The organism is Rhizobium sp. Root482, from assembly GCF_001426565.1.
GTDB lineage: Bacteria > Pseudomonadota > Alphaproteobacteria > Rhizobiales > Rhizobiaceae > Pararhizobium.
Map to the genome: position 1 here is coordinate 340,929 of NZ_LMFA01000020.1, position 49,564 is coordinate 390,492.

Genomic DNA, 49,564 nt, shown 5'->3' on the forward strand with positions numbered 1-49,564 from the left:
CCACGGATACACCGGTTTGCGTTGCCGGCGAGGTGGGGCCGGTGCCCGGCGGGTTCTTATCCCCGCGCCCTTCGCCCATGCCTAGAATGACCTCGTTCCACCACGGATACACCGGTTTGCGTTGCCGGCGAGGTGGGGCCGGTGCCCGGCGGGTTTTGCGAAACGCGCGCAAGATTTCCGGGGCTGCGTGAAAGGCGGTTCTCCTCCGGCTCGCAAATGGGCCGGGCGTGCCGGGTAGCCACGCCACGGGCGGTTCACTCCGCCGGGCGGCTTTGCCGTCCAAGGGCCCAGGGCTTACCCCGCCTCATTGAAAGTCCCGCGGATAAGCGGCGGGATGGGGCATTGGAAGTCTCTCGCAAATGGGAGGCGTAGAAGAACCTGAGAAGCGCGGCAAAAGACACCGAAACGGGGCACGGCATGTGTCACCTATANGATGGGGCATTGGAAGTCTCTCGCAAATGGGAGGCGTAGAAGAACCTGAGAAGCGCGGCAAAAGACACCGAAACGGGGCACGGCATGTGTCACCTATACTTACTTACTGAGGCACCTGTCGTGCCCCGGCCGATCCTGCCCGTCCTGAATAAGGCGAAGAGATCGAAACTGCGCGAAGCCACGGGCAGCATTTGTCGCGTGATTGCCGAAACACGTCCCTCCACGGAGCACGAAAATGGAAGAGCAAAAGCCCAAGCCCGTCTTCGACAACAACCCCATGCCCTTTGGGCCTTTCGTCGTGCTGTCGCGCAGGGCCGCCGAAGCAATGGAAATCCCCCATTTCTGCGGGCTTCGCCGTTGTGCCCGCTACGGAATGTGTCGCGGCAAGCTGAAGCGCCGGGCCATTCCGGTTTCCCTCTGCCAGGCGCCGGATTTCGCGGCCTGGCTGCCGCTCTGCATGGCCGGCGCCGATGATGGCTGGCTGGAGCTCTTCATCACCTATTGGCACGTCTGTTGGGACGATCATTTTTCCATGCCCATCGATCCGCCGCGGGCGGCCCCGCAGCGTCGGCCTCTCCACGTCCAATGGCCGCATGCCGATCTCTGCGCGCCCGAGACCCTGTCGCCCTATCTCAATCCCGGCAATGGACCGTCATCGCCCGCTGGATACTCATCCGGTGCTTGACGTGGTCCGATGCTGTGCCATCATTTGCCGGAGATAGCCGAAAATGGTTTTGAACGGCAGATGCGCGATCACGATTCCGGCTGTGGACGCTGTGGACCATGTATGCGAGGCGGCGGCTGCCAGCCGCCGTCCACGCCTGTTGCATCAGTCGGCTTGGGAGTCATCGACCAATGTTTCGCGAATTTGGTCGATCTTGCCGATCTCGTCTCCAACGCCAAGAATGCCCTTGGCCCATTCCAGCGACGCGTCCGAAACGGTTGTCGTGCCAGCTGCGGTCGCCAGGGCTTCCCGCAGCGTTTCGTCGGAATACGCTGTCCCGGGCGGAACCGCATCAACCCCGTTGGCGGCTTCGTATTCCGCGTAGCCGCGCGCATAGGCAAAGACATCGGCGAATCGTGGATCATTCGAGTTGAGGTAGGCGTGGTAGTTTCGTTTCAGAGAGTTCAGGCCAGCCCGCTCTGCCGCGTCGGCCTTGGCAATTTTGGAGTTGGGCTTGGCGTCATTCGACCGGTTCTTGCCGTTCCTGGCGTCATCGCCGCCCTTCGCCGCAGCTTTTCCATGTCCGCGGTCGGATTTGTCCTGTCCCGAGCCGTTGCCACCATGGCCGCCGCTGCTTTCATGACCGCCACCGCCACCTTGGCCGCCATTCTTGGCCAGGGCGCTTCCGGCAGGACTGGCCAGTGTCAGGGCAATCGTGACGAGCGTGGATGTGATCGCTGTTTTCATCAACATGAGTTTTCTCCTGGTTTCTCTTCAGCGCGACCTCGGCGCACTTTCCGATACCGCAAGATTGCGGTAATCATGACATCTTCAAGTAGAATTGGGACCAATGCTTTGCTAACCGGGACCTAAGTCTTAGAGCCCGCCTCGAAGCGTGCGACCGATGGCACGGCGAAGTGCCGGGCATCGTCCGCCTTGGCGATGCAAGCAACGCATTCACAACCTCGCGAAGATCGGTGATGCCATGCCGCAGACGATCATCTCCATTCAGACCCGCGGCCCCGGCCTTTACGAATTCACCGGAGAGGTCGAGGCCTTCGTCGCGGCAAGCGGCGAGGGGGAGGGGCTTCTCACACTCTTCGTTCGCCATACCTCCTGCTCGCTGCTTATCCAGGAAAATGCCGATCCCGATGTCAGGCGCGATCTCGATCGCTTCTTCAAGCGCCTGGTGCCGCCGTCCGACGATCCGTCGATGGCCTGGATCTCGCATCGGGCCGAGGGACCGGACGACATGCCGGCCCATATCAAGGCGGCGCTGACCCAGGTCTCGCTTTCCATTCCGCTTTCCGGCGGCCGGCTGCTGCTCGGCACCTGGCAGGGCCTCTATCTGTTCGAGCACCGCCGCCATCCGCACCGGCGCGAGATCGTGTTGCATCTGGGCAGGTGAGGATTCGCGTGGGCCGCCGGCACTCCCCGGCTCGGTTCTTCATTGGGGAACAAAAACAGGGGTTTGGCGTTAAGCCGGCAGCCGTGCCACGATGCCGGCGCGGATTGCAGGGGAAGACCGATGACCGACGCGCAGACCATTGCCAGCCGCTTCATGGATGCCTTGAACGAGCGCGATTTCGAGACCCTCGCCGGTTTTCTCGATGAAGATGTGGCGCTCGATACGATGACCGGCCAGCGCACTATCGGCGCCCTGCCGCTGCGCATGGCGATCATGAGCTATTTCCGTCATTTCGACGAACAGTTCAGCGACATGGTGCTGATGCACGATGCCTTCGGCCAGCGCGTCGCCGTCGATCTCACCGCGCGCGGCCATTACCGCGAAACAATGGAAGGCTTTCCGCAGGCGAGCGGCCAGGCCTATTCGATCCCCGGCGTCTTCGTCTTCGAATTCGAAAACGGCGCTGTCACCCGGCTCAGCCATTATCGCAATGCCCGTGTCTTCGAACAGGCCCTGTCGCGCTGAGCACCACCCATCCTTGCGGATAAGCTTCGTTGAACGTGAACCCCGGATGAATGCAAGATTCCGGTTCCGTTCAGCCGCCCGGATCTAGTCTCCCTGCAATGCCCCGAAACAAGCGCGGGCGGACAGACAGAGCTTTCAGACCACCAATCGGAGATACATCCATGCGACAGATTTTTGCCAAATTGGCGCTTGCCGGCCTCATCGGACTTTCGGGCCTCGGCGCCGCCACGGTTCCCGCTTCGGCCGATACGCTGTCCTTCCGCATCACCTCCGGCGATGCCGTCAAGGTGCAGTATCGCGAAGGCCGCCGCCATGGCGACGAGCGCGACTGGAACCGCGACCGCCGCCACGGTCATGGCTGGGGCCATCATCGCCGCGGCCGCTGCGATCCCTGGCTTGCCACCGACAAGGCCCGCGCCCGCGGCCTGCACCGCGCCCGCGTCGTCGATGTGACGCCGCGCCGCGTCGTCGTCGAAGGCCGCCGCCACGGCGCCCATCGCTCCTATGTCTTCGCCAATGCCCGCGGTTGCCCCTTCATCGGCCGCTGATCGCAGCGGCTGAACCCGCTCTTTCCGTCCTGTCTCCCCCGGCCGGCGGAAAGCCCGCCCCCACGGTTCGCCGCGGGGGCGGATGTGTTTGTAGAGGCCGACAAACATCTGAGCGAGGACGCAGGACGCAACCGCTGGCGGCTTTGTTCCCGGCGGAACTGAAGAAAACGCGGAAATGTAAAAGACTGGAATCGTTCCCTTTTATCGGAACCTTTGGGCAATCCGGGTGTTTAGACGCCATAAGAAGGACCAGTCAGATGCAATATTCGATTTCACATGATGATCAATCCGCCGCCCGCCAGTTGCGCCCTGTCGTCATAACCGTCGTCGTCGCCAAACTTGCGGTTTTCGCTCTGTTGATGACCACGATCAACCTGCAGGCGCCCATGCCGGTCGCCATCGAACTCGCCGAGATGCGTTGAAGCCCGGCCTGCCTGAGGCGAGCCATTCCCCCATGGTCAGTGCGATTACCGACTGACCCGGTTTCCATTGTCGTCCCGCCGTCCTATATGCCGTGCAACGATCTTAGAAGCGAGGCGCAGACGGCATGCTACAGGCGGGCATTATCCCGGTTACCCATTTCCAGCAGAATTGCACGATTTTGTTCGACACCGACACCAAGGAAGGCGTGATCGTCGATCCCGGCGGCGATGTCGATGTCATCGTCCAGACGATTGAAGAGAATGGCATCACCCTGAAAGCCATCTGGCTGACCCACGGTCATATCGACCATGCCGGCGGCGCCAAAGAGCTGAAGGAAAAGCTCGGCATCGAGATTATCGGCCCGCACAAGGACGACCTGCCATTGCTCGAAAATCTCGAGACCCAGGCGGAGCGTTTCGGGCTCGCGATGAAGGTTCAGAACGTGCTGCCGGACCGCTGGCTGGAGGAGGGCGATACCGTCTCCTTCGGCGATCATCATTTCGAGGTGCTGCATTGCCCCGGCCACGCGCCCGGCCATGTGGTCTATTTCAATCGCGCCCAGGGTTTCGCCCATGTCGGCGATGTGCTGTTTCGCGGCTCGATCGGCCGCACCGACCTGCCGGGCGGCAACCACCAGCAGCTTCTCGATTCCATCCGCGACAAGATCCTGCCGCTCGGCGATACGGTCGGCTTCATCTGCGGCCATGGTCCGGGTGGCCAGATCGGCGAGGAGCGCCGCACCAATCCCTATCTGCGTGGCCTGTAGGCTACAGCCGAAAGCCACGGCGTCCCGAAATCGCACAATAAAAAAGGCACGCGCCCAAGGTGCGTGCCTCTCGTCGTTCGTTGTGTCCGGCTCAGCCTGCGTTGCAGAAATGCTGCTGGCCGTCATAGCCGGTAAAGGTCCCCGAGCGGGGCTCGAACGAGCGGTAACGCTGCTCGCAATAGCGGTACCAGGCCGGCGACCAGGGCTCGAGCGAGCCGTAGTTCTGGACCACGACCGGACGGCGATAGACCGGGCGCGGCCGGTAATATTCGGGCTCGGGATCGATATAGACCCGCTCCTGGTAGCGCGGCTGGCTGGCAATGGCGCCGCCGATGATTACGCCGGTGGCAAGACCAAGGGCGCCGAGCGCTGCCGCATCGCCGCCGTTATAGTGGCCATGGTGCCGGTAATAGTCTCGATGGCCTCGCCTGTGATCCGCCTGCGCCGGCGTCACCGTCGGGATGACCACTGCAGCGGTCGCAAGGGCAAGAACAGCAGCTTTGATAACCTTGTTCATTGTTTCGATCCTGTGATGGCTTGGGACTTTTTTAGTCCTTCATGATGAAAACAGGATAGTGTGGCGAAACTGAATGCAGCCTGAATAAAAAAACCCGGCAAAAAGCCGGGCTTCAAACGATTGGTCGGTGGCAGGTCGGCGTTAGCCGGATACTTGCAGATTGACGGCCTTGGGGCCTTTGCCGCGGCGATCCGGTTCCGTGTCGAAGCTGACCTTCTGGTTCTCGGACAGGCCATCCAGGCCTGAAGCCTGTACAGCGGAAATATGCACGAAGATATCAGCGCCGCCATTGTCCGGCTTGATGAAGCCGAAGCCCTTGTCGGTGTTGAAGAATTTAACAATGCCAGTCTCGGCCATGCGTCAGGTCCCTTTTTCCTCTGCCCGAAGCGGCGGGCAGCATTACTCTTTGCCCAGAGGCGTGTGGCAGGCAGGTCTCGATTTTCGAGGAAAGGATCCTGTGATTGCGGCCAGGCATCGAACTCCCGTCTTTGCCCCGCCGCCCGAACAGTTTACGTGCCCGGCGCGCATTTTTTAAAGGTCTTCCCATGTTCGCAGATTGCCCGAACATAGTAAGATTGCTGTGTTTGTTTTGAATTGGCAAGCAAAAGTTTTCTGACGCAAGTGTGCCGTTTTGGTTTGCTGGCCGGGCAGGCCGTCATCGAAAAATATGATTTTTCTGTATTTATATTGCAAGCTATTGAAACTATTCGTATTTGCTTTCTTTCTGTTGTTGTTTGCAGGTCATCGGCACAGGGCGTGCCACACCGTTCGCGCGCGCATCAGGCTCCGGCGGCCGTGCGTCTCGACCGGCCCAGTTCGGGGCCGATTTCGACGATCAGCATGGCGGCGAAGATGATCGCGCAGCCGAGATAGCCGATCGGCGCAATGGTTTCGCCAAGAAGAAGCACGCCGAACAGCGCGGCAAACAGGGCCTCGCTCGAGAGGAAAATGGCCGCCTGGGGCGCCGTCGTGTAGCGCTGGCCGACCACCTGGCAGATGAAGCCGATGCCGCTGGAAAAGATGCCGGCATAGAGGATTTCCGGCAGGGCATTCGTCACGGCGGTGAGATCCAGCGGCTCGAAAACGGCGCCCGCCGCGCAGCCAAGCACCGCGCAAACGGAAAACTGGACAAGCGAGATCGCCATGGGGCGGCCGGTACTAGACGCAGCAAGGCCGACGAGGATCAGTTGGACGGCCCAGAACACCGCGCAGGCAATGGTCAGGAAATCGCCATCGGTGAGCCCGGCAAGCTGCCCGCCACTCAGGAGGAAGATGCCGAAGGTTGCCATCAGCGCGCCCGGCCAGATCACCCAATGCGGCTTGCGGCGCAGGAAGAGGACGGTCAGCACAGGCACGAACACGACATAGAGGCCGGTGAGGAAGCCAGAATTGGTGACGCTGGTGCTCAGGAGCCCGACCTGCTGGGTGACCGCGCCGGCAAACAGCGCCAGGCCGATCCAGAGGAAACTGCGCAGGCTCGATTTCGGCAGTGGCGCTTTCGCCTTGCGATGTTCCCATAGCGCCAGGGGCGCCGCCACCAATGCGGCAAGGGCAAAGCGCAGGCCGATGAACCACAGGGGACCGATCGCCTCCATCGCCGTCGATTGGGCCACGAAGCCCGCGCCCCAGATGGCGCCGGAAAGAAGCAGCAGGGAATTGGCCTGGAGACGGGTCACGATGCGGTTCCTGAAAGCCTGGTGGTCGCCGCTTGTAGTGAAGCGACGCCGTGGCAGGGAGAGGGGATGCCTCTAGCTAACAGGTGCACCGTAGCGCCGCAAGCACGCCGATCCGGCAGGACGCGGAGCGTCGCGTCAGTTCTCCGCGTCGCCTGCAACGAGCCGCAGCAGTTTTCCGTCATCGCCATCGGTCAGCATCAGCACCGATCCATCCGGCGCCACCTTGACGTCGCGCAGCCGGCCGAATGTGCCTTCGAACAAGCGTTCCTCCGACAGGATCTTGCCATCCTCGTCGCGCTCCAGCCGGGCCAGAAGCTGGTATTTCAGTGCCGTCACCAGAAGATCGCCCTCCCATTCGGGAAACATCTCGCCGCGATAGACATCGATGGCGCCGGGCGCGATCGAGGGATCCCAATAGAAGAGCGGCTGCTCATAGCCGTCCGCCGCCTGGCCGACGCCGATCTCGACGCCGGAATAATCCCTGCCGAAGGTGATGACCGGCCAACCGTAATTCCTGCCAGGCTGCGGCGCATTGATCTCGTCGCCGCCGCGCGCGCCGTGCTCGACCGTCAGCATCTGGCCGCTGGCGGGGTCTATGGTGATGCCCTGCGGATTGCGATGGCCCTTCGACCAGAGCTCCGCCAGGCCTTGGCCGCCGTCCTTGTATGGATTGTCGGCGGGAATGCCGCCATCGGGTTCGATGTGCAGGATGGCGCCGGCATGGTCCTTCATATCCTGCGCCCGGTCGCGCTCGCCGCGATCGCCGATGCCGAAGAACAGGCTGCCGTCCGGCGCAATCGCGATTCGCGATCCGAAATGCTGACCCTTGCCGGTGAACCTGTTCATCCGGAATAGCTCGCTCACCTCTTCCAGGCGTCCCGCGTCCTTCGACAATCGCGCCCGCACCAGTGCCGTGCCATAGCCTCCATCGCCCTTCACCGCCATGGTGAGGAACAGGGTCCGGCTCATTTCGAAATCCGCGGCGAGCGCAATATCGAGAAGCCCGCCCTGGCCGTGGCGGGCAATGTCGGGAAGGCCTTTTATCGGGTCCGACGCCTTGCCGTCGCGGATGATGCGCAGCGTGCCGCCAAGCTCGCTGACGATATAGGTGCCGTCCGGCAGCACCTCCACCGACCAGGGACTGTCCAAGCCGGAGGCAACCGTCTCGACCCGGATCTGCGCCTCACGGCTTGAAAACACCTGTCCATTATCGGCGTCTTCGGCCTGGACCGCCGGTACGGCAAGAAGTGCGACCGCCAATCCTGCATATATCGGCCCCGCACCTATCGATCGAATTCCAGCCATGGTCTGGTCCCCCTGTGCTTGGCTCTGAAACTGGTGTCTCGGGACCGGCGATCAAGATGGTTCAAGCCATTTTTACCGTATTGTGAGGTGCTGTGGGAGATGGGGTATGTCCGGGTTGCCATGCGTGACGGAGATGCAGAGACGCGACGGTGCCAATGCCGGGCCGGCGTAAAACTTCAGCAGTTTCAATCTCTTGGGCGGCATGGCCGATAAAGTGATTCATATGAACCCTTGATGCCATTGATGAAACATTGTCATGGTCACGCTTTTTGCCGCCTTTCGGCGGTCTTTGCGCTTGAAACCCGGCCTGTCTTTCGACATACACCTAACCGCTATGGAGCCTGGCCTTGCCTCGTCCATGGGCCGCATGCTGTTTCAACCTGATCAGGATAAACATATCATGGCCTTTCTTGCCGACGCCCTTTCCCGTGTAAAGCCATCCGCTACCATCGCCGTTTCCCAGAAAGCCCGGGAACTGAAAGCCAAGGGCCGCGATGTGATCGGGCTTGGCGCCGGCGAGCCGGATTTCGATACGCCGGACAATATCAAGAAGGCCGCCATCGAGGCGATCAATCGCGGCGAGACGAAATATACGCCGGTCTCCGGCATTCCGGAACTGCGCGAGGCGATCGTGCGCAAATACAAGCGCGAGAACGGGCTTGACTACACCGCCGCCCAGACGATCGTCGGCACCGGCGGAAAGCAGATTCTTTTCAATGCCTTCATGGCGACGATGAATCCGGGCGATGAAGTCGTCATTCCCGCGCCTTATTGGGTTTCCTATCCGGAAATGGTCGCCATCTGCGGCGGCACGCCGGTCTTCGTCTCGACTACCCAGGAAAACAATTTCAAGCTGACGCCCGCGGATCTCGACCGGGCGATCACGCCGAAGACAAAATGGTTCATCTTCAATTCGCCGTCCAACCCGTCGGGCGCCGCCTATAGCCACGCGGAACTGAAGGGCCTGACCGACGTGCTCCTGAAGCATCCACATGTCTGGATCCTGACCGACGACATGTATGAGCACCTGACCTATGGCGATTTCAAGTTTGCCACGCCCGCCGAGGTCGAGCCTGCGCTCTACGACCGGACCCTGACGATGAACGGCGTTTCCAAGGCCTATGCCATGACCGGCTGGCGCATCGGCTATGCCGCAGGCCCGCTGCCGCTCATCAAGGCGATGGACATGATCCAGGGCCAGCAGACCTCCGGCGCCTGCTCGATCGCCCAATGGGCGGCCGTCGAGGCGCTGAACGGTACGCAGGACTTCATTCCCGAAAACAAGAAGATCTTCGAAGGCCGCCGCGATCTCGTCGTCTCCATGCTCAACCAGGCCAAGGGCATCGAATGCCCGTCGCCGGAGGGCGCCTTCTATGTCTATCCGTCCTGCAAGGGGCTGATCGGCAAGACGGCACCGAGCGGCAAGGTCATCGAGACGGACGAGGATTTCGTCTCGGAACTGCTGGAGGCCGAAGGCGTCGCCGTCGTCCATGGCTCGGCCTTCGGCCTTGGCCCGAACTTCCGCATCTCCTACGCGACATCCGAGGCACTGCTCGAGGAAGCCTGCAAGCGCATCCAGCGCTTCTGCGCAGCCTGCCGGTAATCACGTGGACAGACGAACTGATGCAACAGGGCCCGCCGGCGACGGCGGGCCTTTTTGCTGTTGAGATATTGATTCAGTTAGCCGGTAAACTGATTCCGGGTTTTCCTCCAAGCCATTGTCGTTCTTCATAAATTTTGATCCGAGCGAATGTTCGTCGCGACGGAACCGCCTTCCGCCGAGACCCCCAAAGAATCTTCAATTGCGAAAGACGATGCAGGCGCCGCCGACCTTGCGGATCGCGGTGCAGACGGTTTCGGCTTCCTTGCGGGTCTGGCGGCCGATGCGGGCGGTATAGCGCAGCCGCGTGCCGAAGGCTCTGTTGCGCTGGCGCTGGATCAGCGGCTTTTCCGCATCGAGCGGCGCCGGCATGCGGTCGATCACGGTCTGAAACAGCCGTCGCGCCACGGATTTCTGGAAATGGGCGGCCAGTTGCGCACCCCAGGGCGCCCAGACGCCTTCCTCGCCGCTGTCCATGTCCTTCAGGTTTCCCGTCATCGCCAGCGCCACGCAGCCATCCTGAAAGCTCTTTTCCCTGTCCAGTCGCAGGTCGGGCGCCTCCGGTGGCTCGTCCTTCCATTCCTCCACCGTATGGGCCGTGATCGCCAGCACATAGGCGCGCGTCTCATAGGGCAGGATTCCGTTGCGCAGAAAAGTTTCCGCGCCGGTCTCGCCGGCATTGTAGGCCGCCGCGGCAAGGCCGAGATTGCCGAAGCGTTCGCGCAGGCGTGCGAGATATTCGGCGGATGCCGCCATGGCCTGCAGTGGATCGAAACTGTCGGAAAGCCCACGCATCCGCGCCGTCGACGGCATGAACTGGGCGATGCCCTCGGCGCCTTTCGGGCTGACGGCATCGGCGCGGAACAGGCTTTCCTTCCAGATCAGCCGTGCGAAGAAATCGGCCGGCAGACCGTTCCGCTCGGCGAAATGGCCAACCGCCGTGCAGATGTCTTGTCCATAAGTCTCCGCGCGGATGCAGAGGCTGGTACCGTTTTCGCTGCGGGCATAGAGACAGCCAGGCGCCTGCCGTTCGGGCCGGGCAAGAGCATTGCCAGCAAGCGAGGGGACGAGCAGGATCGCGGCGGCAAGACCGTGTCGAAGAGCCTGGTCCCTATGTCTTTCCCGGTTCATGGCGCGCCCGCAAGATCGCTCCTTGATACCACCGATGCCGGACCGGCGGAAAGGCGGATCATCGCCTGCGGCGCCTGGGCGATCAAGTGAAGCGGGAAGGGGCCGGTCCGACGGGGTGGGGCAGGGAGCGCCCGGCGACGGCAAATCCCGCCCTTTCGGGCGGGATCGGCAAGGTTGGATATCAGGCGGCCTGCTGGTCAAGCAGCGGATAGTCGGTATAGCCCCTGGTGCCGCCGCCATAGAAGGTCGCCTGGTCGGGCGTGTTGAGTGGCGCATTGTCCTTCAATCGCTGCACCAGGTCCGGATTGGCGATGAAGGCCTTGCCGAAGGCGACGAGATCGGTCTTGCCCTCTTCCACGGAGGTCAGCGCAAGGTCGCGGTCATAGCCGTTGTTGGTCATCCAGGCGGCTGCGCCACCGGCCTTTTCATAGGCGCCGTGCAGTGCCTTGTAGTCGAACGGCGCATCGCCCTGCTGGAAGTCGCGCGGGCCGCCGGTCGCGCCTTCTATGATATGGATATAGGCGAGCTTGTACTTTGCCAGGCCTTCGACGGCATGGGTGAACAGGGCCTGGGCGTCGGGGTCGGAACTGTCATTGGCAGGCGTTACCGGCGAGATGCGGATGCCGGTGCGGCCAGCGCCGATTTCACGGGTTACGGCGTCCACCACCTCGAACAGGAAGCGGGCGCGGTTTTCGATCGAGCCGCCATACTCGTCCGTGCGGATATTGGAGCCGGACCGCAGGAACTGGTCGATCAGATAGCCGTTGGCCGCATGGATTTCGACGCCGTCGAAACCGGCATCGAGCGCGGCGCGGGCGGCCTTGCGATAATCCTCGACGATGTCGGCGATCTCGGCGCGCTCCAGCGCCCGCGGCTCGGAGGTTTCGACGAACCGGCCGCTGCCATCCTCGTTGACGAGGAAGGTCTTGGATTTCGCCTGGATGGCGGAGGCGGAGACCGGCTTGCCGCCGTTTGGCTGCAGCGAAGTGTGCGAGATACGTCCGACATGCCAGAGCTGCACGACGATCCTGCCGCCGGCCGCATGCACCGCGTCGGTCACCTGCCGCCAGCCGTCAAGCGCTTCCTGTGTGTAGAGGCCGGGCACATCGGCATAACCCTGTCCCTGATGGGTGATGGCCGTCGCCTCGGTGATCAGAAGGCCGGCGGTGGCGCGCTGCGCATAATAGGCGGCATTCAGCGCATTCGGCACGGCCTTTGGAGAACGGTTGCGCGTTAAGGGGGCCATGACGATGCGGTTGGCAAGCGGGATATCGCCGATGGTGATGGGGTCGAAGAGGGAGGTCATGAACAGTCCTTTCCGTTCTTTGCGGGGTATCCTGGGAGGGATGGGGGAGGCCCGGTCGTCGGAGCGCCCGAGCAATATGTCGTCAGAGCGCCCGGGTGATCTCGGCGAGAAAGCCGCTAATCGCCTCTTCGTCGCGGGTGTAGAAGATCCATTGGCCGACACGCTTTGTCTTCACCAGGCCCGCGCGCTGCAGGACGGCCAGATGCGCCGAGACGGTGGATTGCGACAGCCCGCAGCGCTCGAATTGCTTGGCGCAGATGCCCATGTCCAGCGGATGATGCTGGTCGGAGAAATGCTGCTCCGGCTCCTTCATCCAGCCGAGCATTTCCAACCGCTTGGGGTGGGCCAGTGCCTTGAGGATTTCGTCCTTGTCCATCGTCTCGTCAAATCGCGCATATCGTTAAATCGTGTTCTAACGATATATGTATCGTCAATTTACGATATTCAAGTCACGTCCGCGTGAGGGTGTCGGAAAATCGAAGACAAAAAAAAGGGCCTCAGCATATGCAGGGCCCTTTAGGTGTGAAGGTTAAAACCTCCAGAGGGGAACAGCTGCTGCGGTGGCGCTGGGAGGAAGAAGAGCCACCATTTGCATCAGCTACAATCAATATGGGAATGGTCGCCAAAGTTTCAATGGCATTGCCAGGAAAAAACGCAGTCGGCGGCATGTGCTTGAAATCAGGGCAAAAAAAGAGGGCCACAAGAAAACTTGGGCCCTTTATAGTTATGAAGGTAATTAAACCTCCAGAGGGGAACAGCTGCTGCGGTGGCACTGGGAGGAAAAAAGCCACCAAAATGCATCAGCTGCAGTTGATATGCTGGTTTTTTGGGCTTTTAGCAATCGATGAATACGCATGCCAGCCATGTGCCGGACGCACCGCTTGCGCAATTCGGAGGCGAATATCGACGGTTTTTCCGTGGCTTAGCCGGAGGTTCGGTAGAAAAATCCTGCAAAAACAGGGGTTTGTCTAGGTAAAATGTAGAGAATGTTTTTTAGGCAGACGCAACGGCTAGGGCTCAAAAACTCCAGTTGCGCGACTTGGCAACGATGAAATCGCGGAAGACCTTCAGCTTGGCGGAGTTCTTCAACTCGTCGGGATAGCAGAAATAGGTGTCGAACGAGGGAATGTCGGCGCCGATCGGCAACTGGATGAGGCCCGGGTCGCGACCGACGATATAGTCGGGCATCATGGCGACGCCGATGCCGAGCAGGCAGGCGCGCTTGATCGAGGTCTGGCTGTTGATCTGCAGATGCGAGGGGCGGGGATTGTCGCTGTCACGCCCGGCGATCTCCAGCCAGTTGACGTCGAGCAGGTAATTGGGCGCCGGCTCCCCGAAGGTGATGATGCGGTGGTTGTCGAGGTCCTCGATCGACTGCGGCTCGCCATGCTTGTTGATATAGGAGGGCGCCGCATAGACATGCATGTGTACGGTGAAGAGCTTGCGCTGGATGAGATCGGACTGTTGCGGCTGGCGCAGCCGGATGGCGCAGTCGGCATGGCGCATATTGACGTCCAGTTCCTCGTTGTCGAGGATCAACTGCACCTGCATTTCCGGGTAGAGCGTCAGGAATTCCTGCACCTTGTCGGTGAGCCAGCCCTGGCCGAGGCCGACGGTGGTGGTGATGCGCAGCTTGCCGGAAGGCTTGTCGGTGTTCTCCGTCAGCTGGACGCGCACGCCCTCGAGCTTCATCAGCACTTCATGGGCGGTCTTGTAGAGGATTTCGCCCTGTTCGGTGAGGATGAGACCGCGGGCATGGCGATGGAACAGCTTGATGCCGACATCCTGCTCGAGCGAACTCACCTGGCGGCTGATAGCCGATTGGGAAAGATGCAGCTTGTCGGCCGCATGGGTAAAGGATCCCGCTTCCGCCGCCGCATGGAAAATGCGCAATTTGTCCCAGTCCAGCGGCATGAAATCCCCCATGGTCACCCGTGGCGGAAAACGGCCTCGTTGTTTCCCGCCAGCAGGCTGATTGTCTGTTCCCACTCCGCAGCGGTCATCGACCGCTGCATTCGTTCGCGGCTTCTATTCGGCCGCAATTGCGACAGGCATATGGCCCGCCAGATATTTTTCGGCTTCCAGTGCCGCCATGCAGCCCATGCCGGCCGCGGTTACGGCCTGGCGATAGATATCGTCGGTCACATCGCCGGCAGCATAGACGCCGGGGATATCAGTGGCAGTTGAATCGGGCGCTGTCCAGAGGTAGCCGTTCGGCTTCAGGCGCAACTTGTCCTTGAACAGCTCCACCGCCGGCGCATGGCCGATCGCCACGAAGACGCCGTCGATCGGCATGTCGCTCACGGCGCCGGTCTTCGTATTGCGCAGTTTGACCCCACTGACCGAGGCCGGCATCGGCGGCTTGGCCGGGGTGCCGGTATATTCCAGAACCTCGTGGTCCCAGACGATCCGGACATTCTCCTTGGCGAACAACCGTTCCTGCAGGATCTTTTCGGCGCGGAAATGATTGCGGCGATGCACGACGGTCACCGTCTTTGCGAGGTTGGAAAGATAGAGTGCCTCCTCGACCGCCGAATTGCCGCCGCCGACGACGATCACATCCTTGCCGCGATAGAAGAAGCCGTCGCAGGTGGCGCAGGCCGAAACGCCGAAGCCCATGAAGCCCGCCTCGCTCTCGATGCCCAGCCACTTGGCCTTGGCGCCGGTGGCGATGATCAGCGCATCGGCCGTCCAGTCGGTGCCGCTGTCGGTCTTCAGCCGGAATGGCCGCACCGAGAGGTCGACCTCCGTCACCAGGTCGTTGACGATCTCGGTGCCGACATGGATGGCCTGGTTGAGCATCTGCTCCATCATCCACGGACCCTGGACCGGATCGGCATAGCCCGGATAATTCTCCACATCCGTGGTGATCATCAACTGCCCGCCCTGTTCCATCCCGGCGATCAGCACCGGGCTGAGCATGGCCCGCGCCGTATAGATCGCCGCCGTATAACCGGCCGGGCCGGAGCCGATGATGAGAACTTTGGTGTGTCGGGCAGTCATGGGGCTTGGTCCTCAGTTATGGCACTATCTTGTCAGCGCCATGCATTGTCAGTTCTGCATCCACCAGTTTTGGGATTTAACGAGCTGTCTTTCAAGGCTTCTGAAGCGATACGCACAAGTGCTTTTTCCATTTATCATGTTTTTGCGAGAGCATTCGCACATTTGCCCTCGTTTTTGACGAGCGATGTTGCTATCGACCAGCCAAACAACGTCATTGATGCTGGAGAGCCGTTAATGGGCAAACGCAAGATCGCATTCCCTTGCAGAACGTCAAATGTCGCTGCCTATGATCGTAATTTTCTACAAAAGCTGCTGACATCCGTAGAGAGCCGTCGTGTAGCTGCAAGAGTGAAGAAGAGGGCCGCGACGGCTCACGCCTTTCTTTCTCTCGCTCATCCTGCCGAATTTCGCCCCCTTGGAGAGGACGAAATTCCCCTTGTCCTGTTGACGCATAATGACCTAAAATTTTTGCGGTCCTTCTTAGCCCATTACCGCCGATTGGGTGTCACCCGGTTCATCTGCGTTGATGATCTTTCGACAGACGGCACACGGGAATTCCTGACGGGAGAACCGGATGTCGACATATGGACCTCTGAGGTGCGTTACCGGGAGGCCCGGCGGGGCCGTCTTTGGCGCGAGGCCCTATTTGCAATGTATGGGAAAAACCGGTGGTATCTAAACGTCGATTCGGATGAATACCTTGTCTACCAAGACTGTTTCGAGTCGGGATTGCCGCAATTAATTCGGAGGCTGGAAGAGCAGGGCGTCTATCGGCTGTCCGCGCCAATGATCGATATGTATCCTCCAGGTCCCCCGAGTCAGTATCCATTCGCTGGCGTAGACGAAACGATGCCCTGGTCGGTCGCATCCTGTTTTGATGGGAACGACTATACACTTGATATCACGAAGCGGTTTCTTCAACTCCGCGGCGGACCACGCAAACGTAAATTTGGTTCTGACGTAGACTTGATTAAATATCCGCTGCTCTACTGGGACGACAAATGCGGTCTCGGCACCACGATTCACAAGCCACTTCCTTATCACCGCAATTTTTTTCCTATCAGCGCGGCCTTGCTCCACTTTAAATTCTTTTCGGATTACAAGGAGAAGACGACGCAAGCGGTTGAAGAGAAGCAACATATCGGTGAAGCCAGAGAATATCAGAAGATACTTCAGGCGCTAACTGAAGATGGCGATGTGAATTTTGTCTATGACGGCACGCTGCAATACTCGGATCCGGAAGATCTCATTCGCCAGGGGTTCATCCATCCGGTATGGGCTGACTCTTGAAAATTGCACAACACGAAGCAGGCTGCCAGAGGTGGTTAGGATACATGAATGCTGATGCGCGCGGAACTTGATGCCATCGATATGAAAATTCTGCGCGAACTTCAGAACGACGGCAGGATGACGAATGTCGAACTTTCAGAACGCGTCGGCATATCAGCGCCACCGTGCCTGCGGCGGGTCCGCAAGCTCGAGGAAGCTGGCATCATTCGCGGTTATCGCGCCCTCCTCAATGCGCCGGCGCTGGGATACGACCTGGTCGCCTTCTGTATGGTCGGCCTGAAACACCAGTCTGACGCCAATCTCAAAGCCTTCGCCAAGCAAACAGCAAATTGGCCGCTCGTTCGCGAAGCTTGGATGGTGTCCGGGGAATCAGACTTTCTCTTGCAATGCATCGCTGAAAACCTTGCAGGTTTTCAGGATTTCGTTATTGAAGAGCTCACGGCCACAGAGAATGTGGATACCGTACGAACGATGTTGACCATCCGGCAGGTCAAGAATGTCTCCCTTGTAGAGATCTAAGCGCCCAGTCTTCGCGCGCAGGTATCTCCGGTGATAACAATAGGATCAGGTATTTTGAAAAGACTATTGCGATCGCTGCGTAAGCGCTTCAGGTACATGTCCAACGCGCGCACCGTCCGGCTTGACGGAGTTACGATTGACACGACCGCTGAGCACATTCCCGCGAACGTCCGTGAGCTGATCTTTCGTGAGACCTATGAGGATACCGAACGGGACCTGATCGGCAAAATTCTAAAGCCCGGTATGCGCACGCTCGAGATTGGCACTGGCATCGGTTTCGTGGGCCTTGTTGCGGCTCGGATTTGCGGTCAGAGCAATGTCTTCTGTTACGAGGCTAATCCCGATCTCGAACCGATCATCAGGCGGAATTTCGCGTTGAATGATATGACGCCTGATCTTACGATGCGAGCCGTCACCGTCGACGGTGCGCCGATCACCTTCTTCAAGAGCGACAATATCATCTCTTCCAGCGTCTATGACCGCAAGCGCCACGACAAGCAAATCGTAGTCGAAAGCGAAGCCTTGGCGGACATTCTGGAAAAGCGTGCCCCTTCAGTGCTGATCATGGACGTGGAGGGGGCTGAGATCGAGCTACTCGGCAATGTGGATCTAAAAAATATTGAGCATATCATCGTCGAACTGCACCCCCATATCGTTGGTGAGGATGCTATCGCTGCGTTGATTTCTAACCTGAAGGACCGGGGTTACGTGATGCGCAGCAGCAATCGCAAGGCCACCCATTTCGCCCGCACATCCTGAAGGGCGCACTTCATGCTATCGAAGCTCCCGCTTTCCTCGTTCATCATCTGCTGAACGAGGAATCCTATTTCGGAAATTCGTATCCAAGGCCTGGAACAGTCAGCGAGATTGTTATCCTCAATTCCGGCGCGACCGATGGCACGGCGGCAACCCGCTGAGGTGATCTGACCGCGAACCTCAGACGACAGGAGGCGTCGGAGTTCGGGCCGGGCGAAATCGTTTTTTGTGAATGAAGGCAATCAGTTTGTCCTGCATCAGGCGCCACTGTTTAGCCAGTCCGTAGAACCATTTTCTCTTGTTGGTCTTTCTCCCCCGTCCGGCACTTGCGAGGATCTGGCTTTCTGCGTCCGTCGTCGTCACCGGGGCGGGCGTAAAGGAGTAGCCGTGGCCTGTGCGTGTCAGCCAGTGCCGAAAGTAATTGTCCACCGGCGCAAACATCTTGTGATGCTGCTCGACGAAAAGCCGCGCGCCTTCGCGCGACCAGACAATGGCGCTCGTCGTCATTGGAAAATAATGGGCAGCGACAAGCTCGCATCGATATCCGCCGATGTCGTAGCCGGAAAGAGGCGTCGCGATCTTGAGCTTGTTGTTGCCGATATTGATGAGCAGCCATTCGGGGTCGATCGCGTCGAGGTCGGCAAGAGCGGTTTCGAGCAGTTCCACAGGGTTGCACAGCGGCAATGCGTCGTCTTCCAGAACCAGCGCATAGCGAGCGTCGGATCGCAGGAAACGGGCCGCCACTTTCAGGTGACTGTAATAGCAACCGATTTCTCCGCCGACGAGGCTGCGGCCCATGTAGCGCTCGGTACGTTCTGCGTCATAATCCGCGACTGTCGAGAGATCCAGGCCCCGGCCATCGACGGCGGCGATGCGCTCGAAAACGATGCCGTAACCGGCAAGCCGGTTGCTGATGGCGTGCAGGCGGTCGTCGCTGCCGTCCAGATTGATGACGTAGGTGTCAAGCGATTGCATTTTTCCCTTTCCAGTGGGAGAGGCACGATGGCCGTTCGCGCAGTCCTCTGTCCGTTTGGATCTCACGGTCAGTGTGGACGTAGTCGATGCCAACTGTTCTTGCAATATCGCGGTCGGACCGATCTTCACAAGGCGGATTCGGCGCGACGCGGATTATCAGGGATATCGTCACTGCACATGCCGGGCCGGACTTTGACCCGCGCCTGCCGGCAAGTTTCCCGGGGCAACAGAGGCGTTGCACTTGTGTTGATGCCTCAAGCGTAACATAAAGACGAAATTGCCTGGTGACGCGGATTTTGTGCCGTAGCGGGTGTAAGACAGAGTGCGGGATTAAGACCTATGCGGGTTCATCAGTATATTTTCGGCAAGGATGGCGGGGCGGAGAAGTTCTTCGTCCATCTGGTCGGCGCACTTGCGCGGCGCGGCGTCGAGCAGACGGCCGTCATGCGCTGGAACCGCAGGTGGCGCGAGGATGTGGAGCCGCATGCGCGGGTGATCCAGAGCAATTTTCGTAATCTCTCTGCCGATCGCATCCTGCTGCCCATGAAGGTTATGTCGATGGCACGGAAGGAGAAGGTCGATGCGATCATTTCCTGGTCGACCCGCGGCGCCCGGCTGATGCCCGCCTACAATGGCGCGATCAAGCTTTCCCGTCTTGGCGACTATCCGACGCATCTCGGCTATTTCAAGAACTCCGACATTCTGGTGTGCAATACGCCGGGAATCGCCGATCACGTGCGCAAGCTCGGCTGGAAACGCGGCGTCGAGGTGATCTCGAATTTCACCGACACGACGATAGTCACACCTGTTTCCAGAGCTTCGGTCAATACGCCGGAGGGTGTTCCCGTCGTGATGACCATGGGGCGTTTCGTCCGCCGCAAGCGCTTCCATCTTCTCATCGAGGCGATGGTGGCCGTGCCGGACGCATTCCTGTGGATCGCCGGCGATGGAGAGGAGCGGGCGGTTCTGGAAGCCCTCGTTCGCGCCCACAACATGACGGATCGTGTGCGTTTCCTCGGATGGCAGAAGGACACGCGGGCCTATGTCGCGGCCGCCGATATCTTCGTCATGCCGTCCAGTCACGAGCCGCTGGGCAATGTCATCCTTGAAGCCTGGGCGCAGAAAAAGCCGGTCATTTCTTCCCGTTCGGAAGGTCCGTGCTGGTTTGTCCGCGACGGTGAAAACGGCTTGCTTGTCGATATCGATGACGTCGCCGGCTATACGCGTGCCATCAACCAGTTGATCGCCCAGCCGCAATTGGCTGCAAGTATTGCCGAAGCCGGCCGCAATACGCTGGTCGGTCAGTTCTCCGAGGAAGCCGTAGCCAACGCCTATATTGAGTTGTTCAAGCGTAAGCCTTAGCGCGCGGTCGAGAGAAGCTTTTCGTAGATTTCGCCGATCTTTGCTGCTTCGCCCTCGATGCTGAAGCTGGCTACGGCGCGCGCAAGGCCGCGCCCGCCGGCAAGCCTTGCGCGTTCCGGATCGTCCATCAACGATGCCGCGGCTTCTGTCATGGCGGTCAGTTCGCTGGCCGGTATCAGGATGCCGGTTTCACCCTCGCCTGTGATGAGCAGTTCGGAAAACGCCCCGACATCGGTCGCCACCACCGGTACGGATGTCGCCATGGCTTCCAGCGGCGTCAGGCCGAAACCCTCCCAGCGCTGTGGCGCCACGAACAGGTCGAGCGCCCGGTACCAGTCGGGGATATTGGTATGTTCGCCGACGAAGAGGATGCGCTCGGCAAGCCCCGCCTTGGCCACCTTCGCCTTCAACTCCGCCTCGAAGCCCAAATGCGCGCCGGTGGCGCGCCCGGCGATCACGGCGATCCAGTCCGGCCGTTGCGGCAGGAGCGCGATCATGCTGTCGACGAAGAGATCGGTGCCCTTCTGATGGCGCACCCGGCCGAAGCAGCCGGCGATCTTCCTGTCGCCGGGCAGGCCAAGCGCCGTCTTCGCCGCCCGCTTGTCGTCCGCGGGGAAAAACCGCTTCGTATCGATGCCGTGCATGATCACCGTGTTCGGCACGTCGAGATAGGCGGCGGTCCTGTTACTAGTGGCGATCACCGCGTCCATGCGGCGGATCAGCCATTTGCTCCAGCCTGAATGTTTGCGCTGCGAGGCGGAGGTGAAGACAATCTTCAGCCGCATGCGCAGGAGATCGCGCAGGAAAAGGGCCGGCAGCATCTCGATATTGCGGCGCGCATGCCAGACCCGCCGTGATCTGTTCTTCGGCCGTCCCCAGAGACGAAGCAGCGCGCCATAGCCGATATGCGGCAGGCTTTCCGGCAGGCCGGGGCCGAGCGCTGCGACCTTCTGGCCGAGCGCGCGCTGCACCGGAACGAGCTGGATGATGGTGGAGGTCACGCCAGAAAGCCGGCGCTTGAAGTTCGGTGCGATGATCTCGACGTCGCTGATGTCTTCCACGCTCTGGCGTTCCTCTCGTCTTTCAACGGAAAAAGCCCGGAGGCGCAGGCTGCGCCATCCGGGCTTTTCGATGCGTCGCCGCTGATCAACCCCAGTTGATGGCGAGGATTTCGTAGGCCTTCGAGCCGCCGGGGGCGACGACTTCGATCGAATCGCCGACTTCCTTGCCGATCAGCGCGCGGGCGATTGGCGAGGAGATGGAGATGCGGCCCTGCCTGACATCGGCTTCCTGGTCGCCGACGATCTGGTAGGTCTTGTTTTCCTCGGTATCCTCGTCGACCAGCTTGACGGTGGCGCCGAACTTGATCTTCGAACCGGACATCTTGGAAAGGTCGATCACCTCGGCCCGGGCGACATAATCTTCCAGCTCGCCGATGCGGCCTTCATTATGGCTCTGGGCTTCCTTGGCGGCGTGGTATTCGGCATTTTCCGAAAGGTCGCCATGGGCGCGCGCTTCGGAAATGGCTTCGATGATCCGGGGGCGCTCTTCCTGCTGGCGCCAGCGCAGTTCTTCCTGCAGCTTGACGAATCCGCCCTGGGTCATCGGCACTTTTTCGACCATTTCACTGTCCTTCATAGTCCATGCCTGACCTGCCTAAAGCAGGCTGCGCACAAAAGAAAACGGTCACCGGAGGATTAACCCCGGAACCGTCGGAAACATTTGAACACGGCTTATAGCAGAAAGCGCGAACGAAAAGCCAGATTAATCGCACCCAACGACGCTGCGGCAAGCGGCCACGGCGCGTGCGCTGAACCGCAGGCGGACGATGCGGCGGCGGCGATCCGGGAACAAAGCACGGGGACTGTCCGTTGCTGTTGACGACACAGGAACCAGGTCATGCAGCAGTCTTCAACGCATCAACTCGAAGCGCGGCTCAATGCCCATCGCAAGCTTTTCATCGCGCTTGCGGCCTTTCTCGCCGAAAACAGCGAGGGCCGCGCCTTTCTCGACCGCCTGTCGCGCGAGACCGAGACGGTCGTCGATCACGAGGAAGATCCCGGCATCGTTCCCGACGACGGTTTTGCGCTCCAGGCGGGCGCCGACGAGGAGATGCGCTCGATCGTAAAGGCGGCCCTGTCGCGCAGCCAGGCCATCGCGGCGCGGGCGAACACGAACACATGAAGGAAAAAACCATGCAGGAAAATAGCCGCGCCACGGACAGACTAAAGCTCTTTCGGCTGGTTCCGGTCGCCCGCGCCAATGATCCCAACTGGGACAGTGCCGATAACCAGGGCGAGATCGTCGTTCGTGCCTTCTCCCCAGCCGATGCGCGCGTCGCGGCCGCAGAAGCCGAGCTTGATTTCACCGAGATCGATGCGCTCCCGGCCGAAGGCAATTCGACGCGCGATGCCAGCGCCTTCCGCAACGAGCGCCTCTATGCCGTCGTCGAAATGCTTGACCAGTCGGGCCTTGCCACTGCCGGCCCGCGCGGTGTCGTCGAAGGCGTCGTCTCGGTCGGCACGATCAAGCCGACGCAGGTTTCCTGAACCGACCAATTTGACGAACAGGGAGAATATCATGGCTGCCGAGCCAAAGAGCACCGCACGCACCGCGGAAAAACAGCGCGATATCCAGGATGAGGTCGCAAAGGCCGACGCCAAGCAGAAATCCTCCAAATCCGAAAAGCCGAAGGCCATGCAGGCCGGCGCGCGGGCTTATCCGGTCCCGCCTTTTCCCAAGCAGCACCAGCCCAAGCCCGGCGCCGAATACAAGCTCGATCCGGCCCCGCTCTACGATGCGCCCTTCTACAAGGGCTCCGGCAAGCTCGAGGGCAAGGTAGCGCTGATCACCGGCGGCGATAGCGGCATCGGTCGCGCGGTCGCCGTGCTCTTTGCCCGCGAGGGTGCCGATGTGGCGATCCTGCATCTGGCCGAAGGGCGGGATGCGGAGGATACGGTCAAGGCGATCGAGGCGGAAGGCCGCAAGGCCATGGCCATTCCCGGCGATGTCAAGGACAGGGCTTTTTGCCGCAAGGCCGTGACCGCCGTGGTCGAGGCCTTCGGCGCGCTCGACGTGCTGGTCAACAATGCCGCCTTCCAGGTCCATACCGCCGATGTGCTGGACCTCAGCGAAGAACATTTCGACGAGACGCTGAAAACCAATCTCTACGGTTATTTCTTCATGGCCCAGGCCGCCATCGAGCACATGAAGGAAGGCAGCGCCATCATCAATACCGGTTCGATTACCGGCATCGACGGCAGCAAGGAACTGATCGACTATTCGATGACCAAGGGCGGCATCCATGCCTTCACCCGGGCCCTGTCCGGTCAGCTCATCGAAAAGGGCATTCGCGTCAACGCGGTCGCGCCCGGCCCGGTCTGGACCCCGCTCAATCCGTCCGACAAGGAGGCCGAGGATGTCGCGCAGTTCGGCGCCAAGGCCAAGATGAAGCGGCCCGCCCAGCCGGAGGAACTGGCCCCGGCCTATGTCTTCCTCGCCTCGCCGCAATGCTCCAGCTACATCACCGGCGAAATCCTGCCGATCATCGGCGGGTATTGATCGGGGGGCTTCTTCGTCCGGCAGGCGGGAAAACTCCGCGTTGTCGAGAATAGGGCTTTACCTCAACCGCGCTTGAGGTTGTAACAGTCATGCTTCCCTATCGGAGAGGCAAGGCATGACGAGCGACAATATTCCCTGTGACGGCGGGCAGATGAGCGAGACGGCGGTGGAACGATCGGCGGGATGGGGAGAGTTGCTGCAGCCGCGCCATCTCGTCTCTACCATCACGCTCTGCCTTGGCGTCGCGCTGTTCGCTTTCAACGAGTTCTTCATTTCCACGGCGCTGCCGAGTGCGGTGGTCGATCTCGGCGGTGCTGAGCTCCTCTCCTGGGCTTTCACGCTCTATCTCGTCTTTGCCATCATGGGCGGTTTGCTCGCAGCCAATCTGAAACAGCGGTTCGGGGCGCGAAACACCCTGCTTGCGGCGGCGGCCGTCTTTATTGCCGGCACCGTGCTTGCGACTTTCGCCGGCGGCATGAGCGAGGTGCTGGCCGGGCGGCTCTTGCAGGGTGCCGGCGAGGGAATCGTCGCCGCCCTTTGCTACGCGTTGATCCCGGAACTCTTTCCCTCGCGCCTGGTCCCGAAGGTCTTTGGCGCCGAAGCCATCGTCTGGGCACTCGCCGCCTTTTCCGGGCCGCTGGTGGCCGGCAGCCTGACGGAACAGTTTTCCTGGCGCGCCGCCTTCTTCGTCTCCCTTCCGGCCGCCATCGTCTTCATCGTGCTGGTTCTTTTCATCGTGCCGCGCGGGGTAACCGGGGCAGGGCCGGCGCCGGCCATTCCCTTCGCGCGGCTGGCCGCTGCAGGTGCGGGCATCCTGATGATCTCGCTGTCCGGCGTGGCATCCGGTGCCGCACTGATGGCGCTGCTTCTGGCCGCAGCCGCGATCGTGCTGGTCACGGTCGTCCTTCTCGACCGACGCTCCGAAAATCCGGTATTGCCGCGCGCCGCCTTCACCCTGCGCAAGGCGCTCGGCACCGGCCTGTGGGTGATCCTGCTGATGCCCTTTGCTCAAGCCGCTGGCTCGGTCTTCCTCGTCTATGGCCTGCAGCATCTCTGGTCGCTCGGGCCGACGGCGGCCGGCGCGCTCAGCGCCGTCATGGCGATCTCCTGGAGCCTCACCGCGATCGGCGTGGCCAGCATCGGCTCAATGGCCCTGCGCAACCGGATCATGCTGGTCGGTCCCGTCCTGCTTCTGGCCGGCCTTGCGGCGATCGTGGCGGCCATCGGGTCGGGCGCGCTCTGGCTCGTCCTGCCTGGCCAGGCGATGATCGGTGCCGGTTTCGGCGTCTCCTGGGGAACGCTCAGCCAGTTGATGATGGATGTCTCGTCGGACGCCGAGCGCGACCGGACATCGGCCATGCTGCCGACCCTGCAATCGGCGGGCTATGCCATCGGCGCCGCCGTTTTCGGCCTGGTTGCGAATGTCATGGGGTTTGGCGAGCATGCCTCGACGGACATTCTGCGGCAGGCGATGCTGCTGGTCTTCGGCACTGGTTGCGCCATCGCCGCCGTCTCGGTGCTCTTCGGCACAAGAACGGCGCGGCTAGCCCGCATCGAGGGAAAATTCTAGCGCAAGGGAAGGGCGGGGATCGTCCGCCCTTCCGTTTAGAGCGATGGGAAGACGGCGGACCCCCTTTCAGTCATCCTGCGACACGCACGGAGACAGCTAGAGGGTACGCCCAAAACCAATCAAGCAAAATAGCTCTGCAATGTCCGCACTTCCAGGTTTCCGGCCTTCAGCGCCTTGATCGCCCGGGCGGCGGCTTCGGCGCCGGCCATGGTGGTATAATAGGGCACTTTCTGCATCAGCGTCGCCCGGCGCAGCGATTTCGAGTCCGAGATCGCCTTTGAACTGTCGGTCGTGTTGATGACGAGGTGAACCTGCCGGTTGCGGATGGCGTCCTCGATATGCGGGCGACCCTCCTGCACCTTGTTGACCTTGGTGGCGGTAATGCCCTTTTGGGCGAGGAAGCGCTGGGTGCCGCCGGTCGCCATCACCTTGAAGCCGATATCCGTGAGGATGCGGATGGCGGGGAGCACGCGCTCCTTGTCCTCGTCGCGCACCGAAACGAACACCGTGCCCTCGCGCGGCAGGTCGACGCCGGCGCCGAGCTGGGCCTTGGCGAAGGCCAGCGCGAAATCCGTGTCGAGGCCGATGACTTCGCCGGTCGAGCGCATTTCCGGGCCAAGCAGGATGTCGACGCCGGGGAAGCGGGCAAACGGGAAGACGGCTTCCTTGACGGCGATGTGCTTCAGGTTGCGCGGATCGGGCTTTTCGCCATAGGCGGCGATGGCGGCGTCGAGCTTTTCGCCGGCCATGATGCGGGCGGCGATCTTGGCGATCGGCGCGCCGATGGTCTTGGCCACGAAAGGCACGGTGCGCGAGGCGCGCGGATTGACCTCGAGAACGTAGATCGTGCCGTCCTTGATGGCATATTGCACGTTCATCAGGCCGCCGACATTGAGCGCCTTCGCCATCGCCTTGGTCTGCCGCTCCAGTTCGTCGACCATCTCGTCCGACAGCGTATAGACCGGCAGCGAGCAGGCGCTGTCGCCCGAATGGATGCCGGCTTCCTCGATATGCTCCATGATGCCGGAGACGAACACCGTCTCGCCGTCGCAGAGCGCATCGACGTCCACTTCCACCGCATTGGTCAGGTAGCTGTCGAACAGCAGCGGGTTCTTGCCGAGCAGCGTATTGATCTGGCCGGTCTTGTCGTTCGGATAGCGCTGCTTGATGTCTTCGGGAACCAGTTCCGGCACGGTGTCGAGCAGGTAGGTCTGCAGCATCGATTCCGAATGGATGATCTGCATGGCGCGGCCGCCGAGAACATAGGACGGGCGCACCACCAGCGGGAAACCGATTTCGGAGGCGACGAGGCGGGCCTGTTCGACCGAATAGGCGATGCCGTTGTTCGGCTGGTTGAGGTCGAGCTTCATCAGGAGCTTCTGGAACCGGTCGCGATCTTCGGCCAGATCGATCATGTCCGGTGCCGTGCCGAGGATCGGGATGCCGTTCTTTTCCAGCGCCTCGGCAAGCTTCAGCGGCGTCTGGCCACCGAACTGGACGATGACGCCATGCAACTCGCCCTTTTCCTGTTCGGCGCGCAGGATCTCGATCACGTCCTCGGCCGTCAGCGGCTCGAAATAGAGCCGGTCGGAGGTGTCGTAGTCCGTCGAGACGGTTTCCGGATTGCAGTTGATCATGATTGCTTCATAGCCGGCATCCTTCAGCGCGAAGGCGGCATGGCAGCAGCAATAGTCGAACTCGATGCCCTGGCCGATGCGGTTCGGGCCGCCGCCGAGAATGACGACCTTCTTCTTGTCGGAAATCTGGGCTTCGGAGCGCGTCTGTCCCGCGAACGGCGTCTCATAGGTCGAATACATGTAGGCCGTGGGCGAGGCGAATTCGGCCGCACAGGTGTCGATACGCTTGTAGACCGGGCGCACATTCAGCCGGTTGCGCAGTTCGGCCACTTCCTTGGGCCGGCTTTTGGAAAGCGTCGCCAGCCGCGCGTCGGAAAAGCCCATGGCTTTCAGCATGCGCAGGTTTTCGGCGTCTTCCGGCAGGCCATGCTCGCGCACCCGGGCTTCCATGTCGACGATTGCCTTGAACTGGGCGATGAACCAGGGGTCGATCTTCGAGCCGTCATGCACGTCGGCCTCCGACATGCCCATGCGCAGGGCCTGTGCGACCATGCGCAGCCGGTCCGGCGTCGGCGTGCCGATGGCGGCGCGGATGGCGTTCTTGTTGTCGCCTGAATCGTCGAGACCCGGAATTTCGATTTCGTCGAGGCCGGTGAGGCCTGTTTCGAGGCCGCGCAGTGCCTTCTGCAGCGATTCGGCAAAGGTCCGGCCGATCGCCATGACCTCGCCGACCGATTTCATCGCCGTCGTCAGCGTCGTGCCGGCGCCCGGGAATTTCTCGAAGGCGAAACGGGGGATCTTGGTGACGACATAGTCGATCGAGGGCTCGAACGAGGCCGGCGTCGCACCGCCGGTAATGTCGTTGTCGAGTTCGTCGAGCGTGTAGCCGACCGCAAGCTTGGCGGCGATCTTGGCGATCGGGAAGCCGGTCGCCTTCGATGCCAGCGCCGACGAGCGCGACACGCGCGGGTTCATCTCGATGACGACGAGGCGGCCGTTCTCGGGGTTGACGGCGAACTGCACGTTCGAGCCGCCGGTCTCCACCCCGATCTCGCGCAGCACCGCGATCGAGGCGTTGCGCATGATCTGGTATTCCTTGTCGGTCAAGGTGAGCGCCGGGGCAACCGTGATCGAATCGCCGGTATGCACGCCCATCGGGTCGATATTCTCGATCGAGCAGATGATGATGCAATTGTCCGCCGTGTCGCGGACCACTTCCATCTCGTATTCCTTCCAGCCGAGCACCGATTCCTCGATCAGCACTTCGGTGGTCGGCGAGGCATCGAGGCCGGAATTGACGATCTCGAAGAATTCCGAGCGGTTATAGGCGATGCCGCCGCCGGTGCCGCCCATGGTGAAGGAGGGGCGGATGATCGCGGGAAGACCAATCGTGTCGAGCGCCTGCGCGCCGATGGCCATGGCATGGCTCATATAGCGCTGCTTGCGGTCGGTCTCGCCGAGGTTCCAGTGGTTTTCCAACTCGTCCAGCGCCGTGTCGAGTTCGGGGCCGGAAAGCTGCGCCTTCAGCTTGTCGCGTTCGGCGACATGCGCCTTGCGGTCGATGTCCTTGATCTCGGTGGCATTGGCGAGCAGCGATTTCGGGGTTTCGAGCCCGATGCGGGCCATTGCCTCGCGAAACAGCGCCCGGTCCTCCGCCATGTCGATGGCATCCGGCTTGGCGCCGATCATCTCGACATTGTAGCGGTCGAGCACGCCCATGCGCTTCAGGGAAAGCGCCGTGTTCAGTGCCGTCTGACCGCCCATGGTCGGCAAAAGCGCGTCGGGGCGTTCCTTGGCGATGATCTTGGCGACGACTTCCGGGGTGATCGGCTCGACATAGGTCGCGTCCGCCATGTCCGGATCGGTCATGATCGTCGCCGGATTGGAATTGACCAGGATGACCCGGTAACCCTCTTCCTTCAGCGCCTTGCAGGCCTGGGTGCCGGAATAATCGAACTCGCAGGCCTGGCCGATGACGATCGGACCCGCGCCGATGATGAGGATCGATTTGATGTCTTGGCGCTTTGGCATGGGTTCTATCCGCTTTTCGGCTTGCGCGAAAAACCGGCCAGGGTGGGAGATCACCGGCCGGGGGGCGCATGCTTGGTCTTTTGAGGCTAGAAGCGGCTTATAGGGAAATCTGCGCCCAAGCGGAACCCCGAAAATGTGGCAATCGACAGGAAAAACGCCACCGCGGACGGCGGCTGTCGAAGACGGGCTCTTTCACGCGTTGAACCGTCATTCATGCTGCTGCGAAATCAGTCCTCCGCCGCAGCGCGATTTCGTGCGGTAGACCTAAGTTTGTTATTGCCATCTTGTACAAAATTTCGACCGGTGCCTTATATGCTAGCGGCAGAAGTCAGGCGCCGCAAAAGCAGGCATGGACGGGAGAAGAGCATGGAATGGAAAGGCCGACGCCAATCGGGCAATGTCGAGGATGCGCGCGGATCCGGACCGGTTCGCGGCGGGATGGGCGGCAATCCGTTCGGGCGCGGCGGTGGTTTCCGTATCCCCACGGGCGGCGGCGGGCGCGGCGGCGGCATGAGTATCGGCACCATCGTCCTTCTCGTCGTGGTCTATTTCGGCTTGAAAATGGTCGGCATCGACCTGTTGCAGGTGATGGAAGGCGGCTCGGTCAGTCCTCCGGGCTATGAGCAGAGTGATGGCTCGCCGGCGCCGCAAGGCACGGCGGCGGAGGAGGAGACCAAGGCCTTCGTCTCCACGGTGCTCGCCGAGACGGAAGATACCTGGAACGGTATTTTCCAGGCGAGCGGCGAGACCTATGAGGAGCCGAAGCTGGTGCTGTTCCGCGACGGCATCAATTCCGCCTGCGGCACGGCGTCCTCGGCCACCGGTCCCTTCTATTGCCCGGGCGACCACAAGATCTATCTCGACATGAGCTTCTTCGACGAGATGTCGCGGAAATTCGAGGCTTCCGGCGATTTCGCGGCTGCCTATGTCGTTGCACACGAGGTTGGTCACCATGTCCAGAACCTGCTGGGCATCCTGCCCAAGGTCAACGAGCAGCGCCAGCGGATGAGCGAGGCGCAATCCAACCGGATGTCGGTGCGCACCGAACTCCAGGCCGATTGCTTTGCCGGCATATGGGGCAAGTACACGGCGCAGAAGGGCCTGCTGGAGCAGGGTGACCTGGAAGAGGCGCTGAATGCCGCCACCCAGATCGGCGACGATACGCTGCAGAAGCGCAGCCAGGGCTATGTCGTTCCCGAAAGCTTCAACCACGGTACCTCGGCGCAGCGCTCCGAATGGTTCAAGCGCGGCTTCGACAGCGGCAAGCTTGCGTCCTGCGACACCTTTACGGGTGACATCTGAGCCTGCGGCTGGGCGCGTGTGATCGACGGGGTCACACCGCCCGGACGAAACTTTTGCGGCCTCGCGCCGTTATCCAAGCGGGACGAATGCGTCCCTGATCGAGGAGACGACAATGAAAACTCCTATCGTCCTGGCCCTTGCCGCGTCTCTTTCCGCCGGCATCATGGCAGCGCCCGCGCAGGCCCAGCGCGCGAACCATCAGAGCGCGCTGCCGGGGGTCACCGTGATCTTTGTCAAGGATTATTACGACCCGTCCGACTACAACCAGATACCGCAGAGATACCGGCATGCTTCGCCGCAGACGATCGCGCGGGCACAGGCGGAGATTAACGCCGATAGTCGCCTCAGAGCCGCTCTTCAAGGAAAACGGGTGCAACTCCGCAATGTCGTCGGCGTCGCTACCGCCCTGAATGGCGGCAAGATCGTCTATGTCAGATAGCGGGGCGATGTAGCGGGGCAAGCCGGTGATCGTCTCGCCAACCTTTGGCATCCGATGCGATCATCGGATCACATCGATCGCTCGGCGAATTCCGCGAGTTGGTCGATCGCGGTTCCCCAACCTTCATGGAAGCCCAGTTCTTCATGTTTTCTGGAGTCCGCAGCGTTTCTGTGCAGAACGCGGGCGGAATAGCGCGTGCCGCTTTCCTGTGCCTCGAACGTTATGATCGCGGTCAATGCCAGCCAGGGTTCGGCGGGCTGCCAACCCTCGGTCAGGACCGTCGTCCAGACCAGGCGTGCCTCGGGGACAACCTCTAGGAAGCATGCCTGGACATGCGGTTGGAATTCGCCCTCGTCTTCGCGCATGCGCGTCTCGAAGCCGCCGCCCGGGCGGAGGTCCAGCTTGACCACCTGGCATTCGATCGGAGCGGGGATCCACCATTTCGCCAGATGCTCGGGCGTGCTCCACGCTTTCCAGACAATGGCCGGCGGTGCCTTGATGATACGCGTAACGGTGAGTTGGCCTTGTTCACTCGGCATTTTCAATGCTCCTCGACATCTGGGTTTCGACATAGTCGGCAAGCCGGTCCGTTCCCGCCTGCCAAAGCCGGCGTTGCTCGCAGAGCCAGGTTTCAGCGGCTGTCAGCCTCTCGGAATTTACTCTGCAGGTGCGGACGCGGCCGATCTTTTCGGAACTGATCAGGCCATCTTTCTCAAGCACCCTGAGGTGTTTCATGAAGGCCGGCAGCCCCATGGCGAAGGGCTCCGCCAGTTCCTTGACAGGGGCAGGCCCCTTCGTAAGACGGCTGATGACCGCCCGCCGGGTGGGATCGGCAAGCGAATGAAAGGCGGCGTCAAGAGATGACTGATAGTTTTCCATACGGAGAACTATAGGGAACAGTTTGCTATTTGGCAAACTAAATCGGCGGTGCGATAATCTGGAAGGATGGCCGCTGCCGCTGATCTGACGGCGCATCGCACGACGTACCAGGGGAGCCTTAACTCCAGGCCATGCCGCCTGCGATGGCAAGGACCGAGCACGGTCATGCGGCCCCGATTTGGAAGCCGGGCCGCATGACATGGCGGATCGTTACTTTTCGCTGTCCATATGGGCCAGCATTGCTTCGGTATAGCGCCCGCCGGCGGCGGCATCCTTCGGCACGGCCGTTTCGATCGCGGCGAGATCGGCAGGCGACAGTTGGACTGTCTGCGAGCCCAGCGTCTCTGCCAACCGCTCGACGGTGCGCGCGCCGATCACCGGCACGATATCGGCGCCTTGCGCCGCGACCCAGGCAATGGCGATCTGCGCCACCGTCGCGCCCTTTCTGTCGGCAATCGCCCGCAGTGCCTCGACCAGCGCCAGGTTGCGATCGATATTCCCCTCCTGGAAACGCGGGCTGAAGCTGCGGAAGTCGCCGGGCGTCTGTCCCTGGCCCTTCTGCCAATGGCCGCTGATCAGTCCGCGGGAGAGAACGCCATAGGCGGTAATGGCGATGCCGAGATCGCGGCAGGCGGGCAGGATCTTGTCCTCGATGCCGCGCGAGATCAGCGAATATTCGATCTGCAGATCGACGATCGGATGGACGGCGGCGGCCCGGCGGATCGTCTCCGCGCCCACTTCCGAAAGGCCGATATGGCTTACATAACCGGCCTTCACCATGTCGGCGATGGCGCCGATCGTCTCCTCGATCGGCACATTCGGATCGAGCCGTGCCGGGCGATAGATGTCGATATGATCGACACCCAGCCGCTGCAGCGTATAGGCGACGAAGTTCTTCAGCGCGATCGGGCGATTGTCCATGCCGTTGAAGCCGGCATCGACATCGCGCAGCGCCCCGGTCTTGACGCTGAGGACGACCTCGTCGCGCCGGCGCCCCTTCAGCGCTTCGCCGATCAGCATTTCATTATGGCCCATGCCGTAGAAATCGCCGGTATCGAGCAGGTTGATGCCCTGGTCGAGTGCGGCGTGAATGGTGGCGATGCTCGTTTTCCGGTCGGCGGGACCGTAAAGCGCCGACATGCCCATGCAGCCAAGGCCGAGCGTCGAGACAAAGGGCCCTGTCTTGCCGAGTTGTACCTGTTTCATCTTGCTTCTCCTGTGCCGGCTGCCATCGCGGCGTCGGTTCGAATGGTTTTACCAAAGCTCCGTTTGTGCGATAATCCGTTGCAAGCTGTACGAGCTGTTTGGAAAAATGCACAATGCCGGACCTGCCTCTCACCGATCTCGATGCCTTTGCCGCCGTTGCGCGCGAACGCAGCTTTCGTGCCGCCGCTCGCCTGCGTGGCGTCTCGGCCTCCTCGCTCAGCCAGGCCGTGCGGCGGCTGGAACAGCGCTGCGGCGTGCGGCTGTTCAACCGGACCACCCGCAGCGTTACCCTGACAGAGGCGGGCGAGCGGCTGATGGACCGCCTGTCGCCGGCGCTGGGCGAACTCGTGCTTGCGCTCGACCAGCTCAACAGCTTTCGCGATCGCGTGGCGGGCACGCTGCGCCTCAATGTGCCCACGGTGGTGGCACGCATGATCCTGCCGGATATCGCCGCCGAATTTCTGAATGCCTATCCGGACATCACCTTGGAAATCAGCGGCGAGGACAGGTTCATCGACGTTCTCGCCGCGGGTTTCGATGCCGGCGTGCGCTATGACGAGCGGCTGGAGAAGGACATGATCGCCGTGCCGATCGGCCCGCGCGTCCAGCGGTTCGTCACGGCCGCGGCACCGTCCTATCTTGCCGGGCGTGGTTGTCCGCACCATCCGCGCGAAATGCTCGATCACGTGGCGATCCGCCACCGGTTCCTGAGCGGCATCGTGCCGCCCTGGGAATTCGAAAAGGACGGGGAGAGCCTGTTCATCTCGCCGCCGGCCTGCATGATCTCCAATGTCATCGACCTGGAAATCGATGCGGCCGTGGCGGGCCTCGGCATCATCCGCACCTTCGAGGAATTCCTGGCGCCCTTCATCGACCGGGGAGAGCTCGTGCCGATTCTCGGTGACTGGGCCTCGGTCTTCCCCGGGCCATCCCTCTATTACGCCAGCCGCCGCCACATGCCGGCGCCACTCAGGGCTTTCATCGATTTCGTGAAACTGCGCGCAAGACAGGGGTAGTGCATCCATCCTGCAACCATCAATGTTCCCGCCTTATCCATCACGAAGATTGAAATGTTCACGGATTGTTTCGCTCGTGGTTTTTCGATAGACAGGAATTTCAGGTTTCCGTTCGCGTTCTGTGCTCCGCCTCCGGCGGATGCCGGGGAAGGTTTGTTCGATGATTGATCCCAGATCCGCGCGACGTGGCCTGTTTCTCGTCTTCATCATCCTGTTTCTGGATATCATGGGCATTGCCATCATCGTGCCGGTGCTGCCCGCCTATCTGAAGGAACTGACCGGGGACACGATCAGCGAGGCGGCGGTGGATGGCGGTTGGCTGCTGTTCGTCTACGCCGCCATGCAGTTTCTGTTTGCGCCGCTGATCGGCAATCTGTCGGATCGCTTCGGCCGGCGGCCGGTCCTGCTGGCCTCGGTCTTGACCTTCGCGCTCGACAATCTCATCTGCGCGCTGGCCACCACCTATGGAATGCTGTTCGTCGGCCGGGTTCTGGCCGGCATCAGCGGCGCCAGCTTCTCTACCGCCGCCGCCTATATCGCCGATGTCAGCGACGATACCAATCGGGCGAAGAATTTCGGTCTGATCGGCATTGCCTTCGGCACCGGTTTTGCGCTCGGGCCGGTGCTCGGCGGCCTGTTGGGCGAATTCGGCCCGCGCATCCCCTTTTATGGTGCCGCCGCGCTGTCCCTCGTCAATTTCGTCGTCGCCTGGTTCTTTTTGCCCGAAACGCTCGAAAGCCACAATCGCCGGCGCTTCGAATGGCGCCGCGCCAATCCGCTCAGCGCCCTGAAGCAGATGCGCAATTATCCCGGCATCGGCTGGATCTTGCTGGTGTTCTTCCTGCTGTGGCAGGCGCATGCGGTCTATCCGGCCGTCTGGTCCTTCGTCGCCTCCTTCCGCTATGGCTGGAGCGAGGGCCAGATCGGCCTGTCGCTCGGCGTCTTCGGCATTTGCGGCGCGCTGGTCATGGGCTTCGTCCTGCCGCGCGTCATTTCGCGGATCGGCGAATGGCGGACCGGCGCGCTCGGTCTCGTCTTCACCGGGCTCGGCCTGTTCGGCTATGCCTTCGCCTTTCAGGGCTGGATGATCTATGCGGTCATCCTTGCCACCTGCCTGGAGGCGCTGGCCGATCCGCCGCTGCGCAGCCTGGCCTCGGCCAGAGTGCCGCCTTCGGCGCAGGGCGAGCTGCAGGGCGCGCTGTCGAGCATTTCCAGCTTCACGACCATTGTCGGGCCGCTGATGTTCGCCCAGGTCTTCAGCCTGTTTACCGCACCCACGGCACCCGTCGCCTTTGCCGGCGCGCCCTATCTGCTGGCAGCCTTCTTCGTCGTGCTGGCAGTCGCCCTCTATCTCCTCAAGGTTCGCCCACTGGAAGCGGCCGCGCAGGGCGGGCCGGCAGCGGCGGGGGCGATGTGAGGGCTTTCTTTGCCGAACAGATCAAGTTTTGTGATCTTTGGATGAAAAAATAATCAGTTTCGGCTTTGCGTCTGGCGCTTTAAAAGCGGCTGTTCTATTTCCGTCTCTCCCGTCATGCGGCCCATTCCGGTTGCGACGTAGCCAAAGGCTTAAATTCCGTCATGCCGATTTCGACCGAACAGAATTCGGGCGGCCATACCGATAATTCCTGGTCCGCCCATTACCGCGCAAGCATCGCGCTGGGCGTTCCCTTCGTCGGCGCCCAGCTGGCGCAGTTCGCCATCCATGCCACCGACGTGCTGATGGTCGGCCGGCTCGGCACCACCGAGCTCGGAGCCATGGTGCTGGCCGCGCAGATGTTCTTCACCGTGTTCATCTTCGGCTCGGGCTTTGCCAATGCGGTCGTGCCGATGGTGGCGCAGGCTGAGGGCAGGGGCGATCGCGTCGCCGTGCGCCGTGCCGTGCGCATGGGCATGTGGGCCGTGCTCGGCTACGGGGTTCTGACCGCGCCGCTGCTCTGGCATGCCGAAACGGTTCTGCTTGCCATGCGCCAGCAGCCGGAGGTGGCGGGGCTCGCCGGAAGCTATCTGCGCGTCGCCCTCTGGGGCATGTTTCCGGCGCTGTTGTTCATGGTCCTGCGCGGCTTTCTGAGTTCGCTGGAGCGCGCCGGCATCATTCTTTATGTAACGATCATCGTACTTCTGGCCAATGCCGCCCTCTGCTACGTCTTCGTTTACGGAAATTTCGGCGCCCCGGCGCTCGGCATCGTCGGCGCGGCGATTTCGGCGCTGATCGTCAATACGCTGAGCTTCGTGCTGCTCTTTGCCTATATCCAGGCGCAGCCGCAGACCCGTTCCTACGAGATCTTCGTGCGCTTCTGGCGGTCGGATTGGCCGGTGCTCAAGGAAGTCGTCGTGCTCGGCCTGCCGATCGCCATCACCATCCTCGCCGAAGTCAGCCTGTTCACCGTCGCCTCGCTGCTGATGGGCATGATCGGCACTGTCGAGCTTGCCGCCCACGGCATTGCGCTGCAATTTGCCTCGGTCGCCTTCATGGTGCCGCTCGGTCTCGCCCAGGTCGCAACAGTGCGCATCGGGCTTGCCCATGGCCGGCGCGATGGCGAAGGCATCAAGCGGGCGGCGATCGCCGTGCTGGTCATCGGCTGCGGCTTCGCGCTCGTCGGCAGCCTCGTCTTTGCCCTGTTTTCACACGAGCTTGCCGCCATGTATCTCGATACGAGACGTCCGGATGCGGCGGCGGTTCTCGCCTATGCCGGCCCGCTGATCGTCATTGCCGGCGCCTTCCAGCTCGTCGACGGCGTCCAGGCACTGGCGGCCGGCATGCTGCGCGGATTGAAGGACACGACCGTGCCGATGATCCTGGCGCTCGTTTCCTATTGGGCGATCGGCTTCGTCGCCGCCTATCTGCTCGCCTTCCATGCCGGCTATGGCGGCGTCGGCGTCTGGTACGGCTTCGTGCTCGGCCTTGGCGCCGCCAGCATCTCGCTCACCTGGCGCTTCTTCCGCTTCCTGTCGAAGGAAAGAAAGCTGCTCGCCCTTCCGGCATAAAGAAGGATATCGCGAAAAGCCGCACGGCGGGAGTGCGCAGACGACATGCTGGATAGGACTGAAGCGCGAAAAAGCGATTCGAAAGATCGCGACGCGCTTTGGCTTCGAAACGGCGACCGAGGCGCCCTTGCGGTCGCTGTGTGGGGGCGGGTCAGCTCGGGAAATGCTCGACATGGGTTTCGGCGGTACGGCCGAAATAGACCACGCGGCGGCCGAGGAAGGAGACCAGATAGAAGGCGCAGCCGGCGGCCTTCACTTTCTCGCAGAAGGCGATGTAGCTGTAGTCGACGGGGTTGGCCTGCGCCCAGCGCACCAGGCGCTCGACCTCGGCGGGATCGAAGGCAGGAGCCACGTCTCCGGAGGACGAACGCATCTCAAGCATCACGCTGTCGCCGTCGGGCAGGTAGAAGGCCTGGCTGTTACGGCGATAATCGACCGCATAGCCCTCGAAGCCGGCGGCGATCAGCTTGCCCACGATCTCGGGAAAGCTAAGTGTGCCTTCATGCGCAGCCTTCAGGCAAGTCTCGGCAATGTAAATCCGTTCCGCGTCCATGTCGGTTCCTTTCATTCTGATGTTTCTGTTGTCTAAGCGGATCAATCCACCGGCGTCGCGGTCAGTCCCCGCCGATTGACGAGGGCCTGTAGCACCCGGTCGAGCGCCTCATATTCTTCCCCCGAAAGCACGCCGAAATATTCGGCGTCGTTTGCGTCGGCGAGCCGAGCAAGAATTGGCACCTTTGCCCGTCCCTCCGGTGTCAACAAAAGTGTTTGGCCGCGCATGTCGGCCCCGATCTCCTGTCGCAGGATCAACCCCTTGGTCACTAGCCGGTCGGCAAGCTTGCTGATCGCGCCACGGGTCATGTTCATCCTGTCGGCGAGTGCCGTGGGAGCTATTCCCTCTTCATCGAAGAGGGCGCGCAGGAAAGACCATTCGGCGACCGTCACCCCCTCGGTCGTTACCTTGCGGGCGAATTCCTGGGACACGGCGTTCGACACCATGCGCAGCCAGTAGCCAGTATGATCGGACAGGTTGGAAACAGACTTCACAAACAACTCCATTCAAGTTGACTAGGAAACTATCTGGATTGTGTTTCCTAGTCAACAAGGAATTGCCTGTGCCGCGAATGTCGGATGGGCTGGATCCGGCCTTCTCGCGAAAACCGGATGCAAGGTCAGCGTTTACGAGCGATTGTTACGTCAAAGAGTTAAAGGCCCGGAGCGATCCGGGCCTTTCCACATTCCAGGAGAGCGGTAGTTACCGTTCGGTGAGTGCCGCTTCGCCCTTTTTCTCGCGCACGAGGTTGATGAAGCGGCGGAAGAGATAGTGGCTGTCCTGGGGCCCGGGCGAGGCTTCAGGATGGTGCTGGACCGAAAAGACCGGCTTGCCTTTAAGCCGCAGCCCGCAATTGCTGCCGTCGAACAGCGAGACATGGGTTTCTTCGACGCCCTCCGGCAGCGATTTGCTGTCGACCGCAAAGCCATGATTCATCGAGACGATCTCGACCTTGCCGGTCGTATGGTCCTTGACCGGATGGTTGGCGCCGTGATGGCCCTGGTGCATCTTTTCGGTCTTGGCGCCAAGCGCCAGGCCCAGCATCTGGTGGCCAAGGCAGATGCCGAAGACCGGGATGTCCGTCTTGATCAGTTCCTGGATCACCGGAACCGCATATTCGCCTGTTGCCGCCGGGTCGCCTGGGCCGTTCGACAGGAAGATGCCGTCCGGCTTCAGCGCCAGCACGTCCTCGGCGCTGGTGGTGGCGGGAACAACCGTCACCTTGCAGCCAAGCCCGGTCAGGAGCCGCAGGATATTGCGCTTGACGCCGTAATCGAGCGCCACGACATGGTGCGTCGCATCGGCTTCGGCAAGCTCGCCGAATTCCTCGTTCCAGGCCCAGGGTTTCTGGGCAAAGCGCGAGGACTGGCCGGACGAGGCGACCTTGGCGAGGTCGAGGCCTTCCAGCCCGCCCCAGGCTTTCGCCTCCGCCTTCAACGCCTCGATGTCGAAGACGCCGTTCGGGTCATGGGCGATCACCGCGTTCGGCGCGCCGTTTTCGCGGATCCAGGCCGTCAGCGCCCGCGTGTCGATGCCGCAAAGGCCGATGATGCCGCGCGCCTTCAGCCAGGCGTCGAGATGCTTGGCGGAGCGGTAGCTCGAGGGGGCAGTAATGTCGGCCTTGAAGACGACGCCGACCGCGCCGTGGCGGGCCGCCGGCGTCAGGTCCTCGATATCCTCGTCATTGGCGCCGATATTGCCGATATGCGGGAAGGTGAAGGTGACGATCTGGCCGAGATAGGACGGATCGGTCATGATTTCCTGGTAACCGGTCAGCGCGGTGTTGAAGCAGACTTCCGCCTGCACCTTGCCGGTGGCGCCGATGCCCTTTCCGGTAATCACGGTGCCGTCGGCCAGAACGAGCAGGGCGGTCGGCTTGGTGGTGGTCCAGGGGGCGGTTGCGCTCATCATTTTTCATCCCGTTGCGGCGCGGACGCGGGCAGGCAGGGGCCTTTGTCCTCATCGCCATCTTGTGCTCAGGCAGGCGCGCGCGGAAACCCGCGGGCGGTCTTCTTCTGCCAATGTCGTGCATTTTGCGGAAAATAGACGCGCATCCGCGCGCGGTCAACACCATGTTGTGGATGGAGCGCAAATAAAAACCCCGAAAATTCAACCCCTTGCCCAATCGGTTGATTGTTTGCACGCCTCTGGTCTAAGACAACGCCAAGGACAACATCCGGGAAGGGCGCATTTTCCTTGCGGCGCCCTCATCCTCCATCGGGAGATTCTGCCATGCGTGAAAGACTGAGTGACGCCCTGAAAACGGCGATGAAGGCCAAGGATGCCCGGCGGGTCTCGACCTTGCGGCTCGTCCAGGCGGCGGTGAAAGACCGGGACATCGCCAATCGCGGCACCGGCAAGGAGGCCGCCTCCGACGACGAAGTGCTGCAGATCCTTGCAAAGATGGTCAAGCAGCGCGAGGAATCGGCAAAGATCTATGACGATGCCGCCCGCCCCGAGCTTGCCACCCATGAACGCGAGGAAATCGCCATCATCGCCGAGTTCCAGCCGGAGCAGCTTTCCGAGGAAAAGACGCGCGAGATCATCGCTTCGGTGATCGCCGAAACCGGCGCCACGGGCCTGCGCGACATGGGAAAATCCATGGCGGTGCTGAAGGAGCGCTATGCCGGCCAGATGGATTTCGCCAGGGCGTCCTCCATTCTCAAGGAACTGCTGTCAACTGCCTGACCGGCGCCGGCGCGGTTTCCCGGTGGAATGCCGCGTCGATGATGGCGAATTTCTCGGCCTGGTAAATCCGGTATTCCCGCACGAAATCCTGCGAAAGCCACAGGGTGGGCTTGCCGGACATAGTCTTGCCGGACACGGGCTCGAAGCCGAGACTGCCCAATTCGGCGGCCCTGGTCGTCAGCCGCTTCAGATGGGTCTTGGAAATCCTGTAGCGCCGGCTCATTTCGGCCGGCGAGATCATGCCGACCGGAATTCTCGGTGCGTCCGGATCATAAGCGTCAATCATGGCGATGAAATAGTCCATCACCACGCCGCCTGAATTGGCCCAGGTAAACAGGTCGAAGGTCTTGCCGGGATTGCGCAGCCGGTGATTTTCAAGAATGGCTTGCGCGATTTCGGGCTGCAGCCGGGCAAACAGCGCAGGGTCCGCCGCCAGCGCCACCGCCCGTTCTCCGCCGTCCAGCATGTCGAGAACGGCAAGATGCGCGTAGAGCCATTTCACCACGGATTGCACGGCAATCTCCGTCGGTTCCAGCGGCCGCATGCGCTGGTCGGGCGGATTGTCTATATGGCGGACAAACCGGTAGGCGAGCATTTCCTGGACGAAGGCGCCGGCGGTATTGCGGCTGGCTATGCCATGCTCCACCGCTAAAGCGACGAAACGCCCGGTATAGAGACCCTTGTCGTGGCTGTCCGGTTTTCGCCGGTAATGGAGCGACAATCCCAGTTGCGCCATCAGCCAGCGCTGCTGCGAGGCGAAGATCGAGTTCATCCGTGGATTTTCGGCGAACATCGCCGTCATCTGCCGGGCATTTTCCCGCATGGCGGCGAAAAAGCCGCTGTCTGAAACAAGATCCTGCGCTGCAAAGACCATCGGCAATTCCGAAAAGGGGTTGAACGGTTCATGTCTGTGCAAGGTTCGGCGGGGCGTTTTTATTTCGATATTTCGCTAGGCTTTCTTTCTGCCCTTCTGCTCGGTCATGAAATGCCGCAGTACCGCATTCATGCGGGTCTGGTAGCCGGGGCCGCCCTGCTTGAAGAAGTCGATCACGTCCTCGTCGAGCCGGATGGAAACGGCCTTCTTGGCGATCGGATAGACCACCACCGCCTTCGACCAGTCGATGTCCATGAACTCCGCCCAGTCGGGATCGTCCCGCATGGCCGCCAGGATATCCTCGTCGCTCAGCGCGTCGATGCGCGCCCAGTCGGTTTTATCTTCACCCTTGGCCACTTTTCGCCGGATGTCATCCAGCGAATATCTGACGATATTTTCTTCGCTCATGCCTGTGCGTCGGACGGGCCGAAATGATCCTGCAGGTCACATCCCGCATCGTATAGACGATTGCGATCAGATTTCCCGAGGAAGGACAAATGGCCAATGTCCGGACTTCTCCATTTCTGTCGGATTGACTTTCGAGGCGCTGCTCGTTCAAGGCCGTTGCTGCAATCGGAAAGTCGATACCGTGCTTCTGAAAATTTGCAGCGCGCTTGTTTTCATCATTCAAAGGATGAGAATTGTATATCCGTTGGATGCATCGTGGGCTCCGAAAGGTGTGGAAGCTTTCGGGCACATCATGCGTCACGCATCATCGTAATGATGATTACGTAATGTATATACAGATCGGCGTCAATCTGTGAATTGCGGGTATGACGCGCGGCCTTGCTGGCTTCCTTTGCGATAGCCACCTATAGGAAAGGCCAGCCCAGAGGTATTCATGCGATTTTCAAACGCCTTTCTTGACGAGATCCGCGACCGCGTCCCGATATCCGACGTGATCGGCAAGCGCGTCACCTGGGATCGCAAGAAGACCAATGTCTCGCGCGGCGATTACTGGGCCTGCTGCCCGTTCCATGGCGAGAAATCGCCGAGCTTCCACTGCGAAGACCGCAAGGGCCGCTATCACTGCTTCGGCTGCGGTGTTTCGGGCGATCATTTCCGCTTCCTGATCGAACTCGACGGCATGAATTTTCCCGAGGCCGTGCAGCAGATCGCCGATCTCGCCGGCGTCGCCCTGCCGCAGCCCGATGTTGAGGCCGAGAAGCGCGATCGCCAGCGCACCGGCCTGCAGGATGTCATGGAAATGGCCACCCAGTTCTTCGAGGCCCAGTTGCAGACGGCGAACGGCGCCAAGGCGCGCGCCTATCTGCGCGACCGCGGCCTGACCGGCCGCACGATCGAGACCTTCAGGCTCGGCTATGCGCCGGAAAGCCGCAATGCGCTGAAGGAATATCTGGCCGGCAAGGGCGTACCGAAGGACCAGATCGAGGCTTGCGGCCTCGTCGTCCATGGTCCCGATATTCCCGTCTCCTATGATCGCTTCCGCGACCGCATCATGTTCCCGATCCTATCGTCGCGCGAAAAGGTCATCGCCTTCGGCGGCCGCGCCATGTCGCCGGATGCGCCGGCCAAATATCTGAATTCCAACGAGACCGAGCTCTTCCACAAGGGCAGCGTGCTCTATAATTTTTCCCGTGCGCGCAAGGCGATGTCTGGGGCCAGCCGCGCCGGCGAAGCCGCGCAAAATGAGAATGGCGCAGGGACAATTATCGCCGTCGAAGGCTATATGGATGTCATCGCACTCTATCAGGCCGGTATCGAGAATGCCGTCGCGCCGCTCGGCACGGCGCTGACCGAAAACCAGATGGTGCTTCTGTGGAAGCTGACGCAGCAGCCGGTCCTCTGCTTCGATGGCGATGGTGCCGGCATCCGCGCCGCCAACCGGGCCGTCGATCTCGCCCTGCCGCATCTGAAACCAGGCTATTCCGTCCGCTTCGCCATGCTGCCGGATGGCAAGGATCCGGACGATCTGGTGCGCAACGAAGGCCGGGCGCCGTTCGACAAGGTGCTTGCCTCCGCCCGCTCGCTCTCGGAGATGGTCTGGCTGCGCGAGGTGCAGTCGGGCACATTCGACACGCCGGAAAAGCGCGCCCAATTGGAGGCGACGCTGAAGCAGATCGTCTCGGTGATCGCCGACGAAAACGTCCGCCGGCATTATGGCCAGGATGTGCGCGACCGGCTGCACCAGTTCTTTCAAGGCGCGCGCCAGGGCGGCCAGCGCAGCTTCGACCGCAATCCGCGTCAGGGCGGTGGCAATCGCAGCGGCGGGCAGGGGCAGGGACTTGGCGGCCCCGGTGCGCGCATAAGCGAGCGCACCGGCATTTCCGACCGGCTAGCCCGCTCGGCGCTGGTCAGCGGCCATCAGAGCCTGCCGCCCTTGCGCGAAAGCGTGCTGGCGCTGACCATCGTCAACCATCCGGATCTTCTGTTTGCCGAATATGACGAGATTTCCGCCATCGACTACGACAACCGCGATCTGCAGCGTTTCTGGTCGGCCGTGCTCAATGCCGCCTCCGCCAAGGGCCCGCGGCTGACGCGCGAAAACCTGATCGAACATCTGGAGGCCGAGGGTTTTGGCGATCTCCTGAAATCGCTCGACCAGCAGATCCGCTTCGCTCGGCTCTGGACCGCCACCACCGCCGCGGCCTCCGAGGATGCCCGCGAAGGCTATCTGCAGGCACTCGCCCTCCACCAGCGCACCAAGGCCCTGCTCTGGCAGCGCCGCGAACTGGAAAATGAACTCGCCTATGCCACCGAGGAAGGCGACGACGACACCGTCAGCCTGATCCTGCGCAACCTGCAGGAAGTCCAGCTTGAAGTCACCCGGCTCGAAAACCAGGAAGCCATCATCGACGGGTTCGGGGTGTTGTCCGGGCGGGTGAAAGGGCCGGCTGGGAAGTAGGGGAGCGTGCTGCCGGGCAAGCGTATCGATCTGGAACAACCCTGCCGCGCACGGGTTCACGCTCCTTTAAGCGAGCGGAAATATACTCTGGCAATGGTCAGAAACATCTACAAATTCCGCCGGGTGAAATGGGGCGATCCGAAGGAAAAGCTGAAAGTGCTGAGCGAAGATTTTCGGCGCAAGCTCTGGCTCGACAGGCTCTCGACAACGCAATTTCTATTATTGGTGGCGGTGGTGTCTGGGATGACATTTGCCTGTGTCGGCGCGCTCGGTTTTTATAGCCTACTCTGATGCGTGGACCGGGCTGCTAACGTTCTTCTCGTGATAGGGGCCTTCGGGCTCACCCGCCGGGTCTGGTGTGCCGCCAGTTCTCGCCCTCTTGCCATCAATCCCGGCAATTGCAAAACTCCCCCCGTCAGCCGGCAATGGCCGGCCTGCGGGAGGGAAGTCCATGACTGAAATGACCTTGCTGGCTTTCGCGCTTGTTTCGTTCATCGGCATCGCCACGCCAGGCCCGACCGTGCTCCTGGCGCTGACCAACGGTTCACGCTTCGGGGTCAGGCGTGCGCTTGTCGGCATGGTCGGCGCGGTGCTTTCGGATTTCGTCCTCATCGGCGCGGTGGCGCTCGGGCTCGGCGCGTTGCTCGCGGCCTCCGAATTCTGGTTCTCCGTCGTCAAATGGATCGGCGCCGGCTATCTCGTCTTCCTGGGCATCATGCTGTTGCGCTCGAAGGGCACGCTCAACGATCAGCTGCATGGCAAGGCGGACAATGGTTCGGGCGCGCCGGGCGCGATCTTCTGGAAGAGCTTTCTCGTCGCCGTTACCAACCCGAAGGGCTATCTGTTCTTCTCGGCCTTCCTGCCGCAGTTCATCGCCCCGGCCTTGCCGCAATTGCCGCAATATGCGGCACTCGCCCTGGTCTTCGCCACCGTGGATTTCCTCGTCATGTTCGGCTATGCCGCGCTCGGTTCGCAGGCCGTCAAGGTGCTGAAGGCATCCGGCGCGCCCTGGCTCGACCGCATCTGCGGCGGCGCGCTGCTGGCGCTTGCCAGCTCGCTCGCCTTCTACCGCAGGGCAAACGCCTGACCTTGCAAAGGCGGATCAAGGGGTCGCGGCGGGGGCGGGATCTGTGCCATAGTCGCCGCTTCCCCACGAAAGCGATTCCATGCCGCCGATCCAAGACCGTATCGATCCCCTCTTCGACAATGAAAGCACGAAAAACCAGCTCTCCGTCCTCAAGCGGGTCTATGGCTATCCCGCTTTTCGCGGCAGGCAGGCCGAGGTCGTCGACCGGGTGGTGTCGGGCGGCGATGCGGTCGTCCTGTTTCCCACAGGGGCCGGCAAGTCGCTCTGCTTCCAGATTCCGGCCCTTTGCCGCGATGGCGTCGGCATCGTCGTCTCGCCGCTGATCGCGCTGATGCGCGACCAGGTGGAAGCGTTGAAACAGCTTGGCGTGCGCGCCGCCGCGCTCAATTCGTCGCTGACGCGCGAGGAATTTCTCGACGTGCGCCGGGCGGTCGCCGATGGCAGCCTCGATCTCCTCTATGTGACGCCCGAGCGCATCGTCACCGCCGGTTTCAAGGAGATGATCGGCAATTCCAGGATCGCGCTGTTCGCCATCGACGAAGCGCATTGCGTTTCGCAATGGGGCCATGATTTTCGCCCGGAATATCGCGAGCTCGGCCATCTCGGCGAGCTTTATCCCGGCGTGCCGCGCATCGCGCTGACGGCCACCGCCGATCCGCATACCCGCGAGGACATCATTGACAGGCTCGGCCTGCGTTCGGCGGAGGTCTTCACCACCTCGTTCGACCGGCCCAACATCGCCTATGAGATCGTCGAGCGTGATCAGCCGCGCCAGCAGCTCCTGCGCTTCCTGTCGCGCCACAAGGCAGCGAGCGGCATCGTCTATTGCCTGTCGCGCGCCAAGGTCGAGGACACCGCCGAATGGCTGAACGGGCAGGGGGTGCGCGCGCTTGCCTATCATGCCGGCATGGAAAGGGCGTTGCGCGATGCCAACCAGGATGCGTTCCTCAAGGAAGAGGATCTCTGCCTCGTCGCCACCGTCGCCTTCGGCATGGGCATCGACAAGCCGGATGTGCGCTATGTCGCTCATCTCGACCTGCCGGGCTCGGTCGAGGCCTATTACCAGGAAACCGGCCGGGCCGGGCGCGACGGCCTGCCCTCCGAGGTCTGGATGGCCTATGGCATGGCCGATGTCATTCAGCGCGGCCGGATGATCGACGAGGGCGGCTCGGCCGACGAGATCAAGCGGGTCGAGCGCGCCAAGCTCAACGCGCTGCTCGCTATCTGCGAGACGCCCGGCTGCCGCCGGCAGGCGATCCTTGCCCATTTCGGCGAGGCCCATGCCGGCCAGTGCGGCAATTGCGATACCTGCCTCAAGCCTGTCGAGACCTGGGACGGCACCGAGGCTGCCATCAAGGCGCTGGCCGCCATCTACCGCACCGGCGAGCGCTTCGGTACCGGTCATCTGATCGACGTGCTGCTCGGCAATGAAAACGACAAGACTACCCGCTTTGGCCACGCCGACATGCCGGTCTTCGGGGCTGGCAAGGACATTCCCTCGAAAACCTGGCAGTCCGTCTATCGACAGTTGCTGGCCGCCGGTTATGTCAGTGTCGATCATCAGGCTTTTGGCGCGCTGAAGCTGACGGAACAGGCGCGCTCAGTCTTCAAGCGTGAACAGGACGTGCGTTTCCGCAAGGACCGCCCGACCACGGGCAAGGCCGCGCGCCACGCCAAGGGTGGATCGCCGGCCGCCAAGGCCGAGCTGCAGGGGGGCGATCAGGACCTGTTCCAGCAATTGCGCGCGCTGCGCGCGAGCCTTGCCAAGGAAATGGCGGTGCCGCCCTATGTAATCTTCCCGGATACGACCCTGATCGCACTATCGAAGGACCGCCCGCAGACCCGCGACGCGCTGCTCGGCATTTCCGGCATTGGCCAATCCAAGCTGGAGCGCTACGGTGATGCTTTCCTGAAGGTCGTCCGCGCGGCGGATTGACAGTGGGGAGCATAGGCGGGAGGCAGCATGAGCGATGATCATCAGCACGATTCCGAACGCTGGAAGCATGATGGCGTGCGCGTCATCAAGGGCGGCCAGTTGGACGACAACACGCCGCAGACGCCGGGCATGTACCGACAGGCCGCCATCAACCACGCCCGCGTCGGCGCGCAGAAGATCTGGGCCGGCACCGTCGCCATCGAAGCCAATGCCAGGACCGGGGTGCATCACCACGGCGCGCTTGAAAGCGTCATCTTCGTCCTGCGCGGCAAGGCGCGCATGCGCTGGGGCGACCGGCTGGAATATGTCGCGGAAGCCGGTCCCGGCGATTTCATCTATGTCCCGCCCTATGTTCCCCATCAGGAAATCAACGCCGATCCGGACAATGTGCTGGAATGCGTGCTGGTCCGCTCCGACAACGAGGCCGTGGTCGTCAACATCACCGATGTCGATCCCGTCGAAAAGCCGGAAGAGGTCTATTGGGTCGATCCGATCCACAAGCGACCTGAATAGCCTACATCCGCACCGTCATCCCGCCATCCACCGTCAGCACATGGCCGTTGACGAACGAGGCCGCGTCGCTTGCCAGAAACAGCGCCGCGCCGGCGATTTCGTCCGGCCGGCCCCAGCGCTGCGTCGGGATGCGTTGGCGCACGAAGGGCATCAATTCCTCGTCGGCGGCCAGCGCCGCATTGGTCTCGGTGGCGAACCAGCCGGGCGCGATCGCATTGCTAGTGATGCCGAAGGGGCCGTATTCCACCGCCATCGCCCGCATCAGCCCGGTCAGCCCCTGTTTGGCGAGCGGATAGATGCCGTCGCCCGGCAGCGCCACCTGGCCGTTGATCGAGGTCACCGCGATCAGCCGCCCGTGACCGGCGCGCTTCATGATCGCGGCCGCGTCGCGCGACAAGGTCGTCGCGGCAATCAGGTCGGTGCGGATCAGATCGAGGATCGCCTCGTCGTCGAATTCTGCCAGAGGCCTGCGGTCGCGGGCGCCGACATTGTTGACGAGGATGTCGAGCCGTCCGTGGCGGCGCTCGATGCCGGCCAGGGCGTCGCGCTGCGCCTGCCGGTCGGTGATGTCGAAGGCAAGCGCCTCGGCGCTGCCGCCGGTCGAAACGATCGCGCCCACGGCCTCTTCCAATGTGGCTGTCGTGCGCCCGTTGATCACCACATGAGCACCGGCCTCGGCCAGTGCGCGGGCGATCTCGAACCCCAGCCCGCGGCCACCGCCGGTCACCAGCGCCACCCGGCCCTTGAGGGAAAACCTGTCGAAGATGCTCATGGCGTTTCATCGCACGGGTCGCTGCTTTTTTCCACCGGGAAAGGCTAAATTTTGCCACGCCGACAAGCGGTTGCGTTCTTGACACCCGGAGCTTGGCGGCTAAACCCGCCGTACTGTTCATTTTGGAGGAGGCCGCCTTGAAGGCTGTTGCATCGTTCTCGGCGTTTGTCGGCAAGACATTCGCCATCTGGGTCATTCTGTTCGCTGTTCTCGGCTTCTTCTTCCCGGATACGTTCAAGCAGATCGCGCCGTATATCGTCACGCTGCTGGCCATCATCATGTTCGGCATGGGCCTGACGATCTCGGCTGGCGATTTCCGCGAGGTCGCCCGCCGGCCGTTCGATGTCGCCATCGGCGTCTTCGCGCAGTTCATCATCATGCCGCTCATCGCCGTCATCCTGACGAAGATCATCCCGATGGCGCCCGAAGTCGCCGCCGGCGTCATCCTGGTCGGCTGTTGCCCCGGCGGCACCTCGTCGAATGTGATGACCTATCTTTCCAAGGGCGATGTGGCGCTTTCGGTTGCCTGCACCAGCGTCACGACGCTGGCAGCGCCGGTGGTCACGCCGTTTCTGGTCTGGATGTTTGCCAGCCAGTACCTGCCGGTCGACGGCTGGGCGATGTTCCTCAGCATCGTCAAGGTCGTGCTTGTGCCGTTGGCACTCGGCTTTGCCCTGCAGAAGCTTTTGCCGGGCCTCGTCAAGGCCGCGGTTCCGGCTCTGCCGCTGGTCAGCGTCGTCGGCATCGTGCTCATCGTGTCGGCGGTCGTCGGCGCGAGCAAGCCGGCGATTGCCACGTCCGGCCTGATGATCTTTGCCGTGGTGGTTTTGCACAATGGTCTTGGTTATCTGCTGGGCTACTTCGCCGCTCGCGCCAGCGGCCTGTCGCTGGCCAAGCGCAAGGCGATCGCCATCGAGGTCGGCATGCAGAACAGCGGCCTTGGCGCCGCCCTCGCCAATGCCTATTTCTCGCCGGTTGCCGCCGTTCCGAGCGCCATCTTCAGCGTCTGGCACAATATTTCCGGTGCGCTGCTGGCCAATTATTTTTCCCGCCAGGTCGAAGACGATGATCAGCAGGCAAAGCCTGCCATCGCAAGCTGAAGGGAAAGCCAGGGCAAGCTGAAGGAACAGGCAGGGCGGGACGGTTTATCCTCCCGCCCGCCGCCGCTACGGTCTCATGCACGCTGGGGGCCGCCGGAACCGGGCAGATCGCGTCAACGCCGCCTCCTGCGGCTCTCTTTCGCTGTCATCGGGGGAGGAATATGGTAGGTCTCCATCGAAACCCCGATCCCTCGTTTGGAAAGCGGCCTTCATGACCAACGCCTTCATCCAGCATCTCGCCACCGAACTCGAAGGCCTGAAGTCGGCGGGGCTTTACAAGAGCGAGCGTGTCATCACCTCGAAGCAGGCCGGCGAGATCGAGGTCGCCTCGGGCGAACGGGTGCTGAACTTCTGCGCCAACAATTATCTCGGCCTTGCCGATAGCGAGGAACTGGCCGAGGCC

General features: G+C 61.7%; 51 protein-coding genes and 1 pseudogene. 28 read left to right on the forward strand and 24 right to left on the reverse strand.

Going from position 1 to position 49,564, the window contains the following annotated elements; genetic code table 11:
- Nucleotides 1-667: 667 nt before the first annotated feature.
- Complete coding sequence (locus ASD31_RS13875) at nt 668-1,117, forward strand: hypothetical protein (RefSeq protein ID WP_056334510.1); 450 nt, start codon at nt 668-670, stop codon at nt 1,115-1,117.
- Nucleotides 1,118-1,261: 144 nt separating this feature from the next.
- Here the strand turns inward: ASD31_RS13875 and ASD31_RS13880 are convergent, their stop codons facing one another.
- A complete protein-coding gene (locus ASD31_RS13880; RefSeq protein WP_156392650.1) occupies nt 1,262-1,843 on the reverse strand; it encodes a hypothetical protein in 582 nt (193 codons plus the stop codon).
- 238 nt (nt 1,844-2,081) lie between these two features.
- Between ASD31_RS13880 and ASD31_RS13885 the strand changes: the two genes are divergently transcribed.
- The 5 genes from ASD31_RS13885 to ASD31_RS13900 all read left to right on the forward strand — a co-directional run bounded on the left by ASD31_RS13885 (nt 2,082) and on the right by ASD31_RS13900 (nt 4,766).
- The gene (locus ASD31_RS13885; protein WP_056334767.1) at nt 2,082-2,504 is read left to right on the forward strand and encodes a secondary thiamine-phosphate synthase enzyme YjbQ; all 423 of its coding nucleotides are present in this window, start codon (nt 2,082-2,084) and stop codon (nt 2,502-2,504) included.
- A 120-nt stretch (nt 2,505-2,624) separates the two neighbouring features.
- Complete coding sequence (locus tag ASD31_RS13890) at nt 2,625-3,029, forward strand: ketosteroid isomerase-related protein (protein ID WP_056334516.1); 405 nt, start codon at nt 2,625-2,627, stop codon at nt 3,027-3,029.
- Nucleotides 3,030-3,190: 161 nt separating this feature from the next.
- Nucleotides 3,191-3,577, forward strand: coding sequence for a hypothetical protein (locus tag ASD31_RS13895; protein WP_056334519.1), 387 nt, complete (start codon nt 3,191-3,193; stop codon nt 3,575-3,577).
- 257 nt (nt 3,578-3,834) lie between these two features.
- On the forward strand, nt 3,835-3,999 hold the full coding sequence (locus ASD31_RS26355; protein ID WP_200952186.1) for a hypothetical protein: 165 nt from the start codon (nt 3,835-3,837) through the stop codon (nt 3,997-3,999).
- A gap of 125 nt (nt 4,000-4,124) precedes the next feature.
- Nucleotides 4,125-4,766, forward strand: a complete 642-nt coding sequence (locus ASD31_RS13900) for an MBL fold metallo-hydrolase (RefSeq protein ID WP_056334522.1) — start codon at nt 4,125-4,127, stop codon at nt 4,764-4,766.
- Nucleotides 4,767-4,857: 91 nt separating this feature from the next.
- On the opposite strand, the gene ASD31_RS13905 is transcribed toward ASD31_RS13900, so the two are convergent.
- From ASD31_RS13905 to ASD31_RS13920, 4 genes are all read right to left on the reverse strand, one after another.
- Nucleotides 4,858-5,283 carry a BA14K family protein gene (locus tag ASD31_RS13905; RefSeq protein ID WP_056334525.1) on the reverse strand — a complete coding sequence of 142 codons (426 nt, stop codon included), beginning with the start codon at nt 5,281-5,283 and terminating at the stop codon, nt 4,858-4,860.
- Between the two features lie 141 nt (nt 5,284-5,424).
- Entirely contained in the window at nt 5,425-5,640 is a 216-nt protein-coding gene (locus tag ASD31_RS13910) for a cold-shock protein (protein ID WP_056334526.1), read from the reverse strand.
- A 422-nt stretch (nt 5,641-6,062) separates the two neighbouring features.
- Nucleotides 6,063-6,959, reverse strand: a complete 897-nt coding sequence (locus ASD31_RS13915; protein WP_056334528.1) for a DMT family transporter — start codon at nt 6,957-6,959, stop codon at nt 6,063-6,065.
- A 135-nt stretch (nt 6,960-7,094) separates the two neighbouring features.
- Complete coding sequence (locus ASD31_RS13920) at nt 7,095-8,264, reverse strand: PQQ-dependent sugar dehydrogenase (protein ID WP_056334531.1); 1,170 nt, start codon at nt 8,262-8,264, stop codon at nt 7,095-7,097.
- A 400-nt stretch (nt 8,265-8,664) separates the two neighbouring features.
- Here ASD31_RS13920 and ASD31_RS13925 point away from each other — a divergent pair, with 400 nt between their 5' ends.
- Nucleotides 8,665-9,867 (forward strand): pyridoxal phosphate-dependent aminotransferase, encoded by a 1,203-nt coding sequence (locus ASD31_RS13925; RefSeq protein WP_056334770.1) that lies wholly within the window; start codon nt 8,665-8,667, stop codon nt 9,865-9,867.
- 195 nt (nt 9,868-10,062) lie between these two features.
- Here the strand turns inward: ASD31_RS13925 and ASD31_RS13930 are convergent, their stop codons facing one another.
- The 5 genes from ASD31_RS13930 to trxB all read right to left on the reverse strand — a co-directional run bounded on the left by ASD31_RS13930 (nt 10,063) and on the right by trxB (nt 15,304).
- Complete coding sequence (locus tag ASD31_RS13930; protein WP_082520562.1) at nt 10,063-10,995, reverse strand: lytic transglycosylase domain-containing protein; 933 nt, start codon at nt 10,993-10,995, stop codon at nt 10,063-10,065.
- Between the two features lie 181 nt (nt 10,996-11,176).
- Nucleotides 11,177-12,301 (reverse strand): alkene reductase, encoded by a 1,125-nt coding sequence (locus ASD31_RS13935; RefSeq protein ID WP_056334533.1) that lies wholly within the window; start codon nt 12,299-12,301, stop codon nt 11,177-11,179.
- Between the two features lie 82 nt (nt 12,302-12,383).
- Entirely contained in the window at nt 12,384-12,677 is a 294-nt protein-coding gene (locus tag ASD31_RS13940; RefSeq protein ID WP_056334535.1) for an ArsR/SmtB family transcription factor, read from the reverse strand.
- 641 nt (nt 12,678-13,318) lie between these two features.
- Nucleotides 13,319-14,215 carry a LysR family transcriptional regulator VtlR gene (locus tag ASD31_RS13945; protein ID WP_056334775.1) on the reverse strand — a complete coding sequence of 299 codons (897 nt, stop codon included), beginning with the start codon at nt 14,213-14,215 and terminating at the stop codon, nt 13,319-13,321.
- Between the two features lie 114 nt (nt 14,216-14,329).
- On the reverse strand, nt 14,330-15,304 hold the full coding sequence (gene trxB / locus ASD31_RS13950; protein WP_056334538.1) for a thioredoxin-disulfide reductase: 975 nt from the start codon (nt 15,302-15,304) through the stop codon (nt 14,330-14,332).
- A gap of 45 nt (nt 15,305-15,349) precedes the next feature.
- Between trxB and ASD31_RS13955 the strand changes: the two genes are divergently transcribed.
- Genes ASD31_RS13955 through ASD31_RS13965 form a run of 3 tightly spaced genes read left to right on the forward strand, consistent with a single transcriptional unit; the run spans nt 15,350 to nt 17,872 of the window.
- Nucleotides 15,350-16,594: a glycosyltransferase family 2 protein gene (locus ASD31_RS13955; protein ID WP_244483850.1), complete on the forward strand. Its 1,245-nt coding sequence runs from the start codon at nt 15,350-15,352 to the stop codon at nt 16,592-16,594.
- A gap of 48 nt (nt 16,595-16,642) precedes the next feature.
- On the forward strand, nt 16,643-17,113 hold the full coding sequence (locus ASD31_RS13960; RefSeq protein ID WP_082520564.1) for an Lrp/AsnC family transcriptional regulator: 471 nt from the start codon (nt 16,643-16,645) through the stop codon (nt 17,111-17,113).
- 54 nt (nt 17,114-17,167) lie between these two features.
- Complete coding sequence (locus ASD31_RS13965) at nt 17,168-17,872, forward strand: FkbM family methyltransferase (protein WP_056334541.1); 705 nt, start codon at nt 17,168-17,170, stop codon at nt 17,870-17,872.
- A gap of 177 nt (nt 17,873-18,049) precedes the next feature.
- On the opposite strand, the gene ASD31_RS13970 is transcribed toward ASD31_RS13965, so the two are convergent.
- Complete coding sequence (locus ASD31_RS13970) at nt 18,050-18,973, reverse strand: glycosyltransferase family 25 protein (RefSeq protein WP_156392651.1); 924 nt, start codon at nt 18,971-18,973, stop codon at nt 18,050-18,052.
- A 210-nt stretch (nt 18,974-19,183) separates the two neighbouring features.
- Here ASD31_RS13970 and ASD31_RS13975 point away from each other — a divergent pair, with 210 nt between their 5' ends.
- Nucleotides 19,184-20,206, forward strand: a complete 1,023-nt coding sequence (locus tag ASD31_RS13975; protein ID WP_056334547.1) for a glycosyltransferase — start codon at nt 19,184-19,186, stop codon at nt 20,204-20,206.
- Here the strand turns inward: ASD31_RS13975 and ASD31_RS13980 are convergent.
- Together ASD31_RS13980 and greA are read right to left on the reverse strand one after the other, a co-directional pair.
- A complete protein-coding gene (locus ASD31_RS13980) occupies nt 20,203-21,267 on the reverse strand; it encodes a glycosyltransferase family 4 protein (RefSeq protein ID WP_056334550.1) in 1,065 nt (354 codons plus the stop codon). The genes ASD31_RS13975 and ASD31_RS13980 overlap by 4 nt on opposite strands.
- An 85-nt stretch (nt 21,268-21,352) precedes the next feature.
- Nucleotides 21,353-21,829 (reverse strand): transcription elongation factor GreA, encoded by a 477-nt coding sequence (greA, locus tag ASD31_RS13985; RefSeq protein WP_056334552.1) that lies wholly within the window; start codon nt 21,827-21,829, stop codon nt 21,353-21,355.
- A gap of 276 nt (nt 21,830-22,105) precedes the next feature.
- On the opposite strand from greA, the gene ASD31_RS13990 reads away from it, so the two are divergent.
- The 4 genes from ASD31_RS13990 to ASD31_RS14005 all read left to right on the forward strand — a co-directional run bounded on the left by ASD31_RS13990 (nt 22,106) and on the right by ASD31_RS14005 (nt 25,337).
- A complete protein-coding gene (locus tag ASD31_RS13990; RefSeq protein WP_056334556.1) occupies nt 22,106-22,390 on the forward strand; it encodes a hypothetical protein in 285 nt (94 codons plus the stop codon).
- Nucleotides 22,391-22,401: 11 nt separating this feature from the next.
- The gene (locus tag ASD31_RS13995; protein ID WP_056334558.1) at nt 22,402-22,755 is read left to right on the forward strand and encodes a hypothetical protein; all 354 of its coding nucleotides are present in this window, start codon (nt 22,402-22,404) and stop codon (nt 22,753-22,755) included.
- A gap of 31 nt (nt 22,756-22,786) precedes the next feature.
- Complete coding sequence (locus tag ASD31_RS14000) at nt 22,787-23,767, forward strand: SDR family oxidoreductase (RefSeq protein ID WP_056334561.1); 981 nt, start codon at nt 22,787-22,789, stop codon at nt 23,765-23,767.
- Nucleotides 23,768-23,882: 115 nt separating this feature from the next.
- Entirely contained in the window at nt 23,883-25,337 is a 1,455-nt protein-coding gene (locus ASD31_RS14005; RefSeq protein ID WP_082520565.1) for an MFS transporter, read from the forward strand.
- A gap of 119 nt (nt 25,338-25,456) precedes the next feature.
- Here ASD31_RS14005 and carB read toward each other — a convergent pair whose 3' ends face one another.
- Entirely contained in the window at nt 25,457-28,945 is a 3,489-nt protein-coding gene (gene carB / locus ASD31_RS14010; RefSeq protein WP_056334564.1) for a carbamoyl-phosphate synthase large subunit, read from the reverse strand.
- Nucleotides 28,946-29,311: 366 nt separating this feature from the next.
- On the opposite strand from carB, the gene ASD31_RS14015 reads away from it, so the two are divergent.
- Nucleotides 29,312-30,247 (forward strand): neutral zinc metallopeptidase, encoded by a 936-nt coding sequence (locus ASD31_RS14015; protein WP_056334567.1) that lies wholly within the window; start codon nt 29,312-29,314, stop codon nt 30,245-30,247.
- A 112-nt stretch (nt 30,248-30,359) separates the two neighbouring features.
- Complete coding sequence (locus ASD31_RS14020) at nt 30,360-30,686, forward strand: hypothetical protein (protein ID WP_056334570.1); 327 nt, start codon at nt 30,360-30,362, stop codon at nt 30,684-30,686.
- A gap of 68 nt (nt 30,687-30,754) precedes the next feature.
- On the opposite strand, the gene ASD31_RS14025 is transcribed toward ASD31_RS14020, so the two are convergent.
- The 3 genes from ASD31_RS14025 to ASD31_RS14035 all read right to left on the reverse strand — a co-directional run bounded on the left by ASD31_RS14025 (nt 30,755) and on the right by ASD31_RS14035 (nt 32,771).
- Nucleotides 30,755-31,225, reverse strand: coding sequence for an SRPBCC family protein (locus ASD31_RS14025; RefSeq protein WP_056334573.1), 471 nt, complete (start codon nt 31,223-31,225; stop codon nt 30,755-30,757).
- The gene (locus ASD31_RS14030; protein WP_320409398.1) at nt 31,215-31,661 is read right to left on the reverse strand and encodes a metalloregulator ArsR/SmtB family transcription factor; all 447 of its coding nucleotides are present in this window, start codon (nt 31,659-31,661) and stop codon (nt 31,215-31,217) included. The genes ASD31_RS14025 and ASD31_RS14030 overlap by 11 nt, the downstream gene beginning before the upstream one ends.
- 114 nt (nt 31,662-31,775) lie before the next feature.
- Nucleotides 31,776-32,771, reverse strand: a complete 996-nt coding sequence (locus ASD31_RS14035) for an aldo/keto reductase (protein ID WP_056334577.1) — start codon at nt 32,769-32,771, stop codon at nt 31,776-31,778.
- Between the two features lie 113 nt (nt 32,772-32,884).
- On the opposite strand from ASD31_RS14035, the gene ASD31_RS14040 reads away from it, so the two are divergent.
- From ASD31_RS14040 to ASD31_RS14050, 3 genes are all read left to right on the forward strand, one after another.
- A complete protein-coding gene (locus ASD31_RS14040) occupies nt 32,885-33,787 on the forward strand; it encodes a LysR family transcriptional regulator (RefSeq protein ID WP_056334579.1) in 903 nt (300 codons plus the stop codon).
- 160 nt (nt 33,788-33,947) lie between these two features.
- Nucleotides 33,948-35,204, forward strand: a complete 1,257-nt coding sequence (locus tag ASD31_RS14045) for a TCR/Tet family MFS transporter (protein WP_056334583.1) — start codon at nt 33,948-33,950, stop codon at nt 35,202-35,204.
- Nucleotides 35,205-35,365: 161 nt separating this feature from the next.
- Nucleotides 35,366-36,772, forward strand: coding sequence for an MATE family efflux transporter (locus tag ASD31_RS14050; RefSeq protein ID WP_056334586.1), 1,407 nt, complete (start codon nt 35,366-35,368; stop codon nt 36,770-36,772).
- A gap of 151 nt (nt 36,773-36,923) precedes the next feature.
- Here the strand turns inward: ASD31_RS14050 and ASD31_RS14055 are convergent, their stop codons facing one another.
- The 3 genes from ASD31_RS14055 to carA form a co-directional block, all read right to left on the reverse strand.
- Nucleotides 36,924-37,325 carry a hypothetical protein gene (locus tag ASD31_RS14055; RefSeq protein ID WP_056334590.1) on the reverse strand — a complete coding sequence of 134 codons (402 nt, stop codon included), beginning with the start codon at nt 37,323-37,325 and terminating at the stop codon, nt 36,924-36,926.
- Between the two features lie 41 nt (nt 37,326-37,366).
- Nucleotides 37,367-37,819, reverse strand: coding sequence for a MarR family winged helix-turn-helix transcriptional regulator (locus ASD31_RS14060; RefSeq protein WP_082520570.1), 453 nt, complete (start codon nt 37,817-37,819; stop codon nt 37,367-37,369).
- A 208-nt stretch (nt 37,820-38,027) separates the two neighbouring features.
- The gene (gene carA, locus ASD31_RS14065) at nt 38,028-39,233 is read right to left on the reverse strand and encodes a glutamine-hydrolyzing carbamoyl-phosphate synthase small subunit (protein WP_056334596.1); all 1,206 of its coding nucleotides are present in this window, start codon (nt 39,231-39,233) and stop codon (nt 38,028-38,030) included.
- 324 nt (nt 39,234-39,557) lie between these two features.
- Here carA and ASD31_RS14070 point away from each other — a divergent pair, with 324 nt between their 5' ends.
- Nucleotides 39,558-40,013: a GatB/YqeY domain-containing protein gene (locus tag ASD31_RS14070; protein ID WP_056334599.1), complete on the forward strand. Its 456-nt coding sequence runs from the start codon at nt 39,558-39,560 to the stop codon at nt 40,011-40,013.
- Here ASD31_RS14070 and ASD31_RS14075 read toward each other — a convergent pair.
- The 3 genes from ASD31_RS14075 to ASD31_RS25535 form a co-directional block, all read right to left on the reverse strand.
- On the reverse strand, nt 39,988-40,887 hold the full coding sequence (locus tag ASD31_RS14075) for a hypothetical protein (protein ID WP_056334602.1): 900 nt from the start codon (nt 40,885-40,887) through the stop codon (nt 39,988-39,990). The genes ASD31_RS14070 and ASD31_RS14075 overlap by 26 nt on opposite strands.
- A gap of 75 nt (nt 40,888-40,962) precedes the next feature.
- Nucleotides 40,963-41,295 (reverse strand): BrnA antitoxin family protein, encoded by a 333-nt coding sequence (locus ASD31_RS14080; RefSeq protein WP_056334609.1) that lies wholly within the window; start codon nt 41,293-41,295, stop codon nt 40,963-40,965.
- The gene (locus ASD31_RS25535) at nt 41,258-41,596 is read right to left on the reverse strand and encodes a BrnT family toxin (protein ID WP_320409399.1); all 339 of its coding nucleotides are present in this window, start codon (nt 41,594-41,596) and stop codon (nt 41,258-41,260) included. Before ASD31_RS25535 ends, ASD31_RS14080 begins: the two co-directional genes overlap by 38 nt.
- A 132-nt stretch (nt 41,597-41,728) precedes the next feature.
- Here ASD31_RS25535 and dnaG point away from each other — a divergent pair, with 132 nt between their 5' ends.
- The 5 genes from dnaG to ASD31_RS14105 all read left to right on the forward strand — a co-directional run bounded on the left by dnaG (nt 41,729) and on the right by ASD31_RS14105 (nt 47,289).
- On the forward strand, nt 41,729-43,753 hold the full coding sequence (gene dnaG / locus ASD31_RS14085) for a DNA primase (RefSeq protein WP_056334612.1): 2,025 nt from the start codon (nt 41,729-41,731) through the stop codon (nt 43,751-43,753).
- 6 nt (nt 43,754-43,759) lie between these two features.
- Nucleotides 43,760-44,044, forward strand: a complete 285-nt coding sequence (locus ASD31_RS14090; RefSeq protein ID WP_156392652.1) for a hypothetical protein — start codon at nt 43,760-43,762, stop codon at nt 44,042-44,044.
- Between the two features lie 160 nt (nt 44,045-44,204).
- Nucleotides 44,205-44,840 (forward strand): LysE family translocator, encoded by a 636-nt coding sequence (locus ASD31_RS14095; RefSeq protein WP_056334621.1) that lies wholly within the window; start codon nt 44,205-44,207, stop codon nt 44,838-44,840.
- A gap of 79 nt (nt 44,841-44,919) precedes the next feature.
- On the forward strand, nt 44,920-46,776 hold the full coding sequence (recQ, locus tag ASD31_RS14100) for a DNA helicase RecQ (protein ID WP_056334624.1): 1,857 nt from the start codon (nt 44,920-44,922) through the stop codon (nt 46,774-46,776).
- A 27-nt stretch (nt 46,777-46,803) separates the two neighbouring features.
- Nucleotides 46,804-47,289: a cupin domain-containing protein gene (locus ASD31_RS14105; protein ID WP_056334628.1), complete on the forward strand. Its 486-nt coding sequence runs from the start codon at nt 46,804-46,806 to the stop codon at nt 47,287-47,289.
- Between the two features lies 1 nt (nt 47,290).
- On the opposite strand, the gene ASD31_RS14110 is transcribed toward ASD31_RS14105, so the two are convergent.
- Nucleotides 47,291-48,061: an SDR family oxidoreductase gene (locus ASD31_RS14110; RefSeq protein ID WP_056334631.1), complete on the reverse strand. Its 771-nt coding sequence runs from the start codon at nt 48,059-48,061 to the stop codon at nt 47,291-47,293.
- 137 nt (nt 48,062-48,198) lie between these two features.
- Between ASD31_RS14110 and ASD31_RS14115 the strand changes: the two genes are divergently transcribed.
- Both ASD31_RS14115 and ASD31_RS14120 read left to right on the forward strand, forming a co-directional pair.
- Nucleotides 48,199-49,161, forward strand: coding sequence for a bile acid:sodium symporter family protein (locus ASD31_RS14115; protein WP_056334634.1), 963 nt, complete (start codon nt 48,199-48,201; stop codon nt 49,159-49,161).
- Between the two features lie 211 nt (nt 49,162-49,372).
- A pseudogene (locus tag ASD31_RS14120) lies at nt 49,373-49,564 on the forward strand (glycine C-acetyltransferase); the annotation flags it as partial.

Excerpts from the sequence above, each read along its gene's own strand:
- greA (WP_056334552.1), bottom strand. The coding sequence starts at position 21,829 with ATGGTCGAAAAAGTGCCGATGACCCAGGGCGGATTCGTCAAGCTGCAG.
- ASD31_RS14040 (WP_056334579.1), top strand. The coding sequence starts at position 32,885 with ATGCCGGACCTGCCTCTCACCGATCTCGATGCCTTTGCCGCCGTTGCG.
- ASD31_RS13895 (WP_056334519.1), top strand. The coding sequence starts at position 3,191 with ATGCGACAGATTTTTGCCAAATTGGCGCTTGCCGGCCTCATCGGACTT.
- ASD31_RS14015 (WP_056334567.1), top strand. The coding sequence starts at position 29,312 with ATGGAATGGAAAGGCCGACGCCAATCGGGCAATGTCGAGGATGCGCGC.
- ASD31_RS13925 (WP_056334770.1), top strand. The coding sequence starts at position 8,665 with ATGGCCTTTCTTGCCGACGCCCTTTCCCGTGTAAAGCCATCCGCTACC.
- ASD31_RS13900 (WP_056334522.1), top strand. The coding sequence starts at position 4,125 with ATGCTACAGGCGGGCATTATCCCGGTTACCCATTTCCAGCAGAATTGC.
- ASD31_RS13995 (WP_056334558.1), top strand. The coding sequence starts at position 22,402 with ATGCAGGAAAATAGCCGCGCCACGGACAGACTAAAGCTCTTTCGGCTG.
- ASD31_RS26355 (WP_200952186.1), top strand. The coding sequence starts at position 3,835 with ATGCAATATTCGATTTCACATGATGATCAATCCGCCGCCCGCCAGTTG.
- ASD31_RS13890 (WP_056334516.1), top strand. The coding sequence starts at position 2,625 with ATGACCGACGCGCAGACCATTGCCAGCCGCTTCATGGATGCCTTGAAC.
- ASD31_RS13885 (WP_056334767.1), top strand. The coding sequence starts at position 2,082 with ATGCCGCAGACGATCATCTCCATTCAGACCCGCGGCCCCGGCCTTTAC.
- ASD31_RS14020 (WP_056334570.1), top strand. The coding sequence starts at position 30,360 with ATGAAAACTCCTATCGTCCTGGCCCTTGCCGCGTCTCTTTCCGCCGGC.
- ASD31_RS14005 (WP_082520565.1), top strand. The coding sequence starts at position 23,883 with ATGACGAGCGACAATATTCCCTGTGACGGCGGGCAGATGAGCGAGACG.
- ASD31_RS14035 (WP_056334577.1), bottom strand. The coding sequence starts at position 32,771 with ATGAAACAGGTACAACTCGGCAAGACAGGGCCCTTTGTCTCGACGCTC.
- carA (WP_056334596.1), bottom strand. The coding sequence starts at position 39,233 with ATGAGCGCAACCGCCCCCTGGACCACCACCAAGCCGACCGCCCTGCTC.
- ASD31_RS14080 (WP_056334609.1), bottom strand. The coding sequence starts at position 41,295 with ATGAGCGAAGAAAATATCGTCAGATATTCGCTGGATGACATCCGGCGA.
- dnaG (WP_056334612.1), top strand. The coding sequence starts at position 41,729 with ATGCGATTTTCAAACGCCTTTCTTGACGAGATCCGCGACCGCGTCCCG.
- ASD31_RS14025 (WP_056334573.1), bottom strand. The coding sequence starts at position 31,225 with ATGCCGAGTGAACAAGGCCAACTCACCGTTACGCGTATCATCAAGGCA.
- ASD31_RS13905 (WP_056334525.1), bottom strand. The coding sequence starts at position 5,283 with ATGAACAAGGTTATCAAAGCTGCTGTTCTTGCCCTTGCGACCGCTGCA.
- ASD31_RS13910 (WP_056334526.1), bottom strand. The coding sequence starts at position 5,640 with ATGGCCGAGACTGGCATTGTTAAATTCTTCAACACCGACAAGGGCTTC.
- ASD31_RS14110 (WP_056334631.1), bottom strand. The coding sequence starts at position 48,061 with ATGAGCATCTTCGACAGGTTTTCCCTCAAGGGCCGGGTGGCGCTGGTG.
- ASD31_RS14070 (WP_056334599.1), top strand. The coding sequence starts at position 39,558 with ATGCGTGAAAGACTGAGTGACGCCCTGAAAACGGCGATGAAGGCCAAG.
- trxB (WP_056334538.1), bottom strand. The coding sequence starts at position 15,304 with ATGACTGCCCGACACACCAAAGTTCTCATCATCGGCTCCGGCCCGGCC.
- ASD31_RS13920 (WP_056334531.1), bottom strand. The coding sequence starts at position 8,264 with ATGGCTGGAATTCGATCGATAGGTGCGGGGCCGATATATGCAGGATTG.
- ASD31_RS13935 (WP_056334533.1), bottom strand. The coding sequence starts at position 12,301 with ATGACCTCCCTCTTCGACCCCATCACCATCGGCGATATCCCGCTTGCC.
- ASD31_RS13880 (WP_156392650.1), bottom strand. The coding sequence starts at position 1,843 with ATGAAAACAGCGATCACATCCACGCTCGTCACGATTGCCCTGACACTG.
- ASD31_RS14095 (WP_056334621.1), top strand. The coding sequence starts at position 44,205 with ATGACTGAAATGACCTTGCTGGCTTTCGCGCTTGTTTCGTTCATCGGC.
- ASD31_RS13975 (WP_056334547.1), top strand. The coding sequence starts at position 19,184 with ATGCGGGTTCATCAGTATATTTTCGGCAAGGATGGCGGGGCGGAGAAG.
- ASD31_RS13990 (WP_056334556.1), top strand. The coding sequence starts at position 22,106 with ATGCAGCAGTCTTCAACGCATCAACTCGAAGCGCGGCTCAATGCCCAT.
- ASD31_RS13875 (WP_056334510.1), top strand. The coding sequence starts at position 668 with ATGGAAGAGCAAAAGCCCAAGCCCGTCTTCGACAACAACCCCATGCCC.
- ASD31_RS14055 (WP_056334590.1), bottom strand. The coding sequence starts at position 37,325 with ATGGACGCGGAACGGATTTACATTGCCGAGACTTGCCTGAAGGCTGCG.
- ASD31_RS13940 (WP_056334535.1), bottom strand. The coding sequence starts at position 12,677 with ATGGACAAGGACGAAATCCTCAAGGCACTGGCCCACCCCAAGCGGTTG.
- ASD31_RS14000 (WP_056334561.1), top strand. The coding sequence starts at position 22,787 with ATGGCTGCCGAGCCAAAGAGCACCGCACGCACCGCGGAAAAACAGCGC.
- ASD31_RS13945 (WP_056334775.1), bottom strand. The coding sequence starts at position 14,215 with ATGCCGCTGGACTGGGACAAATTGCGCATTTTCCATGCGGCGGCGGAA.
- ASD31_RS13930 (WP_082520562.1), bottom strand. The coding sequence starts at position 10,995 with ATGAACCGGGAAAGACATAGGGACCAGGCTCTTCGACACGGTCTTGCC.
- ASD31_RS14075 (WP_056334602.1), bottom strand. The coding sequence starts at position 40,887 with ATGGTCTTTGCAGCGCAGGATCTTGTTTCAGACAGCGGCTTTTTCGCC.
- ASD31_RS14105 (WP_056334628.1), top strand. The coding sequence starts at position 46,804 with ATGAGCGATGATCATCAGCACGATTCCGAACGCTGGAAGCATGATGGC.
- recQ (WP_056334624.1), top strand. The coding sequence starts at position 44,920 with ATGCCGCCGATCCAAGACCGTATCGATCCCCTCTTCGACAATGAAAGC.
- ASD31_RS14030 (WP_320409398.1), bottom strand. The coding sequence starts at position 31,661 with ATGCGCCGTCAGATCAGCGGCAGCGGCCATCCTTCCAGATTATCGCAC.
- ASD31_RS13960 (WP_082520564.1), top strand. The coding sequence starts at position 16,643 with ATGCTGATGCGCGCGGAACTTGATGCCATCGATATGAAAATTCTGCGC.
- carB (WP_056334564.1), bottom strand. The coding sequence starts at position 28,945 with ATGCCAAAGCGCCAAGACATCAAATCGATCCTCATCATCGGCGCGGGT.
- ASD31_RS14050 (WP_056334586.1), top strand. The coding sequence starts at position 35,366 with ATGCCGATTTCGACCGAACAGAATTCGGGCGGCCATACCGATAATTCC.
- ASD31_RS14045 (WP_056334583.1), top strand. The coding sequence starts at position 33,948 with ATGATTGATCCCAGATCCGCGCGACGTGGCCTGTTTCTCGTCTTCATC.